Source organism: Streptococcus sp. 2021WUSS109 (genome assembly GCF_044427305.1).
GTDB classification, from domain to species: Bacteria; Bacillota; Bacilli; order Lactobacillales; family Streptococcaceae; genus Streptococcus; species Streptococcus suis.
This window is the reverse complement of sequence record NZ_JAOTGF010000010.1, coordinates 1-53,721: the sequence shown is the minus strand read 5'-3', so window position 1 is coordinate 53,721 and position 53,721 is coordinate 1. Positions and strand designations below refer to the sequence as shown.

75 protein-coding genes, 1 tRNA gene and 1 pseudogene (1 of these 77 only partly in view) are annotated in these 53,721 nt (G+C 41.8%); 9 read left to right on the top strand and 68 right to left on the bottom strand.

Annotation, left to right across the window (positions count from 1 at the left end):
• From ODU37_RS05485 to ODU37_RS05460, 6 genes and pseudogenes are all read right to left on the bottom strand, one after another.
• Positions 1-14 (bottom strand): annotated as a pseudogene (locus tag ODU37_RS05485) (flavodoxin family protein); its annotated part reaches 154 nt to the left of the window's first position; the annotation flags it as partial.
• Positions 15-93: 79 nt separating this feature from the next.
• Positions 94-1,284, bottom strand: coding sequence for a methionine adenosyltransferase (gene metK / locus ODU37_RS05480; protein WP_249562166.1), 1,191 nt, complete (start codon positions 1,282-1,284; stop codon positions 94-96).
• Between the two features lie 380 nt (positions 1,285-1,664).
• Positions 1,665-2,507, bottom strand: coding sequence for a carbon-nitrogen hydrolase family protein (locus ODU37_RS05475; RefSeq protein ID WP_105147798.1), 843 nt, complete (start codon positions 2,505-2,507; stop codon positions 1,665-1,667).
• A 149-nt stretch (positions 2,508-2,656) separates the two neighbouring features.
• Positions 2,657-3,124 (bottom strand): cytidine/deoxycytidylate deaminase family protein, encoded by a 468-nt coding sequence (locus tag ODU37_RS05470; protein WP_105147797.1) that lies wholly within the window; start codon positions 3,122-3,124, stop codon positions 2,657-2,659.
• Between the two features lie 18 nt (positions 3,125-3,142).
• A complete protein-coding gene (locus tag ODU37_RS05465; RefSeq protein WP_161941007.1) occupies positions 3,143-3,880 on the bottom strand; it encodes a hypothetical protein in 738 nt (245 codons plus the stop codon).
• Between the two features lies 1 nt (position 3,881).
• A complete protein-coding gene (locus ODU37_RS05460) occupies positions 3,882-4,916 on the bottom strand; it encodes a M42 family metallopeptidase (RefSeq protein WP_249562165.1) in 1,035 nt (344 codons plus the stop codon).
• Positions 4,917-4,980: 64 nt separating this feature from the next.
• Here ODU37_RS05460 and birA point away from each other — a divergent pair, with 64 nt between their 5' ends.
• A complete protein-coding gene (birA, locus tag ODU37_RS05455) occupies positions 4,981-5,937 on the top strand; it encodes a bifunctional biotin--[acetyl-CoA-carboxylase] ligase/biotin operon repressor BirA (RefSeq protein WP_249562164.1) in 957 nt (318 codons plus the stop codon).
• Here birA and ODU37_RS05450 read toward each other — a convergent pair.
• The 6 genes from ODU37_RS05450 to udk form a co-directional block, all read right to left on the bottom strand.
• A complete protein-coding gene (locus ODU37_RS05450; protein WP_002936839.1) occupies positions 5,903-6,091 on the bottom strand; it encodes a DUF3272 domain-containing protein in 189 nt (62 codons plus the stop codon). The two genes, birA and ODU37_RS05450, sit on opposite strands and share 35 nt — an antisense overlap.
• 194 nt (positions 6,092-6,285) lie before the next feature.
• Entirely contained in the window at positions 6,286-7,953 is a 1,668-nt protein-coding gene (gene dnaX, locus ODU37_RS05445; protein WP_053866772.1) for a DNA polymerase III subunit gamma/tau, read from the bottom strand.
• The gene (locus tag ODU37_RS05440; RefSeq protein WP_014638428.1) at positions 7,953-8,450 is read right to left on the bottom strand and encodes a GAF domain-containing protein; all 498 of its coding nucleotides are present in this window, start codon (positions 8,448-8,450) and stop codon (positions 7,953-7,955) included. Before ODU37_RS05440 ends, dnaX begins: the two co-directional genes overlap by 1 nt.
• A 64-nt stretch (positions 8,451-8,514) precedes the next feature.
• Complete coding sequence (locus tag ODU37_RS05435) at positions 8,515-8,784, bottom strand: DUF1294 domain-containing protein (RefSeq protein WP_002940218.1); 270 nt, start codon at positions 8,782-8,784, stop codon at positions 8,515-8,517.
• A gap of 87 nt (positions 8,785-8,871) precedes the next feature.
• Positions 8,872-9,411 carry a PadR family transcriptional regulator gene (locus tag ODU37_RS05430; protein ID WP_024400271.1) on the bottom strand — a complete coding sequence of 180 codons (540 nt, stop codon included), beginning with the start codon at positions 9,409-9,411 and terminating at the stop codon, positions 8,872-8,874.
• Between the two features lies 1 nt (position 9,412).
• Positions 9,413-10,042, bottom strand: a complete 630-nt coding sequence (udk, locus tag ODU37_RS05425; protein WP_002936217.1) for a uridine kinase — start codon at positions 10,040-10,042, stop codon at positions 9,413-9,415.
• A gap of 82 nt (positions 10,043-10,124) precedes the next feature.
• On the opposite strand from udk, the gene ODU37_RS05420 reads away from it, so the two are divergent.
• Together ODU37_RS05420 and ODU37_RS05415 are read left to right on the top strand one after the other, a co-directional pair.
• On the top strand, positions 10,125-11,111 hold the full coding sequence (locus ODU37_RS05420) for a Gfo/Idh/MocA family protein (protein ID WP_248030722.1): 987 nt from the start codon (positions 10,125-10,127) through the stop codon (positions 11,109-11,111).
• Entirely contained in the window at positions 11,101-12,183 is a 1,083-nt protein-coding gene (locus ODU37_RS05415) for a DEAD/DEAH box helicase (protein ID WP_029944355.1), read from the top strand. The genes ODU37_RS05420 and ODU37_RS05415 overlap by 11 nt, the downstream gene beginning before the upstream one ends.
• A 66-nt stretch (positions 12,184-12,249) precedes the next feature.
• On the opposite strand, the gene ODU37_RS05410 is transcribed toward ODU37_RS05415, so the two are convergent.
• From ODU37_RS05410 to ODU37_RS05400, 3 genes are all read right to left on the bottom strand, one after another.
• On the bottom strand, positions 12,250-13,647 hold the full coding sequence (locus ODU37_RS05410) for a polysaccharide deacetylase family protein (protein WP_248030723.1): 1,398 nt from the start codon (positions 13,645-13,647) through the stop codon (positions 12,250-12,252).
• Positions 13,648-13,938: 291 nt separating this feature from the next.
• On the bottom strand, positions 13,939-14,322 hold the full coding sequence (locus tag ODU37_RS05405) for a VOC family protein (protein WP_172013416.1): 384 nt from the start codon (positions 14,320-14,322) through the stop codon (positions 13,939-13,941).
• A gap of 105 nt (positions 14,323-14,427) precedes the next feature.
• Positions 14,428-15,120: a phosphoglycerate mutase gene (locus ODU37_RS05400; protein ID WP_002936226.1), complete on the bottom strand. Its 693-nt coding sequence runs from the start codon at positions 15,118-15,120 to the stop codon at positions 14,428-14,430.
• Between the two features lie 225 nt (positions 15,121-15,345).
• Here ODU37_RS05400 and ODU37_RS05395 point away from each other — a divergent pair, with 225 nt between their 5' ends.
• The 3 genes from ODU37_RS05395 (at position 15,346) to ODU37_RS05385 (ending at position 19,339) form a co-directional block, all read left to right on the top strand.
• Positions 15,346-16,530 carry an acetyl-CoA C-acetyltransferase gene (locus ODU37_RS05395; RefSeq protein ID WP_172013415.1) on the top strand — a complete coding sequence of 395 codons (1,185 nt, stop codon included), beginning with the start codon at positions 15,346-15,348 and terminating at the stop codon, positions 16,528-16,530.
• Between the two features lie 28 nt (positions 16,531-16,558).
• Complete coding sequence (locus ODU37_RS05390; RefSeq protein WP_203181334.1) at positions 16,559-17,713, top strand: hydroxymethylglutaryl-CoA synthase; 1,155 nt, start codon at positions 16,559-16,561, stop codon at positions 17,711-17,713.
• Positions 17,714-18,082: 369 nt separating this feature from the next.
• The gene (locus ODU37_RS05385; RefSeq protein ID WP_105201920.1) at positions 18,083-19,339 is read left to right on the top strand and encodes a hydroxymethylglutaryl-CoA reductase, degradative; all 1,257 of its coding nucleotides are present in this window, start codon (positions 18,083-18,085) and stop codon (positions 19,337-19,339) included.
• 24 nt (positions 19,340-19,363) lie between these two features.
• Here ODU37_RS05385 and ODU37_RS05380 read toward each other — a convergent pair whose 3' ends face one another.
• The 49 genes from ODU37_RS05380 to ODU37_RS05140 all read right to left on the bottom strand — a co-directional run bounded on the left by ODU37_RS05380 (position 19,364) and on the right by ODU37_RS05140 (position 50,949).
• Positions 19,364-19,831, bottom strand: coding sequence for a GNAT family N-acetyltransferase (locus ODU37_RS05380; RefSeq protein ID WP_044679166.1), 468 nt, complete (start codon positions 19,829-19,831; stop codon positions 19,364-19,366).
• Between the two features lie 941 nt (positions 19,832-20,772).
• The gene (locus tag ODU37_RS05375) at positions 20,773-21,510 is read right to left on the bottom strand and encodes a PlySs2 family phage lysin (RefSeq protein WP_238709331.1); all 738 of its coding nucleotides are present in this window, start codon (positions 21,508-21,510) and stop codon (positions 20,773-20,775) included.
• Between the two features lie 23 nt (positions 21,511-21,533).
• A complete protein-coding gene (locus ODU37_RS05370) occupies positions 21,534-21,818 on the bottom strand; it encodes a hypothetical protein (protein WP_238709328.1) in 285 nt (94 codons plus the stop codon).
• Between the two features lies 1 nt (position 21,819).
• Complete coding sequence (locus tag ODU37_RS05365) at positions 21,820-22,002, bottom strand: holin (protein ID WP_029997293.1); 183 nt, start codon at positions 22,000-22,002, stop codon at positions 21,820-21,822.
• A gap of 2 nt (positions 22,003-22,004) precedes the next feature.
• Complete coding sequence (locus ODU37_RS05360; RefSeq protein WP_238709326.1) at positions 22,005-22,304, bottom strand: hypothetical protein; 300 nt, start codon at positions 22,302-22,304, stop codon at positions 22,005-22,007.
• Positions 22,305-22,443: 139 nt separating this feature from the next.
• Positions 22,444-24,513 carry a hypothetical protein gene (locus ODU37_RS05355; RefSeq protein WP_238709324.1) on the bottom strand — a complete coding sequence of 690 codons (2,070 nt, stop codon included), beginning with the start codon at positions 24,511-24,513 and terminating at the stop codon, positions 22,444-22,446.
• Positions 24,503-25,993, bottom strand: coding sequence for a phage tail protein (locus ODU37_RS05350; protein ID WP_249562163.1), 1,491 nt, complete (start codon positions 25,991-25,993; stop codon positions 24,503-24,505). The genes ODU37_RS05355 and ODU37_RS05350 overlap by 11 nt, the downstream gene beginning before the upstream one ends.
• Positions 25,990-26,712: a hypothetical protein gene (locus ODU37_RS05345; RefSeq protein ID WP_238709320.1), complete on the bottom strand. Its 723-nt coding sequence runs from the start codon at positions 26,710-26,712 to the stop codon at positions 25,990-25,992. Before ODU37_RS05345 ends, ODU37_RS05350 begins: the two co-directional genes overlap by 4 nt.
• A complete protein-coding gene (locus ODU37_RS05340) occupies positions 26,700-30,428 on the bottom strand; it encodes a hypothetical protein (protein WP_398580435.1) in 3,729 nt (1,242 codons plus the stop codon). The genes ODU37_RS05345 and ODU37_RS05340 overlap by 13 nt, the downstream gene beginning before the upstream one ends.
• Positions 30,428-30,643 (bottom strand): hypothetical protein, encoded by a 216-nt coding sequence (locus ODU37_RS05335; protein ID WP_172025159.1) that lies wholly within the window; start codon positions 30,641-30,643, stop codon positions 30,428-30,430. The genes ODU37_RS05340 and ODU37_RS05335 overlap by 1 nt, the downstream gene beginning before the upstream one ends.
• Positions 30,644-30,750: 107 nt before the next feature.
• On the bottom strand, positions 30,751-31,212 hold the full coding sequence (locus ODU37_RS05330) for a tail assembly chaperone (RefSeq protein ID WP_238709318.1): 462 nt from the start codon (positions 31,210-31,212) through the stop codon (positions 30,751-30,753).
• Positions 31,213-31,261: 49 nt separating this feature from the next.
• Positions 31,262-31,807 carry a phage major tail protein, TP901-1 family gene (locus ODU37_RS05325; RefSeq protein WP_238709317.1) on the bottom strand — a complete coding sequence of 182 codons (546 nt, stop codon included), beginning with the start codon at positions 31,805-31,807 and terminating at the stop codon, positions 31,262-31,264.
• A 3-nt stretch (positions 31,808-31,810) separates the two neighbouring features.
• The gene (locus ODU37_RS05320; RefSeq protein ID WP_238709315.1) at positions 31,811-32,197 is read right to left on the bottom strand and encodes a hypothetical protein; all 387 of its coding nucleotides are present in this window, start codon (positions 32,195-32,197) and stop codon (positions 31,811-31,813) included.
• A complete protein-coding gene (locus ODU37_RS05315; protein WP_239016729.1) occupies positions 32,194-32,556 on the bottom strand; it encodes an HK97-gp10 family putative phage morphogenesis protein in 363 nt (120 codons plus the stop codon). Before ODU37_RS05315 ends, ODU37_RS05320 begins: the two co-directional genes overlap by 4 nt.
• The gene (locus ODU37_RS05310; protein WP_172025155.1) at positions 32,557-32,862 is read right to left on the bottom strand and encodes a hypothetical protein; all 306 of its coding nucleotides are present in this window, start codon (positions 32,860-32,862) and stop codon (positions 32,557-32,559) included.
• The gene (locus ODU37_RS05305) at positions 32,859-33,206 is read right to left on the bottom strand and encodes a phage head-tail connector protein (RefSeq protein WP_238709313.1); all 348 of its coding nucleotides are present in this window, start codon (positions 33,204-33,206) and stop codon (positions 32,859-32,861) included. Before ODU37_RS05305 ends, ODU37_RS05310 begins: the two co-directional genes overlap by 4 nt.
• Positions 33,207-33,208: 2 nt before the next feature.
• A complete protein-coding gene (locus ODU37_RS05300) occupies positions 33,209-33,511 on the bottom strand; it encodes a HeH/LEM domain-containing protein (protein WP_238709311.1) in 303 nt (100 codons plus the stop codon).
• Between the two features lie 17 nt (positions 33,512-33,528).
• Positions 33,529-34,422: a phage major capsid protein gene (locus ODU37_RS05295; RefSeq protein WP_105137062.1), complete on the bottom strand. Its 894-nt coding sequence runs from the start codon at positions 34,420-34,422 to the stop codon at positions 33,529-33,531.
• Between the two features lie 12 nt (positions 34,423-34,434).
• Positions 34,435-34,989: a DUF4355 domain-containing protein gene (locus ODU37_RS05290; protein WP_249562161.1), complete on the bottom strand. Its 555-nt coding sequence runs from the start codon at positions 34,987-34,989 to the stop codon at positions 34,435-34,437.
• A 169-nt stretch (positions 34,990-35,158) separates the two neighbouring features.
• Positions 35,159-35,407, bottom strand: coding sequence for a hypothetical protein (locus ODU37_RS05285; protein ID WP_398580434.1), 249 nt, complete (start codon positions 35,405-35,407; stop codon positions 35,159-35,161).
• Positions 35,408-35,463: 56 nt separating this feature from the next.
• On the bottom strand, positions 35,464-35,700 hold the full coding sequence (locus ODU37_RS05280; RefSeq protein WP_044767090.1) for a hypothetical protein: 237 nt from the start codon (positions 35,698-35,700) through the stop codon (positions 35,464-35,466).
• Positions 35,700-37,142, bottom strand: a complete 1,443-nt coding sequence (locus ODU37_RS05275; RefSeq protein ID WP_398580433.1) for a minor capsid protein — start codon at positions 37,140-37,142, stop codon at positions 35,700-35,702. Before ODU37_RS05275 ends, ODU37_RS05280 begins: the two co-directional genes overlap by 1 nt.
• Positions 37,117-38,595, bottom strand: a complete 1,479-nt coding sequence (locus tag ODU37_RS05270) for a phage portal protein (RefSeq protein ID WP_201342614.1) — start codon at positions 38,593-38,595, stop codon at positions 37,117-37,119. The genes ODU37_RS05275 and ODU37_RS05270 overlap by 26 nt, the downstream gene beginning before the upstream one ends.
• 3 nt (positions 38,596-38,598) lie before the next feature.
• Positions 38,599-39,897, bottom strand: a complete 1,299-nt coding sequence (locus ODU37_RS05265) for a PBSX family phage terminase large subunit (RefSeq protein WP_024415129.1) — start codon at positions 39,895-39,897, stop codon at positions 38,599-38,601.
• Positions 39,875-40,306: a terminase small subunit gene (locus ODU37_RS05260; protein ID WP_172057210.1), complete on the bottom strand. Its 432-nt coding sequence runs from the start codon at positions 40,304-40,306 to the stop codon at positions 39,875-39,877. The genes ODU37_RS05265 and ODU37_RS05260 overlap by 23 nt, the downstream gene beginning before the upstream one ends.
• A gap of 228 nt (positions 40,307-40,534) precedes the next feature.
• A tRNA-Ser gene (locus ODU37_RS05255) sits at positions 40,535-40,624 on the bottom strand.
• Between the two features lie 87 nt (positions 40,625-40,711).
• The gene (locus ODU37_RS05250) at positions 40,712-41,131 is read right to left on the bottom strand and encodes a DUF1492 domain-containing protein (RefSeq protein WP_172001391.1); all 420 of its coding nucleotides are present in this window, start codon (positions 41,129-41,131) and stop codon (positions 40,712-40,714) included.
• Between the two features lie 273 nt (positions 41,132-41,404).
• A complete protein-coding gene (locus tag ODU37_RS05245; RefSeq protein ID WP_171997420.1) occupies positions 41,405-41,581 on the bottom strand; it encodes a hypothetical protein in 177 nt (58 codons plus the stop codon).
• Positions 41,581-41,904 (bottom strand): YopX family protein, encoded by a 324-nt coding sequence (locus tag ODU37_RS05240; protein WP_201342615.1) that lies wholly within the window; start codon positions 41,902-41,904, stop codon positions 41,581-41,583. The genes ODU37_RS05245 and ODU37_RS05240 overlap by 1 nt, the downstream gene beginning before the upstream one ends.
• 25 nt (positions 41,905-41,929) lie before the next feature.
• A complete protein-coding gene (locus ODU37_RS05235) occupies positions 41,930-42,160 on the bottom strand; it encodes a hypothetical protein (protein ID WP_172001393.1) in 231 nt (76 codons plus the stop codon).
• Positions 42,157-42,447 (bottom strand): hypothetical protein, encoded by a 291-nt coding sequence (locus ODU37_RS05230; protein ID WP_074392184.1) that lies wholly within the window; start codon positions 42,445-42,447, stop codon positions 42,157-42,159. The genes ODU37_RS05235 and ODU37_RS05230 overlap by 4 nt, the downstream gene beginning before the upstream one ends.
• The gene (locus tag ODU37_RS05225) at positions 42,447-42,932 is read right to left on the bottom strand and encodes a DUF1642 domain-containing protein (protein ID WP_172001395.1); all 486 of its coding nucleotides are present in this window, start codon (positions 42,930-42,932) and stop codon (positions 42,447-42,449) included. The genes ODU37_RS05230 and ODU37_RS05225 overlap by 1 nt, the downstream gene beginning before the upstream one ends.
• A complete protein-coding gene (locus tag ODU37_RS05220) occupies positions 42,929-43,234 on the bottom strand; it encodes a DUF1372 family protein (protein ID WP_268933365.1) in 306 nt (101 codons plus the stop codon). Before ODU37_RS05220 ends, ODU37_RS05225 begins: the two co-directional genes overlap by 4 nt.
• A gap of 12 nt (positions 43,235-43,246) precedes the next feature.
• Positions 43,247-43,762: a hypothetical protein gene (locus tag ODU37_RS05215; RefSeq protein ID WP_249562158.1), complete on the bottom strand. Its 516-nt coding sequence runs from the start codon at positions 43,760-43,762 to the stop codon at positions 43,247-43,249.
• Entirely contained in the window at positions 43,759-44,091 is a 333-nt protein-coding gene (locus tag ODU37_RS05210; RefSeq protein WP_029943303.1) for a hypothetical protein, read from the bottom strand. The genes ODU37_RS05215 and ODU37_RS05210 overlap by 4 nt, the downstream gene beginning before the upstream one ends.
• A gap of 9 nt (positions 44,092-44,100) precedes the next feature.
• Complete coding sequence (locus ODU37_RS05205; RefSeq protein ID WP_249562157.1) at positions 44,101-44,907, bottom strand: phage antirepressor KilAC domain-containing protein; 807 nt, start codon at positions 44,905-44,907, stop codon at positions 44,101-44,103.
• Between the two features lies 1 nt (position 44,908).
• Entirely contained in the window at positions 44,909-45,148 is a 240-nt protein-coding gene (locus ODU37_RS05200; RefSeq protein ID WP_004195105.1) for a hypothetical protein, read from the bottom strand.
• Positions 45,149-45,270: 122 nt separating this feature from the next.
• The gene (locus ODU37_RS05195) at positions 45,271-45,447 is read right to left on the bottom strand and encodes a hypothetical protein (RefSeq protein ID WP_004195107.1); all 177 of its coding nucleotides are present in this window, start codon (positions 45,445-45,447) and stop codon (positions 45,271-45,273) included.
• Positions 45,448-45,814: 367 nt separating this feature from the next.
• Positions 45,815-46,009 (bottom strand): hypothetical protein, encoded by a 195-nt coding sequence (locus ODU37_RS05190; protein ID WP_249562156.1) that lies wholly within the window; start codon positions 46,007-46,009, stop codon positions 45,815-45,817.
• Positions 46,010-46,022: 13 nt separating this feature from the next.
• Positions 46,023-46,859, bottom strand: coding sequence for a PD-(D/E)XK nuclease-like domain-containing protein (locus tag ODU37_RS05185; protein WP_249562155.1), 837 nt, complete (start codon positions 46,857-46,859; stop codon positions 46,023-46,025).
• The gene (locus ODU37_RS05180) at positions 46,852-48,066 is read right to left on the bottom strand and encodes a DUF1351 domain-containing protein (protein ID WP_249562154.1); all 1,215 of its coding nucleotides are present in this window, start codon (positions 48,064-48,066) and stop codon (positions 46,852-46,854) included. The genes ODU37_RS05185 and ODU37_RS05180 overlap by 8 nt, the downstream gene beginning before the upstream one ends.
• A complete protein-coding gene (locus ODU37_RS05175) occupies positions 48,066-48,977 on the bottom strand; it encodes a recombinase RecT (RefSeq protein ID WP_249562153.1) in 912 nt (303 codons plus the stop codon). The genes ODU37_RS05180 and ODU37_RS05175 overlap by 1 nt, the downstream gene beginning before the upstream one ends.
• Positions 48,974-49,153 (bottom strand): hypothetical protein, encoded by a 180-nt coding sequence (locus ODU37_RS05170; RefSeq protein WP_249562152.1) that lies wholly within the window; start codon positions 49,151-49,153, stop codon positions 48,974-48,976. The genes ODU37_RS05175 and ODU37_RS05170 overlap by 4 nt, the downstream gene beginning before the upstream one ends.
• Positions 49,153-49,281 (bottom strand): hypothetical protein, encoded by a 129-nt coding sequence (locus tag ODU37_RS05165; protein ID WP_283770561.1) that lies wholly within the window; start codon positions 49,279-49,281, stop codon positions 49,153-49,155. The genes ODU37_RS05170 and ODU37_RS05165 overlap by 1 nt, the downstream gene beginning before the upstream one ends.
• 10 nt (positions 49,282-49,291) lie before the next feature.
• On the bottom strand, positions 49,292-49,435 hold the full coding sequence (locus ODU37_RS05160; protein ID WP_014636677.1) for a hypothetical protein: 144 nt from the start codon (positions 49,433-49,435) through the stop codon (positions 49,292-49,294).
• A 259-nt stretch (positions 49,436-49,694) separates the two neighbouring features.
• Positions 49,695-50,060, bottom strand: coding sequence for a transcriptional regulator (locus ODU37_RS05155; protein WP_249562151.1), 366 nt, complete (start codon positions 50,058-50,060; stop codon positions 49,695-49,697).
• Between the two features lie 170 nt (positions 50,061-50,230).
• Positions 50,231-50,431, bottom strand: coding sequence for a hypothetical protein (locus tag ODU37_RS05150; protein ID WP_249562150.1), 201 nt, complete (start codon positions 50,429-50,431; stop codon positions 50,231-50,233).
• Positions 50,412-50,660 carry a hypothetical protein gene (locus tag ODU37_RS05145; protein WP_249562149.1) on the bottom strand — a complete coding sequence of 83 codons (249 nt, stop codon included), beginning with the start codon at positions 50,658-50,660 and terminating at the stop codon, positions 50,412-50,414. The genes ODU37_RS05150 and ODU37_RS05145 overlap by 20 nt, the downstream gene beginning before the upstream one ends.
• 25 nt (positions 50,661-50,685) lie before the next feature.
• Complete coding sequence (locus ODU37_RS05140) at positions 50,686-50,949, bottom strand: hypothetical protein (RefSeq protein ID WP_105121728.1); 264 nt, start codon at positions 50,947-50,949, stop codon at positions 50,686-50,688.
• A 115-nt stretch (positions 50,950-51,064) separates the two neighbouring features.
• Here ODU37_RS05140 and ODU37_RS05135 point away from each other — a divergent pair, with 115 nt between their 5' ends.
• The gene (locus ODU37_RS05135; protein ID WP_029172966.1) at positions 51,065-51,274 is read left to right on the top strand and encodes a hypothetical protein; all 210 of its coding nucleotides are present in this window, start codon (positions 51,065-51,067) and stop codon (positions 51,272-51,274) included.
• 93 nt (positions 51,275-51,367) lie between these two features.
• Here ODU37_RS05135 and ODU37_RS05130 read toward each other — a convergent pair whose 3' ends face one another.
• Genes ODU37_RS05130 through ODU37_RS05120 form a run of 3 tightly spaced genes read right to left on the bottom strand, consistent with a single transcriptional unit; the run spans position 51,368 to position 52,067 of the window.
• Complete coding sequence (locus tag ODU37_RS05130; protein ID WP_201342629.1) at positions 51,368-51,589, bottom strand: antitoxin; 222 nt, start codon at positions 51,587-51,589, stop codon at positions 51,368-51,370.
• A 52-nt stretch (positions 51,590-51,641) separates the two neighbouring features.
• On the bottom strand, positions 51,642-51,869 hold the full coding sequence (locus ODU37_RS05125) for a hypothetical protein (protein ID WP_024414969.1): 228 nt from the start codon (positions 51,867-51,869) through the stop codon (positions 51,642-51,644).
• A gap of 6 nt (positions 51,870-51,875) precedes the next feature.
• Entirely contained in the window at positions 51,876-52,067 is a 192-nt protein-coding gene (locus ODU37_RS05120) for a helix-turn-helix transcriptional regulator (RefSeq protein ID WP_024390858.1), read from the bottom strand.
• A gap of 143 nt (positions 52,068-52,210) precedes the next feature.
• Between ODU37_RS05120 and ODU37_RS05115 the strand changes: the two genes are divergently transcribed.
• Complete coding sequence (locus ODU37_RS05115; protein ID WP_172070841.1) at positions 52,211-52,525, top strand: hypothetical protein; 315 nt, start codon at positions 52,211-52,213, stop codon at positions 52,523-52,525.
• Here the strand turns inward: ODU37_RS05115 and ODU37_RS05110 are convergent.
• Positions 52,506-52,652 carry a hypothetical protein gene (locus tag ODU37_RS05110; RefSeq protein ID WP_249562148.1) on the bottom strand — a complete coding sequence of 49 codons (147 nt, stop codon included), beginning with the start codon at positions 52,650-52,652 and terminating at the stop codon, positions 52,506-52,508. The genes ODU37_RS05115 and ODU37_RS05110 overlap by 20 nt on opposite strands.
• Positions 52,653-52,817: 165 nt before the next feature.
• Here ODU37_RS05110 and ODU37_RS05105 point away from each other — a divergent pair, with 165 nt between their 5' ends.
• Complete coding sequence (locus ODU37_RS05105; RefSeq protein WP_249562147.1) at positions 52,818-53,579, top strand: XRE family transcriptional regulator; 762 nt, start codon at positions 52,818-52,820, stop codon at positions 53,577-53,579.
• Positions 53,580-53,721 lie beyond the last annotated feature (142 nt).

Genomic DNA, 53,721 nt, shown 5'->3' with positions numbered 1-53,721 from the left:
ATCGCTTGATCAATGTGTAAAGCTTTCTTTTCTAGGATGTGCAAAGACAATTAACGCTTTCATAAACTTCTCACTAAATGGACAACTATTTCATTACAAAACCGCAGTTTTCAAGGCTTCCACCTTGTCCAATTTCTCCCATGGGAGATCAATATCGGTACGTCCCATGTGTCCATAGGCTGCAGTTTGCTTGTAAATCGGACGTTTGAGGTCCAACATTTGAATAATACCAGCTGGACGTAAGTCAAAAATTTGACGAACTGCTGCTTCTAGTTTGCTTTCCGCTACTGTGCTCGTACCAAAGGTATCGATGCGAACTGAAACTGGGTGAGCAACACCGATAGCGTAAGCCAATTGAACTTCCGCCTTTTTAGCCAAACCAGCTGCGACGATATTTTTTGCGATGTAGCGTGCCGCATAAGATGCAGAACGGTCCACTTTGGTCGCATCCTTACCAGAGAAGGCACCGCCACCATGACGCGAATAACCACCATAGGTATCAACGATAATCTTACGGCCTGTCAAACCAGAGTCCCCTTGAGGTCCGCCAATGACAAAGCGACCAGTTGGGTTGATAAAGTAGTTGGTTTGGTCATCCAGATAATGAGCTGGAATGATTTCCTTGATCACACGTTCAATGACATCCTGACGAATTTGCTCCTGGCTAACTTCTGGATCATGCTGGGTCGAAATAACGACTGTATCCACACGAACAGGTTGATTGTCTTCATCGTATTCAACTGCTACCTGTGACTTAGCATCTGGACGGAGATAAGCAATTTCACCAGATTTTCTCAACTCGGCCAAACGACGCACCAATTTGTGACTAAGTGAAATTGGCAACGGCATAAGTTCAGGCGTTTCATCTACTGCAAAACCAAACATGAGCCCCTGGTCACCTGCACCAATCAAATCCAATGGATCTTGACTAGCATCTTGACGAGTTTCCAAAGCTTCATTGACGCCTTGGGCAATATCTGGCGATTGCTCTACAAGTGACGGATGAACCCCAACCGACTCAGCTGAAAAACCATACTCACCTTTTGTATAGCCAATCTCCGCAATCGTATCACGTACCACACGGTTAATATCCACATAGGCAGTGGTTGAAATCTCTCCAAAGACATGAACACTACCTGTATAAACAGCCGTCTCTGCCGCTACGTGCGCATCTGGATCCTCTGCTAAAATAGCATCCAAAATGGCATCTGAAATCTGGTCTGCAATCTTATCCGGATGACCCTCCGAAACAGATTCAGACGTAAACAACTTACGTTCTGACATAAAAATGTCCCCCTTAAAATAGAATATATGCTAGAAACCTAGCGGGTTACTAAGGTTACAAAGAACTAGTCTCCGACTAGTTCTTTGCGAAAGACACCTGTCTTGAACAAAGGAAAATTTCCAGATACTCAACGAGAAAGCAATAACTTCCAAGTATGTCTGCAAAAGTTAACTAGTCTGATAACTACCTTTTCGGGACTTAATAACATAACCATTATAACATGATTTGAGGCTTTTCGTCTTGTAAATCATACGCTTTTACTAAAAAACAGCAGAAAATAATCTGCTGTTTCAATGATAAGAGTAAATAAACTCGTACTGTTTGTGCTTACTTTTATTTCATTGTCTTACCGGTAAAAATTAGGATTTGTAGGAGACAACTATTCTTGCCCACCTCTTATAAATGGTTCTGAAACTGTAGTGTCCAATAATTCTTTATATGCGACTACCTTTCTGAATGTATTCCCCATCATTTCACTACTTCTATATTCTCTTATGGCATCCATATTAAAATCTGCATAATACAATCCTTCTGTCACATCATCTGCTAACATAATTGTATTATCCAGACAAATTCCGTTCTTGTCCCAGCAAATAGGACTGTATGCACAAGAACAACCTGCGTTTTCCCCATTAGCATTTGCCATAGCTATTCCAACCATATTCTCATACGCTCGAGTGGATAAGGCTTGAATACGTGGCCTCATCGAACCACAATCATTTGGTACAAGAATAATTTCTGCACCCTTTAACATCAGCATTCTTGCACTCTCAGGATATTCCCTATCATAGCAAATCATTATACCGATTTTTATGCCATCAACATCACAAACTTTAAATTCAGTTCCTGCCTCAACATCTTTTTCATCAGCAAAATCACAAGTATGTACCTTTGAAGATTTCATCAATATTTCGCCGGACCTATTGATGACAAAAGCTGTATTTTGAGGTTGTCTTTTTCCTTTTGTAAATGATGTTAGTACAACACCTATATCGTACTCTTTTGCAACTTCGCATATTTTCATAATCACTTCGTCATCGCAGGATATACTTTTTTCATACGTCATCGGAAGTTCATAACCTGTTACAAAACATTCTGGAAGTAGCAAAATATCTGCTCCATTTTTTGCTGCTTCCTTCATAGAGCAGATTATAGTATCAATATTTCTTTTGATATTTGAAATTTCTGCACGAGCCTGTAAAATCGCTACTTTAAAAATCATATTTCTCTCTAAAATTCCTAGCTTATGAAGTATCCCTAATGAAAATCAGAGCAAAGAAGCGTCCCTACGACTGATTTTTAAATCTGTTTCTCTTGCTCTAGCGTCAGTTGTTTGTTATCCACCAGCGCCTCCTGAAATGTCTATCGCTTCTAAATAAATTCCGCTTCTGCGATAGCCTGTTTAACCACCTCTAGCGGCAAATGAACCAACTCACAGCCCTTTTCTTTATACAAGTACTGAGCATAGTCATCCATGCGGTATTCATTGATATAGACAACCCGCTTACAACCAACCTGTAACAATTGCTTGGAGCAGTTGAGACATGGAAAATGAGTCACATAGGCAGTAAAACCTTTTGGAATTCCCCGCTCCGCTCCTTGTAAAATAGCGTTGACTTCTGCATGAATGGTCCGTACACAATGACCATCTACTACGAGACATTCTTGGTCCAGACAGTGCTCCGTTCCAGATACCGAACCATTGTAGCCTGTTGCAATCACTTTGTTGTCTTTGACTAAGACCGCACCTACTTTCGCTCGTTTACAAGTTGCCCGATTGGCAATCAAAAGCGCCTGAGCCGCAAAATACTCATCCCAAGCTAAACGATTTGTTGACATGATTTCTCCTTTCTCCACTCAATCCACCATCCCATAAATCTCTGCCAAGTCCTGGGCTGTGACAATACCAACAAGATCCTCTGGTGAATGAAGCTTCCCGCTCGCCTGACGACTGACTAGGACGGTTGTGCGCTTACGCCCCTCAAAATAATTAATTACCTGATAAAGATGGGCTGTTATTGGCAGAACAATTACCTGAATACTATCTTCCTCACAAGCTAGTACGTCTTCAAGACTAGCCTCCACCAATTTTTCACGTATAGAGCCCGTTTCCTTGCTTGCCTTGGCCAACCAATTTGTCAATCCCTTGTCAGAAACCAGGCCTTGATAAACCTTGTCAGAAAAAATAGGAAACTTAGAAAAATGCTCTTGCTCCACAATTTCTAAAGCCTTTATCAATTTGTCCTTGGCTTCAAAAATAACCGGCTTAATTTTCTGGGTCTTTTGCAAATAGTCAGCAATGGTAACCGGTTCTTGGTACTGGGCTATCACTTTTTCCAAAACAGTAATCAATTCCTGCGAAGGTTGGGCTACTTCCTTCAAACCTGTTCGTTTCTCATGAACCATGAGATTACGCAACTGACGAGCCACATAGAGTTTATCCCAGTTCGCCTCAACGGGATTATGTCGCGTCAATTCCTTTGCCTTGGTCAACATAGAGCCTACATCTGCATATTCCCCATCCGCAACACCGCACACCCTACGCAAGACCTTATCCAAGTCATTGAATAACTCTAAAAAACGGGTTTCATTCATCTTAATCTACCATTGCTGATTTCAAATAGGCATCTACCATCCGCTCAGTCGCAACTACAGAATCCAAATGGGTCCGTTCATAGGAATGGCTAGACTCAATGCCAGCACCAAGCAGTGCATGCTTGACATCTGCACCTGCTCGCATAGCTGCCGAAGCATCGGAACCATAGTAAAGATAAATATCCAACTTGTAAGGAATTCCATCTCTTTCAGCCAAGGCTACCAAGTACTGACGAAGTTCATAATGGTAGGGACCTGAGCCGTCCTTGACACAGATAGAAACTGTATATTCGTCAGTTTGCTGGTCATCTCCCATTGCCCCCATATCGACTGCCAAATATTCAACCACCTGAGCAGGAATGCTGGAGTTGGCACCGTAGCCAATCTCTTCATTGTTTGAAAAATAGAAATGTGTCGTATAAGGCAAGGTCGCTCCCGCTTCCTTATAGACCTTCAATAGATGAAGCAAGATAGCTGCGGATACCTTATCATCCAAGTGACGACTCTTGATAAAGCCAGTTTCTGTCACGACGGTACGAGGATCAAAGGAGATAAAATCTCCGACTTCAATACCCAAGGCCCGCGTCTCGTCCGCATTGGTCACTTTTTCGTCCAAACGAATTTCCATATTGGTCTGATTGCGCTCAGCGGTACTGGCATCCCGATAGACATGGACAGAGGTCTGGTGCATGAGAATGGTACCTGTGAAAGTCTTGCCATTTTTAGCGCAATGAATCAAACAATTTTCTCCCTCAATAGAAGGGTATCCAAATCCTCCTACCAAATCCATTTTGAGTCGACCATCCGGTTTCACTGCACGCACCATGGCACCCAGTGTGTCAAGATGGGCAGTCAACATGCGGTGTTCCTGGTCATTTTCCCCCGGAACTGTCACCAAAATACCACCTTTAGCAGTCTTGATTGCCTCATAGCCGAAGCTTTCCACTTCTGCCTTGATGTAGTTCATAATGTCCGTCGTAAAGCCTGTTGGCGACGGTGTATTGGTCAGTTTAACGATGTAATCAAGTGTCTTCATGAAAACCTCCTTATTTTAAACTATTATATCATGTTTTAGGACATTTTTTTGCTATAATGAAGACATGAAAACCTACCAGAAGATTTATTTACTGTTAAAAGAAAAAGACGACTACATCAGCGGAGAAGACTTGGCCCAGGAATTGGGCATTTCACGGACATCCATTTGGAAGGCCATTCGCCAGTTAGAAACGCATGGTTTAACTATTGAGGCTGCCCGTAATCGTGGCTACAGATTAGCCGAAGGCGATTTACTCCTACCCGAATTAATCTCTCAAGAGCTTCAACTACCTGTCCATCTGAATATGGATAGCGACTCCACCCAGCTAGATGCCAAACAAGGTATTGAATCCGGTCATACTAGTCCTGCCCTATATCTAGCTCCCTATCAGAATAAAGCCAAGGGGCGATTTGGGAGACCTTTTTATGCATCCAAGTCAGGTGGCATTTATATGTCGCTTCGTCTCTCTCCCAATGTTCCATTTCTAGAATTTAAGCCCTACACCATTTTAGCTGCAGCTGCTGTTGTGAAGGCCATTCAATCTCTTTGCGACTTGGACGTCCAAATCAAGTGGGTCAATGACATCTATCTCGGACACAAAAAGGTCGCTGGTATCCTCACTGAGGCGATCTCTTCCATGGAAAACCAACGGGTAACCGATGTCATTATCGGTGTCGGCATCAATGTCCGCATAGACGATTTCCCTAAGGAATTACAACAATCTGCAGGAAATCTTTTCGAGGAACAACCACCATTTACCCGCAATCAACTCATTACTGCCATCTGGAAAGCCTTCTTAGAAACCGATGAGAAGGAACTAATTGCCCTTTACAAAGAAAAATCACTTGTCGTTGGCCAACAAGTGAGCTTTGTAGAAAATCAAGTTGAATTTAAGGGTACTGCCATCGCTGTTACTGATACAGGAAACCTGGTTATCCAGTTAGATAACGGCAAAGCAAAAATTATCTCCAGTGGAGAAATCAGCCTTACTTCTTGGTCTGCTTCTCCACCAAACGAATAAATTTAGTCACCTTGTAAGCAAAATGAAGATTCCGATAGGCGATAAAGGCGTAGATACCTGCAATCAAGAAATCTCCTGTCAAAATCGATGCATTCATAAAATAAACAGCTAAAATAGTTGTAATGGCTAAAAAAAGAAATTGTGGAAGTTTCATAAAATAGATTATACCAAAAATTCAGTCAACTGGCTGAATTTTTATATGCTTTCTTGATAGGTTTCGATTCTTTTCTAAACAAGAAAACACCAATCTAATTGGTGCTTTCTTAAGGAGATATGAAAAATATTTAGGATTAAATATAGTATAAAATATCTATCAAAACTATTCATCAGTCTTAGGACTGATATTTTCTAATCATTTCTAATCTCAACTGCATCTGCGAGAAAGCCAAATTCTTCTGGGACTGGACTGGCTTCTTTTTCGATTTCCTGTGTCTTTTGCCCTTTTGCTTTCGCCGAAAATTCAGCACGAATACTTACCCAATCTTCCTGAGCAATAGCTAAAATCTGTGGAGAAAAACCTGCGGCCTTGCTGAGAATATTTCCAAACATGGTATTGAGATTGTCACGCTTCATAGTCTGTTCAGCATTAAGCGGAGAATCAAAGGCTAGAATCGCATGATTTTCATTGGCAGCAACTGGTTGAGAACCAACCAACAAGGCTCGATCTGCTCCTGACAGACTCTCAATAATTTCTCCCCAAGCATTCTGCAAGCGAGTCAAATTTTCACGCGCCAAGGTTGGATTTTCCATAGCTTCCTGCAAAATTGCATGAACCTTGCTGGTATCCAATCGGTACTTCTTCGGAGCCTGTGGCTTGCGTGAAACTGGCTTAACAGTACTTGGTTGACTAGATAATTGACCTAGTTGTTTCTGTAAATCCGCAACTTGTTGTTGCAGACTGGCTAGTTGACCCAGTAAATCAGCTGGCAGCTCTGCCATGGCCCCCGAAGGAGAACTATCTTCAGCCAAACGAATGGTCATCATTTCAGCGTAAATCTTGGGTTGAGGACTGGACTTGATATCCGCCAAACCCCTGGTCACCATCTCTATCATGGTAAAAATCCGTGCCTGCTCAAGAGCTAGATTTTCTGAAAAACCTGTTGTTAAATGCGTATCCTCACCACCCGTCTGCACGATAAGGACATCTCTCAAATAGTGCAAAAGATCTGTCGCAAAACGGCTCATACTCTTTCCTTGGTCAAACAAGGTTTGTAGATGCTGGAGAGCTGTGACACTATCCCCTTGACGCAGACTTGCCACATAGTCATCCAAGGCACGCAAGCTGATAGAACCCGTAATTTCCTCAGCAATTTCTAAGGTCACTTGCTGGTCCTGACTAAGGCTGAGAGCCTGATCCAAAATAGATAGGGCATCCCGCATCCCCCCTTCTGCCCGACGCGCAATGATCGTCAGAGCCTGCTCGTCAAAGATTAGCCCTTCCTTGGTCAAAATTGCAGCCAAGTGCTCCTGAATGTCCGTCACCTTGATGGACTTAAATTCAAATCGTTGCACCCTTGACAGAATGGTAGCAGGAATCTTGTGCAATTCCGTCGTTGCTAGAATAAAGACCACATTTTCAGTCGGTTCTTCCAAGGTCTTCAAGAGGGCGTTGAAGGCACCAGTAGACAGCATGTGGACCTCGTCGATGATATAGACCTTATAGGTCGCAAGACTAGGTGCATAGGTCGATTTGTCCCGAATATCACGGATTTCATCCACACCATTGTTGGAAGCCGCATCAATCTCAATGACATCTTCCAGGCTACCTTCCGTAATAGCCTGACAGATATAACAATCGTTACAAGGCTCGCCTCCAACCTGATTGGGACAGTTCATGGCCTTGGCGAAAATCTTGGCAGCCGAGGTCTTACCCGTTCCACGAGGCCCAGAAAAAAGATAGGCATGGCTGATTTTCCCCTGTTCAATGGCCTGTTTGAGCGTGGTCGCAACCACCTCCTGCCCCACCATCTCCCCAAAGGTCTGGCTTCGGTACTTCCTATATAAAGCTTGGTACATTAGCGTTTTTCTCCAAACATAGCAAAATTCCAGTCCGTCTTCTCAACCAAGAGAGCAACGAACTTTTCTAGATAGTCTTGGTCAATCGTATCATAATCAGCTACCAATCTCGAATCCAAGTCCAAAACGCCCAGCAACTGGTCGTTTTTCACCATTGGCACAACAATTTCTGATAGGGCTGTCGCATCGCAGGAAATATAGTTATCATGTAGACGAACATCGTCTACGAGAATAGTCTGGCGCTTAGCTGCAGCCTCACCGCAGACACCCTTTCCAAGTGCAATATGAACACAGGAAACACCACCCTGAAAAGGCCCCAAAATCAATTCACTACCATCATACAAGTAAAAACCTGTAAAGACAGAGTTTGGTAGAGCTTGATTGAGCAAAGCAGAAGCATTTGATAGATTGGCTAAAGCATTGGTTTCACCATCAAGAAGAGCTTCCAATTGAGCCAATAATAGTTGATAATTTGAAATTTTTTCTTGTTTTGTCATAGGAACATTATAGCATAGTTAAGCCGACTTTTATAGTCCGAGCGATAAAGAAAAAGGCTTGCGCCTATTTCCACATCCAGTACATAATCACTGCATCAATCAATACCCCTATAGCCCAGGCTAGTTGAAAATACTTTTTCTGTGTCTTATGCCGAAAATGGGTTCCACCTGCCCAGGCACCCAGCCCGCCACCAAAATAGGACATGAGTAATAAGGTCTTTTCTGAAATCCGATAGGCGTTCTTTCTTGCCTTTCCTTTATCCATACCATAGGTAATGAAGACAACTAAATTCCAAACTACTAGCGCCATACTAACCATCTGTTTGATTGACATACATTCCTCCAATTAAGTCACATTTCTTCTTACTCTAACATAATCCAAAACAGGACACAAGGAAAAACGATTCGGAAATCCGAATCGTTACATTTCTGCCAGTGTATCCTCTAACCATTTGAGCTGGGCACGGTTGCGTTCAATAGCCCGTGTCAAAATCAAATAGTGTCCATAATTGTCTTGGATACTTTCCTTGGTTGAGAACAGCTCAACTTTACGGCTGTCTAGGTGTTTTAAGTGCTTGGTGACTAGTTCAATTTGACTCTGCAACAAACCAGGAATCCGTGGGTCATCCTTTTCACGGATAAAAAACATCTTGATTGAAAACAAGTCTTTTTGCTGAGGCGTTTCTTCATTTGGAATGGATAGCCATTCGTCTAAAATCTGACGACCAGTAGCCGTCATCGCATACTGCTTTTCCTTTTCATTTCCAGGTACTGCATGACAAGTAATCAATTCTTCCTTGGTCATACGCTTTAATTCTGGATAGACTTGGCTATGGGCAACCTGCCAAAATTCGCCTAAATCACGTTGAACATAGTCGGTAATCTGTTTGCCAGTTACCATCTGACCGCTAGCACCCATAATCCCTAATATGATATGAGGTAATATTCTTTGCTTGGGCATCTTAACCACGCTCTCTTAATATACTCTCCACCTTGGTGTTAATCAAGTCGATGGCTACAACGTTGCTGACGCCTTCAGGAATGACGATATCTGCATAGCGCTTGGTTGGCTCGATAAACTGGTGATACATTGGTTTCACCACCGAGGTGTACTGCTCAATGATACTATCTAAGCTACGGCCACGCTCTTCCATGTCTCTCTTAATGCGGCGAATGATACGAATATCGTCATCAGTATCGACGAATATCTTAATATCCATTAAATCCCGCAACCGTTTGTCTTCCAATACTAAAATACCTTCCACAATAAATACATCTTGTGGTTCCTGACGATAGGTCTTCTCTGAACGTGTGTGCTGAGTGTAATCATAAATCGGAATATCCACTGAACGTCCTGCTAATAGCTCACTGATATGATAAATCATCAAATCCGTATCAAAAGCCAGTGGATGGTCATAATTGGTTAGTATCCGTTCTTCAAAGGTCAGGTGGGACTGATTCTTATAATAAGAATCGTGTTCAATCATAGATATACGAGCATTTGGGAAATTATCCAGAATGGCACGTGACACACTTGTCTTGCCACCCCCAGATCCGCCGGTTACGCCAATAATAATGGGTTTCTGAGTCATCATCATCTCCTTCTATTTTCAATACTATTTTACCATGAAACATGGTATAATGAAAAGGATAACACAAAAGAAATGAGAATTTATGCTTAATTTTGGTATTGTTGGTACCTCAGACATCTCTCATCGTTTTATAGAGGCGGCCCATTTAAGTGGACATTATCAGCTACAGGCTGTTTTCTCCCGTAAACTAGAAACTGCTGCTGCCTTTTCAGAGCAGTATGAAGGAGTCGATTTATACACAGAATGGGTAAAATTTCTTTCTGCTCCCATTGATGTTGTCTATATTGCCAGTCCAAATGCCCTGCACTTTGAACAGGCAAAAGCTGTTCTAGCTGCTGGTAAACATGCTATTGTTGAGAAACCCATGGTTTCTACACCTCAGGAATTAGAACAATTGCGTCGCGTTGCCCAAGAAAATAATGTTTTCCTCTTTGAGGCTGCTCGAAACTATCACGAACAAGCTCAAGGCATTATCCGTGAATTTTTGACGGATAAAACGATTTTAGGTGGTTCATTTGGGTATGCCAAATATTCTTCTAAGATGCCTGAATTGTTAGCTGGGCAAATGCCAAATATCTTTTCAACTGATTTTTCCGGTGGTGCTCTCATGGATTTAGGTGTCTATACGCTCTACGCCGCTATCGGCATTTTGGGAACTCCCAGAACGGCCCGCTATGTAGCACAACAGCTACCTTCTAGTATTGACTTAAATGGTTCGGGACAACTCATTTATGACAACTATATCGTCCACATTCAAGCAGGAAAAAATATTACGAGCAATCTAGCGAGCGAAATCTATACAAATGATGGAACACTAACACTCAACGCATGCCAGTATATCAGCTCTGCTATTTTCACAAAACATGACGGAGAGCAAATTGTTTTACCAATCCAAGCGGCCCAGCATCCTATGCTCGAAGAAACGCTAGAAATTGCACAGGCAATCAAGCAACAAAACCGCAAGCTTGTGGAACAGTGGTTGGCTGTGGCAGAAAGCGTCCATCAAACACTTTACACCATGCGTCAAGACGCAGGAATAATCTTTAAGGCGGATAACAATGAAATCTAAATTTCCCTCCAGCTGGACGGACCAGCTCACCCTACTTGGCTTTGAGGACTTTACTCCTATCCAAGTCCAGGCCTTTGAGCCTATTGCAAACGGCAAGTCCCTTCTAGCTATCAGCCCAACAGGCACAGGAAAAACCCTTGCCTACCTCTGGCCTAGCTTATTAGCCCTAACTCCTAAAAAAGCCCAACAATTGCTCATCCTCGCACCAAATACAGAGTTGGCTGGTCAAATATTTGATGTTTGTAAGACTTGGTCGGAAACAATTGGGTTGACTGCCCAACTATTCTTGTCTGGTTCCAGTCAAAAACGCCAGATTGAGCGACTAAAAAAAGGACCAGAAATCCTGATTGGAACACCTGGTCGTATTTTCGAGTTGATTAAATTGAAAAAAATCAAGATGATGAATATCAACACCATCGTCCTAGATGAGTTTGATCAGCTATTCTCCGATTCTCAATATCAGTTTGTTGAAAAGATTATCAACTATGTACCTCGTGACCACCAGTTGATCTACATGAGTGCAACAGCTAAATTTGACCGTCAAAAAATTGCTGAGGACATTGAAAGCATTGATTTATCTGAGCAGAAATTGGATAATATCCAGCATTGCTATATGATGATAGATAAGCGTGAACGTTTGGAAACTCTACGTAAGTTTGCCAATATCCCTGATTTTCGTGCTCTAGCTTTCTTCAACAGCCTATCAGACCTTGGTGCAAGCGAAGATAAACTACTCTATAATGGTGTGAATGCAGTTTCATTGGCTTCTGATGTCAACGTAAAATTCCGTAAGGTCATCATCGAACGTTTCAAAAATCACGAACTCAATCTTCTACTTGCTACCGATATGGTCGCACGTGGTATTGATATTGATAACTTAGAATGTGTCCTCAACTTTGAAGTTCCTTTTGACCAAGAAGCCTACACTCATCGTTCTGGACGTACTGGACGCATGGGCAAGGAAGGTCTTGTCATCACTCTAGTATCTAGTCCTAGCGAACTAAAACAATTGAAAAAGTATGCCTCCGTCCAAGAAGTCATTCTCAAGAATCAAGAGCTCTACAAAATATAATGAACAATATACAAAAGGCTTAGAATCATGTTAGTAGAAACACTGGTTCTAAGCCTTTTATCATTCTTACTGGGCTGGACCAGACAATTCTTGTGAATAATAGATTAATTGAGGATTGAGAGGACTGGCGAGTAAGTCTGTTACAGTAACCATATTGTAGCCCTCACCTGTTAAATATTGCAATACAGACTCGAGGCTATCAACTGTTGACTGATGAATATCATGCATTAGGATAATACTTCCTGGACAAGTCTGTTCTTTTATTTCTTTCAAAATGGCTTGGGGATTGCGACTCTTCCAATCTTTAGAATCGACCGACCAATAAATCGATGGAAGTCCTATCTGATTGACAACAGCCTGGTTAACCGAACCATAAGGAGGGCGAACCATTGTTGGTACAATACCTGTAGCTTCAGTAATAGCTGCCTGTGTATCTTGAATTTCTCTCTGTACTTGCTCCCCAGAAATAGTGACTAGATTGGGATGATTCCACGTATGGTTGGCGATGACGTGCCCTTCTGCTACCATTCTACGGAGAATAGCTTCATTTCCAGCTACAGCCTTACCAACAACAAAGAAAGTTGCTTTGGCATTATATTTTTTCAGTAAATCTAAAACTACCGGTGTTGTGTTCGGATTTGGTCCATCATCAAAGGTTAGAGCTACCTGTCTCAAATGTTTCTTATCCACAACTTGTGCAGCCATATACTCATCATAGCCAACCTTATCAGCATCTACTAGGTAATCACTCTTCACTACTGGGTACAAATCTGAAATTGGTAGAACCAACTGGTTGATGCCGTAACCATCTGGTAATTGTAAGGTTAATTGGCTATCTCCATAACTAAAGGAAATAGCATTTAAGTCTAGCGTTTCAAACTTTTTGACAATCGCTTCTACATCAATCTTTTCCATTCCTTGAGCAAGTAAGGCTTCTCTTAGATGATCAACAATAATACTTGCTGCAGAGGATAAATTAGGTAATAAATCTTCTAGGGTAAACAATTCATTGTCCTGCGTCAACAACACACGCTCAGACGGGAGTTTATCCTGCTTTTTAATTTGCAAGTTGTCTACTTTATAATGCTCCGCTTGAATTTCACGAGCTGTTACATTTTTAAAATTAGTTTTTCCCTCTATTGACGAAACAAAGACCAATTTTTGAATTTTTCCTGCTGGTTTTTTATGACCAAAGCGTCTTTGAACATAAGAAATCATTCGACTTTCTACAGGTCCTAAGACTTGACCTGCATCATCTGTAGGTAAGGCAGCCACAACATGGGTCGTATCAATATTTCCCTCTTGAATTTTGCCCTTGCCTTTAGCGAGGATGGTTTGTTGTTTTTCCTCGATAAACTGACTAACTTGTCTTTCTTGAAGTCCTGCAAATAACCATAAAGCCAAACTTACCATCATGCCGAGCAAGGCGATGTTGATTCCCAACCAAAAACTAACTTTTTTCATCTCCAACCTCCCATTCCAAACATATATAAACTATGCTAAATCATTTAAAGGCTCTTGTCAAGACTGTTCTATAAAAACTCATAAAAAGATTAGGTAATACTCTTCGACAATCAAAATTATCCGTTGTCAACTTGCCTTGATGAACTCCAGTTCTATCTTCGACTTCGTTTCCTAGGCTACTTTTGATTTTCATTGAGTATAAATAATTGATTTGCTTCCTAATTCCCTCCCTTCTGCCATTTTCTGATTTTTTTTGAAAAGAAAAAGACTGCCTAGGCAATCTTTTCTAAATTAATCTGCACGAATGACTTCCACACGGTAGCCATCTGGATCTGTCACAAAATAATAACGACCTAGACTTCCTGGCAAGCCCTTGATGTCTGTCGTTGGATAGCCCAGCTCCTTATGTTTAGCATTATCACCTTCTAAATCATCTGAAGAAAGAGCTAGATGCGAGAAGCCATCCCCTACAATATAGGGACCATGATCATAATTGTAGGTCAATTCAATCTCAAAGTCATCCCCTTCAAGCGCTAAGTAAACCAAGGTAAACTTGTGCTCCGGATAGTCCTTGCGACGGGTTTCCTTAAATCCAAATGCTTCTTCATAAAATTTTTGAGATACTTCTAAGTTCTCAACACGCAAACATGCATGTAGCATTTTTTTACTTGCCATAATAAATTCCTCCTACCATTTAATACCACCAGTATACCATACTCTCTATGAAAAATCCGATATTCAAAACTAAAAAAGCCTGAGCGAACTCAGGCCTTAAATGAATTATGCTTCCAAGTAGTACTCTTTCACAATGTTCAAGTTTTCATCCAATTCGAATACAAGTGGTGGGAAGTTTGGAATTTCCACATCCATGATTTCGTCATCAGACAATTGTTTGATGTGTTTTACAAGGGCACGGATTGAGTTACCATGTGCACCTACGAATACATTTTTACCATCTTTCAATGCTGGAGCAATTTTATCTTCCCAGAATGGAAGGGCACGCTCAAGCGTTACTTTCAAGTTTTCTGCATCTGGAATAACTGAATCATCAAGGTGTGCATAGCGACGGTCAGTGTGTGCTGAATGCTCATGATCTTTAGCCATTTCTGGTGGCAAAGTATCATAAGAACGACGCCAGATGTGAACTTGCTCATCACCAAATTCAGCAGCTGCTTCAGCTTTGTTCAAGCCAGTCAAACCACCGTAGTGACGTTCGTTCAAACGCCATGATTTTTCAACTGGTACCCACAATTGATCTGCAGCTTCAAGAGCCAAGTTTGTAGTCTTGATAGCACGTTTCAATACAGATGTGAAAGCAAGGTCAAATTCGATACCTGCTTCTTTGATCAATTTACCTGCATCGATTGCTTGTTGTGTACCTTTTTCAGACAAATCAACATCAGCCCAACCAGTGAAAAGGTTAGCTTTGTTCCATTCAGACTCACCATGGCGAGCAAAAACCAATTTTACCATTTATGGATTCTCCTTTAAATTTTGAGGTTCCCCTCTTATACTTCTCTATTTTACACGAAAAGGTAAAAAAATGCCAGCCTTTCCACAATCTGTGTACGCTTTCATTACTCTTTCATGTAAATTCAGTCTCTAGACCTATCTTTCTTCTTAGAAAAAATACAAAATAATGGTATAATAGTAAGGCTGAACACGACAGTTCAAAACGATACCACTATAGGAGTTATCATGAAAAAAGTAGCTATCGTGTCTGCCTATCGTTCTGCCATCGGCAGTTTCGGAGGTAGTCTGAAAGATATTGAAATCGCTGATTTAGGGGCGCAAGTCCTCGAAACAGCCTTAGCTAGTAAAAACATCCCTGCAGACAGCGTTGATGAAGTTATCTTCGGAAATGTTCTTTCAGCAGGACAAGGACAAAATATTGCACGTCAAATTGCTATTCGTGCAGGCATTCCTCAGACAGCCTCTGCCTATGCAGTCAATAAAGTCTGTGGTTCCGGTCTCAAATCAGTCCTCCTGGCTGCCCAGTCAATCATGCTAGGTGACAATGATGTAGTTGTGGCTGGGGGCATTGAAATCATGAGCCAGGCACCCTATCTATCCAAAACTAGCCGTTTTGGTAGTAAATTTGGTCATATTAGTCTGGAAGATTCCATGTTAACAGATGGTTTGACAGATGCCTTCAACGACTATCACATGGGCATTACTGCAGAAAATGTTGCTGAACGCTATCATGTCAGTCGCGCAGAGCAAGATGCTTTTACATACAGTAGCCAAGAGAAGGCTGCAAAAGCTATCGCTGAAGGGCGTTTCACTGAAGAAATTGTTCCAATTAGACTGAACAATCGAAAAGGTGAAATACTTTTTGACACTGATGAGTATCCCCGTCTGACACCTATTGAAAAACTGGCAACACTCCGTCCAGCTTTCAAAAAAGATGGATCCGTCACCGCAGCCAATGCTTCTGGCATCAACGACGGCTGTGCTGTCTTGGTACTCATGTCTGATGAAAAAGCCAGTGAGCTAAATATCCAGCCACTCGCCTATATTGAGGCCTATGCAACAAGCGGTTTAGATCCTGCCTATATGGGGTTAGGTCCTATAACAGCTAGTCAAAAAGCCCTTGAAAAAATCGACAAATCCGTCAAAGATATTGATTTATTTGAACTCAACGAAGCTTTCGCAGCCCAATCAATTCCAGTTGTCAAACAACTCGGCATTAATCCTGCAAAAGTCAATGTCAATGGTGGTGCTATCGCCCTTGGGCATCCAATCGGAGCTAGTGGTAGTCGAATCCTAGTCACTCTGATTCACGAATTAATCAAGCAAGAAAAAGAGCTTGGTCTTTGCTCACTTTGTATCGGAGGCGGTCAAGGTATCTCCCTAATCGTTTCCAATGCGCAAACAAGTTAACCTATCATTTGTACACAAAGGATATATTATGAACATCGGTATTGATAAAATCGGATTTGCGGCGCCCGATTATGTTTTAGATTTGGCTGATTTAGCCCAAGCCCGCAATGTGGACCCAAATAAATTTAAGATTGGTCTTCTTCAGTCTGAAATGGCTGTAGCTCCTATCACTCAAGATATTATCAGTCTTGGGGCAAAGGCTGCCGAAGCCATTCTGACAGAAGAAGATAAACACACCATTGACATGGTTATTGTCGGCACAGAATCTAGCGTAGATCAAAGTAAGGCTGCTGCCGTCACCATTCATGGATTACTCGGTATTCAGCCCTTCGCTCGCTCCATCGAGATGAAGGAGGCCTGTTACGGTGCAACGGCTGGACTAAGTCTTGCCAAAAGCCATATCGCTCAATTCCCAGAATCAAAAGTCCTAGTCATTGCTAGTGATATTGCAAAGTATGGAGTCGCTTCTGGCGGTGAACCTACTCAAGGTGCTGGTGCAGTTGCCATGTTGGTAACCGCAAACCCACGAATTTTGGTCCTCAACAATGATAATGTCTGCCAGACACGTGACATCTACGACTTCTGGCGTCCTAACTACGACAAATATCCACGTGTTGATGGTAAATTTTCAACTGAACAGTACACCGATTGCTTGACGACAACTTTCGGCTACTATCAACAAAAAACAGGCAAAACCCTCAACGATTTTGCTGCCATGTGCTTACACATTCCTTTCTCCAAACAAGGTCTTAAAGGATTGCAGGCTATCACTCAGGACGAAGAAACATTGGAACGTTTGACAGAGCGTTTCCAAGAAGCAATCGTCTATAATAAGGTTGTCGGCAACATCTACACTGGCTCTATCTTCCTCTCCCTCCTTTCCCTTTTGGAAAATAGCAGAGCTTTAGAGACAGGGGATCAAATCCTCTTTTATAGCTATGGTAGCGGCGCTGTCTGTGAAATTTTCAGCGGTCAACTCGTTGAAGGTTATCGCGACCACTTACAAGAAAATCGTTTAGAACAACTCAATCAGCGTACAAAACTCAGCGTTAAGGAATACGAACAAGTCTTCTTTGAAGAAATTACCCTTGATGAAACTGGTTCATCGCTTGACCTACCAGAAGACCAAACTCCCTTTGCCCTTATCAAAGTGGAAAACCACAAACGTATCTATCGTAAATAAACATTTTACCTATCATTCATTATTCCAATGAATGATAGGCTGATCGAATTTCCAGCACACTTTTCACAGTTAGCGTCAACATCTCAGCGCAGTGGTTGATTGGCAGATTTATTCGTGTTATTACACTCTAAATCTGACCATTTCGACTGTTGCGAACATTGTTCGCTCTATTTCCAACTTCCAACTGTCTCCCAGACAGTTGGAACTATGCGGGGGCGGGATTAAAATAGTCCAGTGGACTATTTTAGCCCGAGCCTATTGTTTGGAAGCGAGGAAAACTCTTTTCTATCAGTCAAGTTCTTTCCCGCTCCCCAAAACGGCGCCCTTTGGCTCTCACCAAAGGGCGCTTTCTTGTAGAAAGAGGAACCTATGTCAACTTTTTCCGGATTTTATAAAAAATCACGCCAAGAGCGCATTGATATTCTCCGTCAGAATCGTTCCCTATCCGAAGATAGCTTAGACGTTCTATACAAAGACAAAAACCTGCCAGAAGCAATTGCGGGAAAGATGGCAGAAAATCATCTAGGAACGTTTTCCTTACCTTTTTCTGTACTTCCAGAACTTCTAGTGGATGGACAAACTTATTCTGTACCGATGGTTACTGAAGAACCTTCTGTGGTTGCAGCTGCGTCTTCCGGAGCCAAAATCATCGCTAAATCTGGCGGTTTTACAACGACTATTCACAACCGTATCATGATTGGACAAGTTGCTCTCTACGATATTTCGGACCATAGCAGAGCGACACAGGCGATTCTTGACCAGAAGGAGAGTATTTTAGAAACTGCCAATCAAGCACACCCTTCTATTGTTAAACGAGGGGGCGGTGCAAGAGAATTGACTGTTGAGAGTAAGGATGAGTTTTTGATTGTCTATCTTCAAGTTGATGTACAAGAAGCCATGGGAGCCAATATCCTCAATAACATGTTAGAAGCGATTAAGGATGATTTAGAAGAGCTCAGCAAGGGACAGGCTTTGATGGGAATCCTCTCCAACTATGCAACGGAGTCACTGGTCACCGCCCAATGCCGTATTGCTATCTCTAGTCTGGCTACCAGCTCTGCCATTGCTCAAGAAACTGCTCAAAAAATAGCCCTGGCAGGCAAACTGGCACAAGTGGACCCTTATCGTGCTGCGACACATAACAAAGGGATTTTTAATGGTATAGATGCTGTCGTTATCGCTACAGGAAATGACTGGCGGGCAGTCGAAGCCGGGGCCCATGCTTATGCCAGCCGTGATGGGCAATACAAGGGGCTTTCTACTTGGTCCATTGATGGCGAGCACTTGGTCGGCTCCATCACCCTACCTCTTCCGATTGCCTCCGTCGGTGGCTCTATCGGGCTCAATCCAAAGGTAGCCGTCGCTTTTGACCTTCTCCAACAACCAAAGGCACGCCAATTAGCTTCTATCATCGCTTCTGTCGGTCTCTGTCAGAACTTTGCTGCCCTGCGTGCTCTTGTTACTTCAGGGATTCAGGCTGGTCATATGAAGCTCCAGGCAAAATCCTTAGCGCTACTTGCTGGTGCCGAGGAGCATGAAGTAGACCAACTAGCCCAACTCCTGCGGAAAGAAAAGCACAGCAACCTAGAAACTGCTCAAAAACTTTTGGAAAAAATGAGAGATTAAAAAAAGAGGGACCTCCCTCTTTTTTTAATCAATTATTTTCTCCATACGAACCACTTGTGGTTTCATACCTAAGCGCTCATAGAATCGAACAGCTCCTGTATTATCTGCCCAAACATTCAAGGTAAGGTTGTGGCAACCATGCTCCTTAGCGTAAGAAAGAGCAAATTCATACAGTCGCTCACCAATTTTTTGACCACGGACAGAGCTGGCTACACACAAATCATCAATAAATAAGGTCTTGATTGTTTCTAAAACATCACCGCTTGTAGTCCTAAACTCACAAAATAGATGCCCTACAACTTGACCTTTCACTTCATAAACAAATACTGGCTTATCTGGATTTTCCAAAAGTGCTACTAATTCAGCCTCAGAAAATTTTTGACCTGCACTTTTAAAAATATCTGGTCGTGCCTGGTAATGCACCTGTAAAATATCTTGAAGCAATTCATTTAAAACTGGAATATCAGATTGTCTAGCTTTACGGATTGTCATAAAAAATCTTCCCTTTTTTATTTTTTCTATTATAACACATGTTTATTTTTTAACAAAATAGGTCTACAGACCGATGAAGAATCTGAAAATTCGAGTATACTATAGGTGTATCCTAAAATTTTTCATAAATCTCCTAAAAAATCAGCTGGCCAAGGCTGGTTTTTTTGTTGTCTTAAAACGAGAATGTGTACTGTAGAAAACTACTAATACTCTTCGAAAATCAAAATTATCCGTTGTCAAGAGCCTTGATGAGTGAAAAGCTCCAGTGGAGGTTTTCAGCCTGTTACCTTGAAATAAGATAGTAACAGAGTTCTATCTTCGGCTTCGTTTTCTAGGCTACTTTTGATTTTCATTGAGTATAAAGCTTCTCCCTCTTTGACGCAAAATGCTTTTGCTTCATTTCCAACCTCCCAGAGTCACTTCCCTGACTCTGGGAGCCCCAAAACACAGAAAAAAGCCTACTGCACAACGTAGAAACGTTGATACAATAGGCTTTTTCACGTTAAATTATTTAACCGCGTCTTTTTAATAGATGATAATTTCATAAGTATTATATAGCAGAAAACACTGTTTCAATAGTGTTTATAAGTAGTAAAAATGAACTTTTTCAACTGGTTAGCATTGGTAAGTTTTAAGTTTATGCCCCAATTTTGCCCCAACAAGAAATTCTGAATCTTTTGGGGCATGCCTACTTTACAACGATGCTTCTTACTAGCATTGTACCACTTTCATTTCTCGAAAGCTACCATATTAACGGGGCTAGTCTAAATCACCTATTTTGTCATTTTTTCCATTTTGTCAAAATAGAAATCAATTCCAGCAACCATTATTGACAAAATGGCGAGTTTGAACGAATAAACTACTGTGTTTTACTGTATCTTTAGCTAACTTGAGATTATCTCGAGCACGAAAAAAAGCCCAGCAAACGCTGGGCTGAAAATCTATTTAAAAGTACCCCAAGCGGGACCAAAGCGCTTGCCATCTTTGCTAGCTCCCGTGGCCACATAATTGCGGATGCCTGATCGTCCAATATAGGACACCCAGACATAGCCGTTGGCGTCAATTATAACCGTATCGTAGTCAAATGACTGCCCTTTGGTGTAGGTCGCCACAATCTGTCCACCTGTGTTTGGAGCTCTGCGGACGTTAATGGCATCAACCGTCACGGTCATGGTACCTGTCTCACGATAGGAACGTGAGCCTGCTAAGTTCGGTGCTGACTGCGTGACAGTGCCTGGAGGTGTGATATAGTGCACGACCTGCTGACGATAGCTGGCAGCAGTGTAGTAGTTGCGGGTAGGGTACCGCTTGCCATACATATTTTGCTCAAGAATTGTAAGCTGGTCGCCATTGACCGACTCTACAATAACGACGTGGCCATATGGATTAGTCGCTGTCGCCCCTAGTGTCACAATCTGACCGGTCTTAAATGCCCCCGATGTGGACACAGCCCAGCCATTAGCTTGCCAGTTATAGGATGAACCGATGTTTTTAGCTGAGATAGTATCCCCGATAGCCCCGCTGACCCAACCAACACCCGCGCCCAATCCCACTGTTGCATCTGGGCTAATCATACGCTCATACCAACTGGCTAGAGCGTAGCATTCGCCGTTACCTACCGACACACCGGACCCGACTTGCGCCCGGACATTGTTTAATGCTTCATTTACTGTTGTCATGTTATTGTCTCCATTCTAAAAAGTCATAATTTGCAAGTAATTTCTATATGTCTAACCAATGTCAAGAAATCAGCAAACTGCTTATTATCTAAATTACGAGTATAATTCTGGAAATTCTCGACCTCCGCTTTTTTCTCTAACCTTTTCTTAAGAAACGAGAGCCAGTACAGATCATCTTCTGAGAAATGAATCTGACTACCATCTTTCGATGACTGACGATATTTTTCCAAAATCTGCACATACTTCTTTCCGTCGGTAAAGTTACCAAGATATTCAATTAAGTCATTCGTGGTTCTGTCTGCATCCATACTATTCCTCCTTCAAATCCGCAAGGTTCATTAGTATACAGGTTACCCCGGCAAGGACAACGGTAGATGCAACAACTGTCCAATTCACTTCCGTCAATAGGGCAGTTGACCCAATGACCCCAAGCGCTGCCTGCGACATCGTTTTAATGACTTTAATACCTAATTTTCTAAACCATTTTTTCATGTCTATTCTCCTTTTTCAATTTTTTCGATGCGGTCACTCATCAGAGATACCTCACCTTTAAGACCACCGATTTCACGAGCCATAGCGCCCATTTCTGCGGTAGTTTTTTCAAGATGATTCATCAAGCGGTCCTCCCGCTTATTGCTCTCCTCTTTGGCCTGCTCATGAAAATCCATGAGCTTAGTTTCTCGCTTGTCTGATGTCTTAATCAGATAACGGATGACAAAGCCGAATAATAAAATAAACAAAATAGCCCAAGCAACTTGGCTCTGGGCAATTCGTTCTGCGTGTTCAATTGGCAAATGCTAGACCTCCTTTGTAAATTCAGCCACAAGCTCCTCGCCGTCAACCATAAGAGCGATTAGCTCGCGTAAAAAATCAAACATCCCATGTGGATGTGGTTGGATAGTTAATGAAATCATTTGTACTCCTTTAATTCTATTAAAATATTTTTATTTGGTTATATCCTAAACAGATACCTACAGCCTCGCCGGCTCCTATCATCAAGAAACTATCCTGCCCAACAACAACATTGTCTCCGAAATTTGCCTGGGATAGGTTTAGATCCTCTTTTTCCAGATATCCTTTAAACTTTACATCGCCATGCGATTGAGCAGAGATATCATTGAGAGCAATGCCTGCAAATAAAGCCTTATTATCCGTCGGCAACATCTTTCGAACATGCTTTTTATCTTTATCAAAACAAACAGCTTGCCCTTTCAAAATATTTTCGAGAGCAACAACATTATGACATTCATCTTTGAAAACAGGAATATACCGTTCGCCATCCAGTTGAACCTCAACCGCTAAATCATTGTTATAACCGCTAATTTCAAACTCAGCCTTTGAATCTTGTCTCCTAATCGTATCAGTACCAATATAAAAATATTTTATTGTACCGTTTGCGCGACAGCCCTTGAAAACAATTTTGTCTTTATTGCCACTGCCCATGGATGCAATACCGATCGAATTATGAAATTCAGGATTGTCGTAAGCATCCAAAATAAATTCACAATTATCGTGTTCGATGTAGGCTGGTTTTTCGTAATGCTCATTGTTATGCGTTCCCCAAGCATTGACCGTACCAATAAAGACGCAGTCTTTATACTTGACGACATCACCGCTATTTACCCCTGAACCATAAGCATTCTCGCTAGCCCAAACATCCCCTGCTGGTAAATTGTTGTTTTTGCGATAATCTCTAACAGCTTGATTTCCATAATGAATAAACTTACAATTCTTAACATTTCTGATTTTGTCAGTACCACCACCATCATCATGCACGGGATAGCGCATATTACGGCAAGTGATTGTGAGATTTTCGAGATCATTATTATAAATAAGGTTGATAGTACTTGCTGGTGTTATTTCGACATCCGTTGCAGTTTGCGGAAGTTCACCTTTCAAGATAACTTTGTCTCTATCAGTCCCTATAAGATTTACAAAATCTTTTGGTGTCCAGTTAATTTCGGTGTATTCACCTGGATGGATAATGATGTTATAACGCTTGTTATATGATGCGTCAGTTATGCTATCGTTAGCTAATTTAGGACTAACAAAGTCCCCTGAACCATCTTTTTTGACAATGATTTCTGTGTACGAAATCAAACCTTTCGTTCCCGCCAAGTCCGAAAGTTCTGAACTTTTTAGTTCAAATATTTGAGTATACGGTTCGTATTCAGTTGCGACGGAGCCTTTTTCGATTTGAGCGATTCCAAGTTTTGTGTTTTGGCAGCTAACACGCACATAAAAAGCAGTTTGCGGTGTCGGTGTCAGGTTCCAACCAGCAATATTTGGGGTCCCTTGAATAAAGGTTTTGTCTTTGTCGTAAAAAGCACCGGTTCCAAGATTTGTATATTGATAAATTTGATTTGATTCAACTTCAATAAACTCACTGACACTATTTCCTGCTGCGGATAACAAATTTCCTGTTGATGGGTCAACGTAGTAACCGTCCGTCACTGAAAATTTGTTAAATTTGTTTTTTCCAGGCGTTCCATAGGCATATGAATTTTTGAGCATACGGTCAGTGATTTCACCGTCTTTGATAACTGTAGCTTGATAAGCTCCACCACTGACCCAGGCCGAGCCGTTGTAATAATTCCAATGTCCGTTGTCGGTTGTTAAGTAGATATTTGTATCCCCATCCGGCTTTGATTGTTGCAACTCACTTAAACTCCCAAATGTACCTTTGGGAGCGCCGTTTGTGATACTTTGTATTCGCTCAGTAATATCTTCAAAACGATTACCTAACGTTTCAAAACTACCTCTCGCCTTAGCGACTTCCATATTGGCATCGCCCTTTTTAGACCATTCTAGCCAAGTCCGCTCGAATAGCTGAGCGATGATTTCACGAACATCTGACCCCTTTCCTTTGGTACGGATCCAGTCTGTCAGGTCTGAAATTTGATGTAGGACATTAGGGTCAACATCTTCAAAGTCAGTATAAAATTTGCCACGGTTGCTTGCTTCATCCGCCTGTTTCGCCAAGCTCTTAAAATCATATGCCATCCGCATTTCCTCCTTGTGTTTCTTTTAATTTTTCGATAGCTGCTTGAGTTTCAGCAATCTTGTTGTCAAAACTTTGCTTCTTACCTTCAGCAACTTGTTTTTGAATGTTTAGGTTAGCAATCAAGCTAGCATCTTTCTCAGGGTCCAGTTGTGCAAGCTGTTCTGTCAAGACTTGGATTTCTTGAGTAAAACTATCAGAATTGACTTGATACTGAGATAATTCAGTCTGCAAAAGTGACATCTGATTATTGTAATTAGCTTGAGTTTCCAACTTTGCATTTACTGCTTGTTGATCAGCTATTACTTTTTCCATTGACTTCCTTGCCTCCTGTTGTTGCAATTGAAATTTTGATAAGGTCATGCTGTCAGCCCCTACCGTTAAATCAACTGATTCGGGTTGGGTGACATCAATGACTTTTTTGATAATCTGTAACCGTTCGATTCCAGATAGCGGAGCATTATCAATTGGATGTGTGTTACCTACTTTAAATTTATCAAAGGTTGGGTCAATTAAGTAGAGCTCCACCACTGACACAGACCAAGCGGATATAGCAATCTTTTGATTGGCCATGTATTGCTTGCCACGTTCCAACAAAATTCCAGCATCTTTAATCTCTGTCCAATCCATAGGCCGTTGAATAATACCAAACTGTCGGACCAATTCACCATCTTCTACATAACCTTTCCCACCGTTAACTTCATTGATAGTGACACGTTCACGGACAACATATTGGCCTGTTTCTTCATCTTGAGTATCTTTATCCAGGTCAGCACCTAAAGGCACTAAGCGAGTGATAAGGTTGCTCAAATCAAGCTCCCTGCGTGCTGTTTCAATGTTGGTACCTAGTTGGATAGGACTAGTCATATCTTGACCAACATCGCTTAGATAGTCCAGGTACATACCATCATCTTCCAAGCGTAATTGGATATAGCCACCCATTCGACCAACAAGATAGGTTTTGATGGTTTCAAAAGTAGTGTCGTAACCAATATAGCGATAGGGCACGTCGGATTGATTCGGGACCGTCACACGGCCAATTTTGAATTGTTTGTGTGGTTCTACTTGTCCATTGTGGACATCGATAATCCGTCTCAAATAGTCCTCGACACCGTTATTAGGAACACGTTGGAAAGTTTGGGTAGAATCCTGAAGATAGCCCAGTACCGATTCACAAACAAAGGTCTTTGCAAATAAACCTGTTGAATCCATGCCTGCATCTGGTTTTAGGACACGGCCATAAAATTCAACTTCTTTGTCGTATTTATTGATAATTTTAACCAAACCTGTGATAGGCTCAATCTGGTTATAAAGCGGATGGTCATACATGAGTTCAAATTCAAAGGTACCAATATCAGCCAAGGACTGTTCCAAACGACCAGCCGATACTTTGTCACCGTCTAACTGAGTTTCATGAAGCAAAGTGCCTACTTTGTCCGCATGGTTTTTGTAGTAGATAATCCGATAACCAAGTTCAATCATCCCATAACCTCTTTCTGATAATGAAATTGAATCGTCCCAGTTCCTTCAACATGGACATCATTGACACCAGGACGTAGGGACAAGTAATAGTCTTGTTTACTACCTGCTTCAAAAATGATTGGCTCTTCATCGTTAACCTTCACTGAAAATCGACTATCTACAGTAATTTTAGGTTTAACAGCCACTGAACCAGCGTTGAAAAGTGGAAAATCCAAAGAGCCATTCACAATGTACTTGGTGTAATTAGCGACATCATCATCAAAACCAAAAACATCCCAAAGATCATCAAAATAATTCGTGTGACTTATCATGTACGGGTAACAATCGAATACAATTGTCACTGTAAGCTGATTGAACTGCTCACCGTTCTCTACTTCAACGGATTTGCACTTACCAAGCCAATAATAATTGGCATCATGCGTGTCATAGAGTTTGTTTCGTGGATGTACCATAAGCTTCTGCTTGATGTTTCGTTCTACAATCTTACGTTGACTATATGGTGTGTTAAACAACATGAAAACATACTCAATTTCACGATTTTCAAAGACCCGTGACCCCAATAAAGCAGAAAAATCAAGAACCCCCTGCTTAAATGGGAGGTTCTTGAGAATTTCTTTTTCATCTGGAGTTGGGGCATTGCGTTCCATCAAATATAACTTTTCATTCTTGGAGTTAAACCCCATGAATTGAATGTATTCATTGATTTCTAAGTTGCCCATGAAGTTCTACTCCTTAATTGTGTATTTTGACCGAGGTTGCGGTCAACTTTTCGACTGATAACTTTGCCATCCAGATATGTGTTTCCACTTCTGCGGACTTCGTCAATCAGTTCATCAAACTTCTTGATCAAGCGTTGCTGACTGGCCACATTGTCAATGCTGTGCTGGACACTTTGAGGATTATGTGACACAGTGACACTGTTCATCAAGTTAGCTGCCATGTTTGGCAAATCAAATGAACCATCAAGCCCGGTCTGTACCAATTCTGACAATTGACCAGCCATACTTGATACATTGCTTTTGACTTCCTGCCAGCCTGAGCTGATACCACGGTTCAGACCGTACATGATGGCCAGACCATTATCAACCAAGAGACGTTTATCATAAGAAACCGGCCCCTTGTGGTCCTTAATCCATTGAGCCATACTTGATACGCTAGCTGTGATTTGTGCCCATCCTGCATCAATCCCTGACTTCAAACCAGCCATCAGAGCCGTACCGTTAGAGTACAGGTTGACACCAGAACCGACATTTCTCAAAGAGCTGTTCATATTATTAACGGTATTTTGAGTTGATGACACCATCTGTTGCCCGGCTGATTGCCATGCTGAAACCATTTGGCTACCACCATTGCGTACTGCGGACACAATAGCCGTCATTCCATTCAAAACTGCTGATTTCATCTGATTCATAGTGGATTGGGTAATGGTCACCATTTGGGTCCCTGCGGATCTGATTGCAGTTGTCATCTGGTTCCCACCGTTTCGAACTGCTGAAGCACTTGCGGTCATGCCATTTAGTACAACCGATTTCACTTGTGACATCGATGCCTGCATTGCTGTAGTCATTTGAATGCCCGCTGCGCGGACTGCTGTTGTCATCTGTACTCCTGCATTGGAGATTGCCGCTGTTGCACCAGCCATTGAAGACATGATACCAGCTCCTAGCGCCGTTACCTGACCCAGTGCCTGACTAGACGCTGAGCCTAGCCGTTGCATAGCATTTCCTGCTGCATTGGCTTGACCGTTAAAGGTTGCAAGTCCTGCACTTGCCATTGTTGAAGCAGGTCCAATGGTCATGAGCATGGAAGCAAATTGAGTAATAGTTGCACCAATTGCCATCAAACTCATTACAGAGGATTGGGCACTGGTTGCAAAGGCCATCATAGCAGTGCCAGCCATAGTCATCATAGCTGGCAGAGTTCCAAGACTAGCTGATAAGGTTGTAAGGGCAGTTGGTAACATTTGAATAGCTACACTGGCCATCTGGGCTGATGTTGCCATCATTTGCAAGCCTGTTCCTGCCGCTTGAAGTCCTGGACCAGCAGAGCCTATTCCAGAGGCTACAATAGCAGTCAAGCCAACTGCTACTGCTGCAAGTGAAGCACCCATATCAATGATATTTAGACTTGTTACTTTACTGATACCACTAGCCAAACGTTGGAACCCAGTTCCTGCATTTAAGGCAGCATTACCGATTGAGTCAAAGACTCCAGCTACTGAGTCTAAAATCCCTGATACCGCTGAACCAAATGACTCAATAATCCCTTGGGCACCACTAAACACCGTTTCAAGTGTACCGTTGAATGTTTCCAATGCTCCTGAAAGACTATCAATGATTGGTGGAATAACTGACGCTAAGTCGGTAAAAGCATTGATTATATTTGGTAGTTGAGAAACTACCGCCGTCACCATTTGGGTTATAGATGGAATAAATGGAGCCAATGCCTGCACAATTTGGACAATCGCACTTGATACAATTGCAGCAAGTTGGTTAAAAGCGCTCATAATAGCTGGCAATATCGGAGTGACCGCCTGAACAATTTGCACTGCTGCTTGAGAAATTACCGTAACAACTTGAACAAAAGTAGAGCTAATAATAGCAATAATCGGTGTAAGTGCCGTAAGAATTTGGGCAACGCCTCCTGTAATTGCCGAAACAATTCCTGTAATTGCCGAAACAATTCCTGCAATTGCCCCACCAACTGCGGTTGCCACCATTGAAAATGCCGTACCAAATGCCACAACTAACGGTGAGAGCATCGACAATGCGGAAGCTATTGTTGTCATAACTGGAGCTAGAGAAACTAAGGCAGCAACAAAGGCTTGAAGTGTTCCTCCTACCAATTGAACAAAAATATCAGCTAAACCTTTCAAGAATGGAAGAACCATTCCTTGAACAGCACTTAATGCCACTAATGCAGCAGTCACTGCTGCAAGGCCCATTGCAAACGAAGCAACTCCAACTGGATTGAGCATGGAAATAGCTCTGGCTATTCCTTGGAATACAGTTGAAATAGCTGACCCAATCCCCTTGAAGATTGAAGCAATGCCCTTTCCTAGTCCGGTAAAGGCATTTTTTACTGCGGCTCCTGCTGATTTTGCCATTTTAGACAGACCAGAGAATGGATTTGGTATTTTCGGAGCTGTCGGTTTGAATTTGCTAAAAGGATTTGGAATCTTAACGTCTTTAAGTTTTTTTAGTGCCACGATTGTAAGTCCAATAGCGCCAATAAGCGGGGTAAATGCTCCAATATTCAACTTACTTAATGCTTGCTTGATGAAATCAAGCGCTGGCTGTACTTTCGTTTTTAATTCGTTAAATTTAGCAACTACGGCATTGATAGCGCTATTTACAATGTTGCGGAATGTTTCAGAATGCTTATAGGCATAAACCAGACCTGCAACTAGGGCGGTGATTGCTACAATAGCAAGACCCCATGGGTTAGAGAGGACGGCGCTTATTCCTTGGAAGGTAGCTTTTAGCGTGCCAATACCCTTCATAATTCCGGACAAGGCTAGTAAGACAGGTCCAGCACCGACGGCAATCAAGGTCACCCATTTCTGCCATGGTGCAAGCGGTAGATTGTCCCAGATAGTCTTGACCACATTGCCAACATTTTTAGCAAAGTTCTGAACCGTTGTCTTGAGGTTCGTCATCAACTGGGCAACATCTGCTTCAGGATCACCAAGACCTGCCACAAAGTTCTGGAACGCGCCTTTCATAGCATCCAAGGAACCAGCAACGGTCTTTTCTGACTCTTTGAGGAAGTTCCCGTCATATTGCTTGGTGCGGTCCATGAACATCTGCATGGCAAGTTCTGCTTTTTCGGCATTGCTTGCCGTTTCCCACTTGAAGTTGAGACCTTTTTCAAGGGCATAGGCTTCAAGGGTTGTCGCATTCATGGCAACACCAAGGTTATCCATCATTGTGAAGTTGCCTTTGGCTGCGCCTGCTACGGATTCCATAGCCATGTTCATGTCAACACCCATGACGGATGCCACGTCTGCTGCACGTTTCATGGCTTTCGAAGTCATATCAAGGGCTTTTTGTTGCTCCACTCCTGAACCTTGAAACAGCGAACCCATCTTGTTAGCCGTAGCCATGTAATCCGATGCAGAAAGACCCATAGTCTGGTAAGCGCTCTTGGCATCATTTTGAACACTCTTGGCAAACTGACCGAAGACGGCTTCAGTACCGCCCAAGTTCTGCTCAAGACTAGCATAGCCTTTTACAACCGCCCCAATACCCGCAAGAGCTGGAGCAGTTAAACCGGCTGAAAGTGCCATTCCTGCTTTCTGGAATCCATTTGCGACATTCTCAAAGGTTCGGTTTGATTTACTTTGGAAACTCTCGAAAACAGATTGAGCTTCCTTGATTCCGCCTGTAAAATTTGAAACATTGGCCTTCAAGACCGCTGTTACATCAAACGCCATTAACTAGCCCCTCCTTTCTCTAGGTATTCGTTCATCAATCGGTTTAATTCTGCCATTCGGTCAAGCTTGCGTCTTCGTTCCGTTGGTTGGAAGAGATTCTGGATTTCCGTGTCATAGTCAAAGAAATCATTAAAGTCTTCATAAGCAGAACGAATGTTCTTTCCACTGCCTTTGGTAGCTTTAGCAGCTTGACTATACCAGGCATTCTTGGCCATCAAATGCAGCTGATCTACTGTCTTGATTTCAAATGCCTTTTGATATGCCCAAAACTGTTCGATGGTTGTGTTGTAGGCCTGCTGATATGTCAGTCCTGCTCTGGCAATCAGAATTGAGATACAGTCTGCGTAGGTGTAATGGTATCTGTTGTCTGTGTTGCTTGAACCGGTGCTTGTTCCACTACTGTCATCTGTGGTTGTGCTGGTGCTTGAACTTGTGGAGCCTGGTCTCCTTGAACCTTCATAGCGAATGCCAGGATTGGTGATTTTTTTACTTCTTCTAAAACGCTTGTGAAGACTTGTTCGATGCGACCTTCAACAATCAGCTGTGTCAAATAAGCTTCCAATTCTTCGTTGCTAGGCTTTTGAGGTGCCTCAGCAGTTGCAGCTTTAATCAAATCATAGAATGCCAATGGATCACCAAGGAACTGACCAACATTGAAAAGAGCCATTGCACCATACCCAGTCTTCATGCCTTCAAATTCTGCAGGCTTACGCTTGTTCATTTCAGCAAGAAAGCCTAAACCAAATTTAAGTTCATAGTTTTTTCCGTTAATTGTTAAAATCATGTTTTTACTCCTTAATAAAAAAGGGGCGGATGTACCGCCCGTTTCGAAATTAGACTGATGTAACCTTAGCCAAGGTTTGGTAAGCATATTGAGCCGCTTTGACTGCTGCTTCTTGTTTTTCAGTCAAGGTGTCTTTGTTGTCAAAAAGGCCCTTACCGTCGATAGCAAGTGAATAGCTCAACTCAACTTTGCCATCTGCTGGAGAAGTCAATTCAAAGCTGGTGAATGTTCCACGGAAGTAATCTACCAAGTATTCTGTTTTCTGAGTTTCCTCATTCTTCTTACCTGAATTGATATCTACGTTCCAAACTTCAACAGTTTCACCATCCAAAAACCATTGACGCATTTGTTTCCACATTTCAATTGTTTCTGGATCTGTATCACGGTAAGCAAGGGCTGAAAAATCAAGTGTGTTCTCACCGTCTGCAATACTGTTCACGATACCATCAACAGTAGTCTGTGAGTCAGTTTCTTTTTCCATGCTGAGAGTCATTTCAGTCATAAAGCGGATGCGGTCAGCATCTACTTTTGCACTTTCCTTCAGCAAACGAAAAAAGGAAAGAAAATCTTTCCCGTTAATTACTTCAATAGGCATATTTTAGTTTCCTTTCTGGTTGTAAGAAAATGAGATATCTAACACCCGGTGAATGAGGGGTTGGACATCTGTGTTGTCTGGTGCATCTTGCTGATTACAAGATACAAAGTTAATTGCGTAGTCATAAGCTCCACGAGAGCCTCTCAGAGCGTTTAAGAGCACGCTGGTCAAATTATCCAGCTCTACTCTTTGCGTTCGTGTAGCGTAAATGTGGACTGTCTGAGTGGCATTGCCGAATAGGTCAAAGTTTGTTTCATCGGTGTTGGAACTTTCACCAACATAGATGAACGGGTACTGGGTCCCGGCATCTGGCAGATAGTCAAATGTTCTGTCCGTCACTTTCAGACCTTCCGTGAATACATGCCGAAAAATAGCGTGGTTTGGGGTCATTCTTTAAAAGCTCCTTTCATAACATCTGTCATATCTTTTCTAAATTCAGGTTCAATTTCTCGAAGAGCTGGTCTAATGTGAGGAGTGCCTTCTTGAAACCTAGTGCCGTACTCTTGATAACCTTCATAAGCCGATTCTCCTTTGACACGACCTTCCAAATCGCTTGGATATGAACTTTTGATGTGATCTTTCAAAAACTCTGTGTCTTTTGGGGCTAATTCTTGCGCTCTTGTTTTTAATTTTTCGGTCTTGTTTCTGACCACACGACTAGATTGTTCACGAACCTTTGACCCAGCTCCCTTGATTACCATGGCTAGCTGTTCTACACCCTGCCAATCAATCTTCATTCCTCCTGCCATCTAACCACCTACTTTCTTGAGCCTAATAGCTCCCTTGATAGGTGCATCAATAGCGTCCAATGGTTCGTACCTACTGCCGTCATAGATAGCATATTGGAATGGTTCTTGCTCTTGCTGGAACCGGCAAATCATAATCTTTTCAGACCGACTGCCATATTCTTCAAAGACCTTTGCTTGTGAAATGAAATTGACCAAACAAGGTACAAGAGTTTCTGTTCCAGGTGTTTCGTCATAACTATCCGTTGCTGGATTGTATTTTGGTACAGATCCACCACGAAAAAGAGCAATGCGGTGAGGTGTCTTCATAGGAACATCACCTTGCCCTTCTGTCGTTGGGAACCGTCCAAACCAAAATCCTTATTCAAAATAGCCATGTAAGGCTTGAAGAGATTGTCCCACTCCTGATAGGTGACCGAATAGCCGTCAACCGTTTCAGATGTGACCCCTTCAGAACCTTTGCGACCGTATAGCTTATAGACCACATTCTCAATCATGAAGTGATATTTGCTGTCAACTATTGAAGATGATGTTAGTAGCTTGAAATAACCCTCTGCATCTTCAATTAAATCTTCAAGTAGTTCATCTTCAGCTGTGTCATCGGCTGGAATACCCAACCGACGTTTGATTTTTGCAAGTTGGGCGCTATCCATGACTAAGCTCCTTTCAAGAGTTCTAATAGCTCCGCTTTTTTAGCACGGGAGCTGTACTTGATACCAAGATCATCAAGAGCAGCCTTGATTTCATCAACAGTCGGATCATCAACGGCAGGCTTTTCCTCTTCCTTAGCTGGCAGAGATGGCTCATCATCAATTTTGACAATATGCCCTTTCTCTACCAATTCATCAAGTCGTTCCTGAGAAACAACAAATCCTGGACGAGGATAAACTGCACCACCGTAATAATATTGGTCACTATCTAAAGAATCAAGAATAGCATGAGTAGTTTTATATCCCATGTGTTGTCCTTTCTAGTTTAAACACGTTCAGCGGGTGTCAATTTAGCAAAGGCATCAGCTTTGGTGATCATCACAGCGACATCCATTGTGGCACGGATAGCAATCATTTCTTGTTCGAAGAGATTGATTGGAGTGCCATCTGCATTAGTGATAGTTGAGATTTGACCTTCTTCTGAAATCTTGTAAGTGATGTTGTATGGCACGCCGTAGATCAGATTGTCAAAGTCACCAGCGAGTAGATCGCCTTTTTCAAAACGTGCAGATTTAAGATCTACAGTAGTGATACCATCAATGGTATTTGCAGCCTTGTCATAGATAGACACCTTATTGCCGTCACGAGCTTCACGGAGTGCGGAACGGTTTTGAATTTTAGACACAAAAGCATTCGGCTCAACATCTGCATCATAGAGAGCATCTTGCAACTTCAAGATGTTGTCGTAATTGATAGGACCGCCAATAACTTTATTTGCATCTTTAGCAGCCTTAGCAACTGAGTTCGCAAAAGGTGTATCATGACCAAGTAGACCAGCTTCATCAATTTTCTTGTAAAATGCTTCAACGATTTGAGGTTTCATGTCTTCGAAGAATTTCTTCCAAGTGTAGTTGAGAGCTTCACGGGATGTTACCAAGATGATACCGAGTTTGTGAGCTTTCAAAGTCACTGGCACTACTTCCGGTTTGTCAGTCTTGATTTTCTCGGTTTCATTTACCCAGTAAGCTGAAATGCCGTCTGTTTGAACGTAGACAGTTTTTTCTTGCTCACCTTCCATTTCTTGATACTGACCAAGCTGCATGACAAGAGAGTTTTGAGCAACTTCTTTCATGATGATGTCTGTAAATTCTTTGTGCAGTGTCCCGTCTTTCTTCTGTGATACGAGGACGTTTTCTGGATTAAAAGTTTGTACTGTCATTTATTGACTCCTTTATTTGATAATGCGAGAGCCTCGGAAAATGTCGCCACGGCTCTTAGTAGTTGATTCCCCACCGAAGCTAGACGACATCTTCGGCGGTTCGGATTGCGTGTACTCAGCTTTAATCTCGCTGATAATACTTTCAAAGTCTGAGATAGCCTGCAAGGTATCATCTGCCGTATCTTTGACCACAAACGATAGCACCTTGTCATTAACTGGCAGTTTGCGACTGGATAGAGACTTGATGGCTTCATCCGTCAGCTCACGTTTGACCTTATCCTTTTTGAGTTGGTCAATTTCATCAAGCATCTTCTGCTTTTCAGCTTCAGCTTCTTTCTGACGGTAGGCTTCAAGCTCCTTGCCTGTCAACTCAGACTCAGCCTTGTACTTTTCAAGGGCTTGTGCAATAGCTTCTTGTGTCGCCTGTGCATGCTTTTCTTCAGCCTGCTTCAAACGACGTTGCATTTCAGCAAGTGATACCATTTTTTCAGGTTCTTGTGGATTGCTAGCTTGTCCGTTTTGACCTTGTTCAGGCTCAACTGCTGGATTATTTTTTTCATCTGCCATGTTCTGGCTCCTTTCTTACGCTTTTAACGTGGCAACCTCCCACTATCTCATGCAAGGATTAACGTCACTAGCACGGTTTGGACAAAATAAAAACCGTATGGGATTCCATACGGTTAAGTTATTCAATTAGTTGCAGTCTTTCCTGCTGTCAAGATGAGTGACCACCTCCTCACCATTTCCAGAACGGTTTCTTAAGCTGTTTGACTTCACGTTCTAATGTTTCAATCCGTTTTTCGTACTCTTCAAACTTACGATTGATGGTCTGAATATTTGCGGAATCAATAACTCTCAGATTTTCCAAACGATTCTCCAAGCTATCCAATCGAGCAACATGTCTATTCAATCTAAACATAAGCCATTCCATACAATCCCATAATTCTTTGAATGGTTTGTATTTCTTTTTAATACGCTTTTTCATGGCGACCTCCTTTCTATTTTCTACAACAAAAAGCACCCTCGCGAGTGCTTCGTCTTTTAATACCAGGCTAAAATTTTTGAATCAACCAAGGTGCCTGCTTTAAGTAAGCGTAGCACCTCTGCCCGAGCCTTATTGGCATAATAAGGCACACCAAGTTCCTTGTCTCGATTAGCCTGGACAGCAATCACAACCTCATCACCCTTAATTTCAATCATGCCAACATCATCAGTATTCTCTGGATGATAAAAGTAACCTTGACTGCCAGAGTTTTTGATTTTTTCCAGTTTAATCATTACAAATCACCTCGCTCTATCTGCCACTTAATCAGCTCACTCAAGTAGTCATACTTTTTCTGCGTGATTTTATGAGCAGTATCATAATTCATCCCCTCTGCCATAAGTTTGCTCTCCATCAGCTCGTGATGAAGGAGGGTAATATCGTGTTTTTGAATACCCTTGCCACTAAAAAGCCTGTCCCAAGATTGAGCCATGTCATAATCAGGGTCAAAACGCTTGGAACCACCTTCTAGTTCGTAATAGTTTTCAAAAACATGGTCATAAATAGCTTGCACATCTCGCTCAGCAAAACCTGTATGCTTTGCAATACGAGCCACTTCACGAACTGTACTACGATTTCGAACCGACTCATAGTATAGTTCGGCATGTTTTTTCCGATGAATTTCATCAGGGTCATTCTTGGCGTTCCAAGCTCCGTAGATTGCTCCACTATTCTTCATACCTTGATTATACGCTTTTTCTTTATCCTTTTCAAGTGTATTACTGTTCCAAGTTTCATACTCATCAATATTATTTGACCCATCTTTTTTCTCCATCAAAATTAGACCGTATGCGCTGCATTTACAACAGGGATGCATGGGGTACATGTTGACCCCTTTTTCCAACTTATCAATCGGAACTGCCACTTTATCCAAAGGACCGCACAAATCACACGCACCAGGCTCTGCTACGAAGATCATGTGAGTAAATCCGTTGTCTTTGAGCATGCTGTACTGCGTATCAGCGTTTATCCGTGCAATCTCAGTCTTCAACAAGCGTTTAGCGTTCTGTTCACTGGTACCGTATTTCTTGGCCAGGCGTTTCATTTCTTGCTTATAGCCCATCATATCCGTAAAGACACGGTTAAGCGAGCCAAAAACATCCCTTTGAAGCGTCGCACGAAGACCTAGACCACTCCACACTCTAGCAGAAAATTTCTGCCCGTAGAAATCAGCGTCTAAAATCGCCTGCATGCGTTTTTTTGCCCCGCTAGATGAAATACCCAAAATGCCAGCTTGACGCTTGTATTCGTTCAGATATTCATCTGTCCGTGCCTTATCAAAGACCTCATTAACCTCAGCAGTCAAATTTTGAATTTCAAGTGCTAGTTCAGCCTTCAACAACTCCAGTCTGCTGACTTTCATCTTGAGATTATAGACTTTGAGCCATTCATTTGTTGCATGACTAAAATCTTTCTCCTTGACGGCCTTGGCAGCCTTGGTATTGAACTTGGTCACATCCATTTCAGAAACACGCTTCATAGCTTCCTGTTTGGTAAGACCTTCTTTACTAGCATATCGCAAGTAAAAGCCGTCAATTTCCCTTTGCATGCGGTCAAAAGACTCTTGATAGATTTGAGCCAGCACCCTATCGCGGTCCAGGTCACGCTTCATCAGCTCAGCTTGGGCTTTTCGCTCCGCATTATACCGCTGATTACTTGTTATCCGCTTGTCCGACATCTGCATCACCTACAATCTGACCAATTTCAAGGTCACTAGACCCACCTTGCTTCAAAATTCGGCTGTGTTCAGTCTTGTAGTCAGTAAAACTAGCATTTTCCATGAGCGTTTCCTGGGAAATCTCACCGCCTGCCTCGATGTAAGCCTTAATTTCTGTCCAGACATCTTGTGGAATGTTGGGGTGGAAAGTAAAAGTAAGCTTATTCGCTTCTATCACTGGACCATTGATTGCTTTGTGGATATTGCTGATAAGCTCGTACCTACGACGCAAAGCCTTAGTAAAGTAGGTTTCCTTGTCTTTTCGTACCTGTTCCAAACCAATCATCTTGTAAAGCAAAGCAATGCCAGATGATGTTGAGTTGAAACGGTCATCATCAAGGTTTGGAATACGGCTAAAACGGTGAATATCATTTGCCAGGCGGTTTTTATAAGCCTCTGTGCCGTCAACGTCATATTGCTTATAAATGTAACTAGCGTCCGCTGTGGTTTGCTGACCAGTGGCACTGATCCCTGTTTTCAAAAAGAGCATGTTCGCATCTTTCATCTTAGCAGCATCTTCTGGAGATAGCTTGATTCCGTCCAAGTCACCCTTGACTAGCAACATAGCATCGTTCAAGTCGCTCATGTAATTAGCTGTGTCGGACTGTCCAGCGTCATAAGCATCAATCAGAGATATCTCACTCTCATAGTCGCCCATACGGAAACGGTTGTTCCACCACTCGACTACTGGCACATCGTTGTAGCTGTGCTTTTTGACATCATCCACTACCAACCGGACTGAATTGTTCGAATACGGCTTGTAGGTAATAACCTGGTCTTTCGTATAGACCGTCATGTTAACCTTATCCGCATAGATTGGCAAATGCACTGCTGCAATGATGTTTTGTTCGACTGTCAAATCACGAATAACAAACATTTCAAGCGGACTGATTAAGACCACACGGTCGACCTTGTCCTTATCTCTGAAGTGATATTCATAAGCACGGCCATAGACTGAAGCGTCAAAAGCAAGGTCACTGTTCAAAGCGTTGATGTCATTCTGCCACTCAATGTCTTTGATTGTTGATAATTGATCAGCAGAACCGCCCTCCATCACACCGATGCTTACAGGATTTCCAATGACGTAACTTGTCGCAAAGCTGGAGATATAGCCACCCCATTTGTGCCGGACTCGGTAGTCTGCCTTTTCATCATCCAGACGTCGATGTCCGGAAAGGATGCTGAAATTATCCCCTTGAGCATACGAGGCAAGAATTGCCAAGCGTTGTTTCTGACTACCAAAAAAGGCTGCCAGCATATCCCGGAAAGCCTTTCTGCCCTTGTCAGTATTCAACAAATCACCTACACTACTGTACCTGAATTGCTCGTTAGCCAAATCTGAAAAAACCAAGCTGTCGTTCCTAATCTTCGTCACGGAATCAATGCCGTGTTCAAATTCATTTACCTTGTCCACTCCTTACCTCCTGAACAGTTTATTGATTTTCTTAATAGTTTTGTCAACATTTAGTTTTGAAGTCTGAATGTGATACCGTTCCAACGCATAGCGTATCGCATCAATGATGTGGTTATTGCTATCAATCGGTTCATTCAACCACTTGCCATCTTTGTCCTGTTTGTAGATGTAGGTGTCAAACTCTTCAATTGTTTTCACACAAGACGGATGAATGTAGATTTTAAATTGCTTCATGAAATCTATTCCAGCGTTTATCGAGCCTTTGCCCTTGATAGATGGCACAAGCCGTCTGATACCCTTTGCTTGCAACTCTGCAATCAACCGTTGCTCAGCACTATCACCTGTAATCACAGCGTTCTGCATATCAGCATCTACAATCATCTTGAAGATGTCATCCGTTGTCATGGCATGTTCATAGTGTTCAGCATAGATCCATAGCTCTCTATTATCCAAATCAACTGCTAACCGCGGAAATGTCGTCGGGTCATGGGTGAAACCAAAGTCAAGGCCAGCAGTTGTCTCGCCTATTCGCTTAATCGTGCTGACTATATCAAAGTCTTTGACTTCGTAATTCTCGAACACAAGCCCTTCAGCAACACCCCAGTCGCCGTTAGCAACAACAGCGGCACGCCTTGGATTTGTTCGCCACAAATCCTCGTAGCGGTCTATATCCTGTTGGTCCAGCCATTCATTTACACGATATGTTGTCGTGTCTGCAAAGACATCCTTCTTCCTGGTATCTTCGTCAAAAAAAGCAGATTTCAGCCAATGCCTTTCAGACCACGGGTTGAAAGTGACTGTAATCTGCTTGAAAAAGTCTGGTACATCGATTGAGCCACGAATAGACTCGACCAGCGTTTCAAATTTATCCTGATTTTCGACTTGATAGGCTTCTTCCAGCCAAAGCCACGATAGCAAGCCTGTGTCAACGGTAATCGACGTAATCTTCAACGGGTCATCAAGACCTCTAAACAGTATTTTTTGACCTGTCGCCTTAACCGTAATCTCTGGTAGGCTCTCGTTAAACTTAAGCAAGTGTGATACTTTCAATCTGTTCGCTGCCCACTTTAAGTCTGTGTAGGTTGATTGCTTATTAGTGTTTGAAAATCTACGGACAACCAAAAGATTAGCCCAATTATGTTTCAAGATTGCGACAATGTAGTATAGAGCAGTCGTTTTTGATTTCTTGCTACCCCGACCACCTTTGACAACTCGGTAGAAGTTCTTAGACCGCCAGAATTGACCATAGCCCTTGCCAACTATATCTGGCAGATTGACCTTAATCTGGGATGTCTGATTCATTCGCAAACACCACCGTTCCGCTTACTTCTGCCTCAACTTTGTCTGTCCAAAGCCTATGCCGTTTCCCTAAAAGCTCAGCAGCCTTGATTCTGTCCTTAGCTCCAACATCGATATCTATAACCTGCTGACCTAACTCGCCGATGCTACACAAGGTCTGTTCCTGAGTTTGACCTCGCATGACTGATGTGAGGTACTCAAGCACTTCCTGTTGATTAGCCACCTTTTCGGATTTCAGCTCCTCCAGCCGTTCGTCAATATAGGATTTGATTGTAGTATTTTGTAGTAATTTACTGGCATTGGTATTCGCATACTTGCTACTATACCCAGCCTTTATCGCTGCTTCCGTCGCATTTCCACAGATGATATACTCATCTGCAAAACGTTGTTGTTTAAGCGTTAATTTGCTCAATTTTCTACCACCTTTCTGCAAATTAAAAACCCACACTTCATTGTGTGGGAAAAATATAGGAGAAAGACCCCTAGCGGAATCAAACCACCCAGCTTATAACTTACCTAGGATATAAGTAGCTGTGCAATCATGCAGGGCCTAGTCGCATCCGCAACCATTTCAAAGTTAATGAGTGATCTATGAATTCTCGTCCAACGACTTACCCCGTTCTGGGACACAAACACTCAAAGGAGAGTGTGGGATTCGAACCCACGGACCGCACGTAGGCGGCCGCCCGTCTAGCAAACGGGCGCATTCGACCAACTCTGCCAACTCTCCATAATAGGGAAGGCTCACTGCCTTACCCCTTAATTCTTGATACTACCATTCTAACAGATTTCAAAAATCATGCTCGTCCAACTATTCTCAATTATTCTCACATAACATCATATCTAGTTCAAAAATTGCAGATTTTCTTAAACGGTAGTATGTCTGCGGACTAATACCGTCTAAAGCATCGCAAATATCAATGATATGCTTCTTACTGATATACGTCATCCGTAGAACCGTTCTGTGTTTTGGGTCTTTCAGCTTGTTAATCAATCTACCTAATTCAAGTTTCCTGTTAATAACCTCATTGGTATCTTGTTCAATAGCTTCTTTCATGATTACAAGCTGGGAATAGACATCATCAACTCTCCTAGCTTGCCCACCCTGAACCTTATCAGTCTTCCATTTTGGACTTGAGAGCAAACCCGCCTCAAGCTCATTGATTTCATCTATCCGGCTTTGAATATCTAAATCTAGGTTTTGTAACTCATCAAGTAACTCTTTAGCCTTGTTCACTCTCTGTCTCCTTTGTGGTATAATATTGATAGCGAAACCGTAGTCAGGGCAGAGAGTGCCTTGGCTTTTTTTATTCGTCCCCCACCCGTACCACAATAGGGAGTTGGACTATGATACCATTTGCAATTGCTTTCTATTTAATTTATTTGTGGCTGACCGTACTGCCATTGGCCCAATAATGTGACTTTAACTACAAAGGAGTCCTCCTTTTTTTATTTATTTTTGGCAGAATGACCAACCGACCTGCAACAGTCGGATGGCCTAGAATTACCTCTAACAACCTCCTGAGCACCCAGAATTGATAAAGTCTTTAAAAGCCTCGAGTTCTTCAACAACATCATCCAGTACTTTTCTCTCCTGTCTGATGTCTTTCTCCGAAGCACCGTCTCGCCGGATATAATGTTCCAAAGCGTGCTTCATGATATGCAATCTCACATATTCACTTGCCATTATTTCTCCTCCACCAATTTCGGATTTTCATAGATGTTGCCGATAACTTCGACAATTATGTCCGGTTCGTCCATTGCAAATCCTAGCAATTCTTTGTTTGATTTTAAATACCAAGCGCAATCCTTTGGACTCCAGATAATAGCGTCTGTCCAGGGAGAATCATCGTCAGTATAGTTTACACGAATAACATCCCCCTCGAAAATCTCCTTGCCATTCTTATCAAATAGACCAGTGGATTGCATCGGGTCGCTGTATAGGCTATCATCTGCATCTAGCCCTGCAAATAATTCTGCTAACTCTCTATAGTCTCTAGCAACTATCATCTCTTGTGTTTCATAACAATAAATTCTACATTTCGGTATCATTTTCTGTCTCCACATCAAACTTTATCTCACTAAGCGCAGTATGGCCTAGCCTGCCGTTAATTTTGACTGCAGCAACTGGTCTTGCATATGGTCGTTCAAACAAATCTGTGCCTGCGTCTTGAAAAACACCCAAAAATTCAGCTTGTTTCCATTCTTTGTTAATTCTTACCTTACAAGGCTCAGAATGGTAGCCTACAGTAATTTTTCCTCTCATGATTCTATCTCCTGCAGAAAATTCTTTAATTTTTTAAAGTTAACAATAGCCACTTCTTCAACTCTACATTTCCCAATATCGAAATTCGGGTCATCTTTTCCAAATTCTCTTCGAATCGCTTCTTCAGCTTCTGACGGTAAATAGAATACGCTGGCGCCATTTCTCAAAGCGAATACGTTACCGTTTTGGGAAACGACTCTATAACCAATGTCATACGGTCTGATGTTAGTCGGTACTTTCAACCTCTTCGAATCATCTTTTAATGTCTGTTCTAGTGTTTTGACCATCACTCCACCTCCACAACCTTCACACCACTGCAATTAAACACCCAACCAAAGCCAGCTTGCTCAATATCAAACTTAGTATGGTAACGTGAGTCACCACTAGTGGAGTTGTTAATGTCCTCATCAAAGTACCAATCATTATCCGAATGGTGTAGCATATTCATTCCATCAGTAATACTCGGTACCTCCACCGTATACAACCGCTCCTTCTCGACCTGGTAACCGAACAGCCAGGCACGGGTAAAAATATCTTCGTTCTTAATAATCCACTCTGATTCTTTATTTTGGGCATTATCCATTGCAATAAATAATGACATGCCTTCTGCTTTTGCGTATCGGATATAGCTATCAATAAATGCAGGCACCTCAACCTTCTGCGGTTGGTCTATTTGTGAGATAATTTTAGCAACTCCTGCTTTTATTTCTTTAAAAGTTTTATCCCGAAATGACATTGCTTCTATTCTTTTAATCGCTTCCTGCTTATTCATTGTTTCTGTCCTTTCAAATACTCAGGGATTGGGTCACCAACTTTGATAGCCTCGTACTGTTCCTTTGTAACTAAAAACTTGCCGTAGGCATGGGCAGTGACTGTGTAGCGTCCCTCTATGATTTCCTTGTCTGTAATTTTCCCGAACATCTCAACTCCAGCATTATCAACTTGATAAACAATCACTGGTTGCTGTTCGTTTTTAGCGGCTTGATACCCTACTTGATAAATCATGTAGATAAATCCTAAAGCAGCAAACAGCACTACAATCATACTTGCTGTGAATTTTACGGTTTCTTTCACTCGACTTCCTCCTTACCTTACAGCGTGCTTTTCTAGTTGGTCGTTTTTGGTTCCTGCGTCAACAAAGTACGAGCCAATCAAAATAGCATCTGCTTCATCATCTTTCACTGCCTTTTTGAAATTTTCGGCCACTTTTGCCACTGATTGGACCTTCATTGATTTCTTGCTGCGATCCTTATAGCTAAACTTCCAATGTTTTCGCCATGTCGATACATTGACAAAAACTACCTGGTCCGCAATCAATCTCCCTAGAATGAGACCGGTCACGATACCGATGCTCATCATAGATTGTTGGTTTGGTCCCATGACATTGTTTTTTTCGACAATGATTGTCTCAAATGGGCAGTCGAATTTTTGTAAAGCCCGCGACTGGATGGCTCGTAACTCGCTGGCCATATAGCGACCACGTTCAAAGTATGATTTGCTTTTGTGCTTCAAGACACCGCTCCGGACAAGGTCTGAGCCACGGAAAATGGCCCAACCTGTCCCAGCAGTTGAAATATCTAGTGACAATGTTAGATTGCTCAACTCAATTCACCTCTCAATCCGCAGAGATCAAAAAGATTTCGCTTGTTCGCTTCAATGTATTCGAAGAAGATTTGTAATTCCGCAAGTCTTCGTTTTTCTTTCTTGACGCCCAGGCTACTGTGATACTCGATTTCTTCGATTGGTTTTGCCTTGATGTCAAGCCAGTAAAGTGGTTCAAAGACATCTCCGTTCTCATCCAGAGACGGCTCTGCATCCTGGTTTCTGAAAATCATTTTGATATCGTAATCGATCAAGTTTTCGATTTTGATTTCCTTTTTTTCAATCTCAATGACGATTGATGTTTTTGGTACGTTAATTTTTGTAATCATGTGTTCTCCTTATGCAACCTCATCTTGTTCAATCAATGGCAAGATGTCGTTATTTTTTAGTAACTCATACAAGAACAAACGACCTTTTTGTGTCCAAGTTGTCGTCATATTGGCTCTAGCTTGACCGTTCTTGTCCAGATAATCAAATGTCGTGCTATCGGTATATCCTTTGCCCATATACTTTTTGTACAAAATCCATTGTCCGTTGACCTTATGCTGAACACCCAGCTCGTGCAAGAGTTTATTGAACCGATTAGCACTCATGCCATAGTCAGCAGCAATCTGTGTCACACGAACCGCTCCCTTGCTCTCGATGATCACATCCAGGTAGCGAGCTTGCTTACGAGCTTCAAGCAGTTCCACCTCTAGAACCTCATTCTTCTCAACTAGATTTGAATTCTGCAATTCTAATTGTTTCACTTGGTTAGCAATTCCTTGCAAGAACTCACCAAGAGCATTTGGGTTAGACATAATCTCAACAGCTTTTTGATTAGTGACATACGCCCCATTTTTACGAATACTTGGCAAGACTTCTGATGTGACCCAATCAGCGAATTTTTCAGCCTCTGGTTTGCGAGATTGGAAAACCAACTTGTAGAAATTGCTTTCGTTGATAAAGTTGGCTTGTTGAATACCTCCAGCTGTAAGGGTGTCACTAGTAGTTACACCCTTTGGATTGAGTCGTTCGAGCGTTTTCCGTGGGTTGCTCAATTCTAAAATTTTACAACAGTCATTTAGGTTAAAATAAACCTCTCCCTTGATGTCCGCTGTACGCACTTCTCCAAACTGTTCATTCTTAAAAATTTGCAATTCCATATTAGTTCTCCTCTTCTTCTACAAAATAATCTAAAACAAATTCAATTAACTCATTAGCAAATGTATGTAATAAGCAAGCGTGAGCCTCGAAGAATACATTTGCTTTCTTTTCATCAAAATCACGATTGATAACAATCGAGATGAGATTATCCCACTGCATAAGTTCTGCCGACTTCTCACTTTCACGAAAAGCAAGGTGGATGTGGTTGATAATCTCTTCTAATTCTTTATTTTTAGCCATAATAAAAACACTCCTTTTGTGCATCTTGAAAAGAAGTGTCTTGCATGATATAATATTTCATGCAGAAACACTTTCTGTGGCGATAGTGTACGACCCAAAGTTTGGCGATGGCGGGTTGTACGCTATTTTTTTATACTCTTATAGACTTTTTCAAGCCCTAACATTAAAATATCCGTCTTAGTTTTTCCAGTGACTTTTGAACAATACTCAAGCATTGTTAATTCATCATCAGTCATTCGAATTCGGGTATTGTGATGTCTAGGATTTTCGCTTTTAGGTCTTCCTAGCTTTGCTACCATGCTTCACCTCTCTTTCTTGGTAACACAACAATTATAATATTGTGTTACCGTAAAGTCAAGTGTTTTTATTAAATTTTCAAAGAACATTTTTACTACGGCTATTTAAACTGCTATACACCAAGCTTTTTAGCTAGGTCTTTAATATCTGATTTTTGGGTCATTTTCTCCCATTTCTCAATTGTTGACATGATATTCACCTCCAAAATCCAGCGACTACCATTGTGTGAGTTTGGCTAAATACGGGCAGTCGCTATCGTCCAACTGTCAACTGATTGCTTCCAATTGACACGCTTTCTAGTTCGCTTTTATCGTGGTTCCCAGCACGTTATCTGTGTTCCTAGGTACAAAAGATTGTCATTTCAGTTTCTTACTGTTTTTCTACTTTGGTTACATCTACAAAAGTAATATTTTGAGGGACAATCATTATTGTTCTATTACTTTCTACGATTGCCAATGGTACATTGTTATCCAAACTGTATCTGATTTTGTTTTCTTCCGCCTTGTCTTTGCTGGTGTAGTCAAGTGATGAGCCATCATTAAATCTAACCTTTACTTTGAACATTTTTTCTCCTCGATCAAAATATCCCAGCAATCAAATCATCTAAATTGATGACACGGTCCAGGGTTCGCTTACTGCGGCAGTAGTCACAATTTCCGCAACCTTTCGGCTTGATTTCGCCTGCAATAATACCTGCAACACGCTCGATGTTATTTTCAAAGAATTGCAGACCTTCATCCAAACGATACTGCGAAAGAGTGATAACGGCTTTGTCAGGCACGTCTTCCTTGCTGACTGCGACAACGAACGGGACGAAATTCGGATAGCCCATTTGTCGTAGTAATTCCTGGTACAGCCCCAGCTGTACATCGTAGCGAAAACCCAAAATGTTAGCACCAGCCCCAGGGATTTTCTTTCGTTCCACGTCAGACCATTCAAGACCTCGAATAGTCTTCATAGTTTTCAGATCCACAAAATAGCCTTCAGTCAAGTTGATGCTATCCACCTTGCCCTTGACCATGATACCGAAGATTTCACCTTCCAAAATCATCTCCTTGCGGACATCATCACCTGGAGCACCATGGTAAAGTCCTAAGAATTTCTCATCGTCTTTCAGAGCATCAATCATGTTCTGAGCGACCTGAAACTCTTTCTTCAGCTCGCCTTTAGTCGCACCACGACTGGAAATCATCCGAGATTTGTTGGCGTCAACAAATTTGGCGTGAGCCTCTTCGCTCTCAAAATAACTATGCACATAGTTACCGACAAGTAAAGCTGTATCATCTCGCTTGTCTGTCCACTCCTTGTCGTCAATAGCTTTGGCTTTCGCTTCACAGTCCATATAAGCCTTAAAGCGAGAATTAGATAGCCATTGACGGTCTTGGTAGTAATTTTCTTCAGTCAGATTAGCCATTGATTTTCACCCATTCTCCTAATTTCTCAACAACAATTCCATGTTGTTCATATAGACCGCCTTTACCACCAAATAATTTAGCAGTCTCTCCATCTGGGAAAGTAATTCTGAAATCGCCTTTCCATTTGACCACCTTCTTATTCAACTCTATTTTGTCCTCTGACGCCTTTTTCTGTTCAGAGATATATTTACCCTCTGACACTTTTTCTCGTTGAATTTCGTCAGAATTTGGGCGATTTTGAGCATTTCCGCAAACAGCTCCATGTTGAGCCAGAAATTCCTGTTCCATTCGGTCCTGTTCTTCTTGCCATTTCCTTGCATCATTGACAAGTTCCTCATGGACAGCGAGTGCAGATACCCCTGATTCGAGCATGTCGGCATATTTCTTCGGATTCAGACCTTTACTTTCTGCGATAGCAGTCATTTCTTCAATCCGTTTGGCCAGTTGTTGCTTGCGTCTAACTTCTTCACGGGTCTTATCTGCCAAGGCTTTATCATCAGCAATTGCCTGCAAGATGTCAGCCAAGCTTGCTCCTTGTTCAAAATTACGTACGTAAGGGGCTGGACCAAAGTCTGCTTTGGCAGCTGCTTCAGTAATTTTGATTAGTGCTGACTCATATTCTTCCTTCTTGGCCACTTCTTCCTCTACCAAGCTGGCAACCATATTGACTGTGGCTTTATTAGGACGAACATTGTCAGCCATAAAGCACGTCTTCTTAGAAAACTCATCAAAATACTTGCTGAACAAACGGATGTCAATGTCTTTTCCTGTGTTTGTAATAGCTTTCCGGAATAGTTCCTCAATGGTTTTGGCGCGTTTAAGTCGTTCCTGCTCTTCAAACGCCTTCACACCTTCGTCAATCGACTTGCCTATTTTGACAATAGGTTCCAACAAGCCGTCCACCCAAGCCTTGACTTCGTCGATGGGCTTGTTGTAATCTGCCAATTTCTCCTTAACGGCTGACTTGACCTTCTTCTGCAGTTTGTTTAACTCAGCCCGGACCTTGGCATCGTCTTCAAACGTTTCTGCTGTGACGGTGTAGTTCTTGTATTTTTCAACGTATCCAGTAAGTGCCTGCTCCAACAAATCCTTGCCCACGATAGTGATCTGGGCTGGTGTGAATTCGAAGTCAAAATCTAATACTGTCGCAGTCGGAACTGGTGCCATACTTTCCAGATTGTCAAATAGAGATAGTTCTTCAGACATTAGAACGGTTCCTCCTCATCTAAGATTTCGCCCGTTTCGGCATCAATGAGCTGCTCGGTTGTTTCCATTTTGGAAATATCCACTCCTGCTTCTTCAACAGTTTCCGCTTCGGAAATAGTTGCATCTTCTGCAGGTTCTTCAGCGACAGCCTTTCCGGTCATCTTGTCCAGGATATCCTGCCCGGCTGATTGAACTGGCTCAGCTTCCTTGATTTGACGATTGTTATCAAATTCATTTTCAGTTGTCCGATTAACAGCTTCAATCAAGATGTCGCTATCGTCTGATGTGTTGAAGAATTGCTTGGCTGCACGATTGATAACGGTACGCTTGGCCATTTCTTGAGGAAAGGCATTTTGGACAGATTTATTTTTCGACTGTTGCCAGCTGCGATCAATCTCTTTCTTGGTCATGACTGTCAAAATTCGCTCACCGTCCACTTTTTCAATGATGCAGTAAGCACCGATAATTGCGTTATCTTGGTTGGTCCAATCTGTCTCGTGGCTTTCGAGAACCTTGCGCCCATTGTCATTTCGAATTTTAAGCACATCCCCTTCAAAGACCACCTCTGCCCAAATATCTTTCACGTTGGACAGTTGTTTGACAACCTTCATAGTTCCAAAGTAGGACCGTGTCATTTTCAATGTATTCCCGTATGGGATGAAGTAGCACTGGGTCTTTGCTGGGCTTAGCCCTTGAACAACCATATCAAGCAAGGCATTGGCAATACTTTCTTTCGAACACTTTTCAAGCAAGTTCCCGCTTGGGCTGTTGGTCATAGCAAAGAATGCTGACTTCAAAGCATTTGCCGGTGCGTAGTTTGGTGCTACTACCAAGCCTTCGTTCTGCATCTGCGACACTTTCGCATTCACGGCATCTGTAATATCTTTTTGAATAACTGCAAGATTACTCATTTATTTCTCCTTTTCGTCTGTTTCAAATTCCATTTCTCACGCTTTAAGCGTCTGTTTTCTCGTTTCAGGGCAAGTATCAATTCCTGTTGCTCATTGATAATCTCGCCCAGCTCTCGGCCTAGGTGGAAATAGTCACACCTCAGCCGTCGGATTGTATCTAGTAATTCCTCTGTCATTATGCATCCCCTACATAAATCCATTGACCGCAACGAAACACCCATTCATCAGGATCATGTACCTGTCTTGGTTCCTCAGGTTGTAGATAGTCACGGTCATAGTCAAACCATGGGTAAGTACCTTCCATGCCGTACCTCCTACGCCACATACTTTCTACCTAGCTCTCTGACAAGGCGGATGTATCCTGCCTTATCAGCTAGACCTGTATCCAATAACTTTTCCTTCTCTCCTGCCGTAGCACGTTGCCAGACAAGATTTTCACGTAGTTCAAATCTTTTCATAGTTTTCCCTCCTGTGGATAACTTCTGTAAATCCCTATATATATTATTTATATATAACGATTAGTTTGTTTTTAAGTTAGTTAGAGGCTTTAGCCTCTTATTGTTTATTAGTGGGCGATAGCCCCTAGATTATTATTAAGTTAGTCTTTATTGTTATTTAGTTATTATTAGTGTCGGGTTTTTCAACTTTTGAAAAATACAACTTTGTAAAATTCAACTTTTGAAAAATACAACTTTGTAAAATCCGTAAGTTGTAAACTCACTCTGATGATTCACTTGTGGATAACTCATCGTCGACCTTTTCTTTCCAATATTCCCAATAGCTATCTGTGATAGGGATGTCGGAGACTAATGGGTAGTTCTGAATCCCTTTTCCTCTACCTAAACTTTTTCTGTAGATGCGTATGTATCCAGCATCCTTTAATTCTTCAAAAGCATTCCTATGGGATTCCCGGCCATTCTTTGAGCGTTTGGAAAGTTGTTCTATATAAGGTCTCCAGGTATCTTTATTCGACATCAGTACAAATAATAACCCTTTGGCTTGTAAACTAAGCTCGCTATTTTGAGCAGAATGATTATTCAACTGCGTATAGTTTTTATGGATATTCCTGACAAGGTGTTGCATAAGCCATAACCATTCCTCCTAAACTCCAACAATCGCAAGCTGAAGCGTGTTATCAATCGCTGTCGTGTTCGTCATATTCCAAAATCCTTTCTACATCTTTCAAATGCTCAATGTCTCCTGTACGAAAGAAACGGTCATATGATTGAGCTATCAATTCAAGTCTTACTATGTCATTCATTTTTATCGCCAATCCCGCGTCTCAATCGTGCAACTTCGTCCCTTAACCGTTGATTTTCGATACGGTATTCGTTCCGTTGTTCAGCGATGTCACGGACCATATCATGCAGTAGTTGGTTTTCCTGCGCTAGAGTGTAGAGCGGACGTGGAATAGCAGGTTCTTGTTTTAAAAATTTAGCCAACCATTCTTGCATATCGTTCCCCTTCTTTATCCACTTGCTGACGCTCGGTGTTAAGTACACGTTGCTTTAAGCACTCATCACGGTACGCCATTCCGTGCCGAAAATGATTGATTCGCTCCGTTTCGCGTATCAAAGCCAGTTCGCGCTTTCTGCGTTCCACTTCCGTCTTATGTTGCTCTATCACTGCACCAACCAATATTGGCACTGCGAAAATCCCTAATGTAAATATTGCTTCTGTCATAATTCTATTCCTTGTCCAGAGGATTTTAATCTTGGTTTCTAATCCAGCGATTCACTGCTGGCAGTGACCACTTGCAAGCAGGTAATTCACGAGGGAAATCTGGCAAATGGCGGTACTGGTTGTCGAATGTTGTCGGCGAAACATTGAGCTTTGCTGACAGCTCCTCTCGCCCAATCAGGCGAGATTCGTACTGTTCAATGTACATATTGACCAGTAGGTCAATCGCTTTGGTAACTTGTTCCTTAATCCAATCGGACAAGTCACTCATCATAAGTTCTATCTTGCCCATTTTAGGCCTCCTATGTTATAATTTATGTAGATATTTTGGTAAGCTCCTGACTTCGTCAAGGGCTTTTTTCGTCTCCTCCCTGTGATATAATAAACACGGAAAGGAGGTGAATCACATGGAACCTAACTACTTCCATGTTCGATTCAAGCAAAGCGACAATGTGTCCTACTCAACACCGTCTGCTGAAGGTAGAGAAATCATCTCTATCAAAGGTGCTGAAGTGACAAAAATGCTCTTTGCTGACGGCAATGAATTATTGAGTGTTATTCACGACGGATTCGTCGATGTCTACGCAACGTTCCCAATCGTTCTTAAACATCAATAATTCTCCATCTCTATACCAACAATCGCCCTCTACTGCGTTTGTTGGTTTTTCGTTTCCATGAAAAATTTGATTCGGTCTCATGTTTTCTCCTTTCTAGTCCTCAAGAACTAGACGCTTAGTCTTGATGATGACTTCTTCAATACGAGCACGCTTCAAGCCTTCACTGATAAAATAATCAATAATAGCACTACGGCTCATTCCTGTACCAAGCGACAAGCTGTCAACCTCGTCGTAGTTCTCACGACTAATGACCACTGTGGGACGGTTATTTCCTTTCTGCCCTGTACTTGGGCGACCGTATCTTTGTTTTGACATGTTAGCCCCTTTCTAGTTTGGTTGGTTTTATCTCGATTTGAGATATTTTGCTTTAAAAAAATAATTCAGCTTCTGAAATGCCAAATTTTTTTGAGATAATAGCCATCTCATAATCTTTGAATGGTTGTAATCCATCTTCTTTCTCAGAGTACCCTTTACGGTTTTTCAAACCAATCAAATCCGCCATATACATCTCTGTGTATTCACGTTTCAAACGTTCTTCACGAAGCCGTTTCTTTGGCTCCAAAAATTGTTCACGTAGTCTCTGTTTTTTTGTCAATACCCCTCACCCCTTTCTAAATTCATCTAGGCTGACATCCAAAGCGTCAGCGATTTTAACAACATCCTCAAACTTCAAGGATTTCTTTCTACCCATTTTTAGATCAATTAGGCTATTTTTATTGATGCCTGCAAGCGTAGCAAGCTTATTTTTAGTCATACTTTTTTCTTTTAGCAGTTTTTCAATTTTTTCCCACATAATGTCCTCGCAATACTATATCTAGTATCAAAAAAGTTATCCACAACCATATATTGATTTTTCAGTAACCTTTTGGTATAATCATTACATGAATAACCCAACATCTTTTATTCATGAAATTTTGATAGAAAGGAGAAAATTCTATGTCATCAACTTTTAAGCTAAAAGGCCTTGATAAGTTTCAAAGAGACCTTAAGAGAAAAGCGAAATCTGTTTCTGGCAATTACAGCTTTGACGAACTGTTCCCAGATTCTTACATTCGGTCAATCAGTCGTTTTTCTTCGTTATCCGAAATGTTTGAAAACAATCCTGAAAAGATTACTGATGCTGAAAGTTTCAAGCAAGCAAATCAAGAAATTCTTGATCAGTTCATTTCAGAAGAAACAAAATTTTCAAACTGGCAAGAAATGTTAAACGATGCTGGAGCTAAACTCATCGCTAAGAAGATGAAGCTTTAATATCCAATTCTATTGTATCAAGTCGTTGAACGGCAGCTCGCAGTTCTTCGGCTTTTTTTACAACTTCGTCTATAGTAGAATTTATTTTATCAATATTTTCTACTTCAATTTTAATTGTCCCTTTCACATTCCTCCCCTCCTTTCTTCCTGTTTTGATTCGGTCATTTCCCTGACCTTGATTAGATTATATCTCAATTTGAGATATTTGTCAACAACTTTTTATCTCTTTTTGAGATTTTTTGTTTACTTTTTTATATCTTCGTTATATAATGAAGAAAAAGGAGGATGTTATATGAAAAATATTCTCGGTAATGCAATTAAAGATTTGCGGAAAAGCAAAAAGTTAACGCAAAAACAATTATCCGAATTAACAGGTTATAAACAGAATACAATTTCTAATCACGAAAATGGAAATAGGCAGTTGGATGAAAACGATATTCGTGTATATGCCAAAGCGTTAGATGTATCGCCTCAAACATTATTTGACAAAACAAATCCACGACCATCCACTTCCATCCCTCTTCCCAACTTCGACCCACGACAAGCTATTCTCATGTCTAACTATTCCAAACTCAACGACACACGTAAGAATAAGCTTCTAGCAACCTCTGAGACGCTTCTAGCCGAAGAGCAAGGGAAAATCATTGACATATCAGAAAAACGTGCAGAATACGACGCTAGAAAGCGTATCAGCCTACCCGTACCAGGCAAGGTGTCCGCAGGGACAGGCTACTGGCAAGAAGATGACTACGACACCATGGTGGACTTCTACGCAGACGACATTCCGGACGAAAGCAAGTACGACACCGTCGCAGTCGTCGTTGGCCACTCCATGGAACCCAAAATCAAAAACGGCGACTTCCTCTTTATCAAACTCAAGGACCAGGTAGATCTAAACAAAATCGGAATTTTCCAAGTTGACGGCGAAAACTACGTCAAGAAACTAAAAAGCGACTGTTTAGAATCGCTCAATAAAGACTATGACAACATCCCAATCACAGCAGACACCGATTTCCGCACCATCGGCGAAGTGGTGGATATTTATAGAAATTGATATCAAATGGAGGAAATATGGAGCAAGATGAATATCTAAATTCTAGACTTGATAATCAAATTTCATGGTACGATAAGAAAAGCCAACACCATCAAAAATGGTATAAATGTTTGAAGTATATCGAACTTTTTCTCGGGTTTAT

Excerpts from the sequence above, each read along its gene's own strand:
- metK (WP_249562166.1), bottom strand. The coding sequence starts at position 1,284 with ATGTCAGAACGTAAGTTGTTTACGTCTGAATCTGTTTCGGAGGGTCAT.
- ODU37_RS05475 (WP_105147798.1), bottom strand. The coding sequence starts at position 2,507 with ATGATTTTTAAAGTAGCGATTTTACAGGCTCGTGCAGAAATTTCAAAT.
- ODU37_RS05470 (WP_105147797.1), bottom strand. The coding sequence starts at position 3,124 with ATGTCAACAAATCGTTTAGCTTGGGATGAGTATTTTGCGGCTCAGGCG.
- ODU37_RS05465 (WP_161941007.1), bottom strand. The coding sequence starts at position 3,880 with ATGAATGAAACCCGTTTTTTAGAGTTATTCAATGACTTGGATAAGGTC.
- ODU37_RS05460 (WP_249562165.1), bottom strand. The coding sequence starts at position 4,916 with ATGAAGACACTTGATTACATCGTTAAACTGACCAATACACCGTCGCCA.
- birA (WP_249562164.1), top strand. The coding sequence starts at position 4,981 with ATGAAAACCTACCAGAAGATTTATTTACTGTTAAAAGAAAAAGACGAC.
- ODU37_RS05450 (WP_002936839.1), bottom strand. The coding sequence starts at position 6,091 with ATGAAACTTCCACAATTTCTTTTTTTAGCCATTACAACTATTTTAGCT.
- dnaX (WP_053866772.1), bottom strand. The coding sequence starts at position 7,953 with ATGTACCAAGCTTTATATAGGAAGTACCGAAGCCAGACCTTTGGGGAG.
- ODU37_RS05440 (WP_014638428.1), bottom strand. The coding sequence starts at position 8,450 with ATGACAAAACAAGAAAAAATTTCAAATTATCAACTATTATTGGCTCAA.
- ODU37_RS05435 (WP_002940218.1), bottom strand. The coding sequence starts at position 8,784 with ATGTCAATCAAACAGATGGTTAGTATGGCGCTAGTAGTTTGGAATTTA.
- ODU37_RS05430 (WP_024400271.1), bottom strand. The coding sequence starts at position 9,411 with ATGCCCAAGCAAAGAATATTACCTCATATCATATTAGGGATTATGGGT.
- udk (WP_002936217.1), bottom strand. The coding sequence starts at position 10,042 with ATGACTCAGAAACCCATTATTATTGGCGTAACCGGCGGATCTGGGGGT.
- ODU37_RS05420 (WP_248030722.1), top strand. The coding sequence starts at position 10,125 with ATGCTTAATTTTGGTATTGTTGGTACCTCAGACATCTCTCATCGTTTT.
- ODU37_RS05415 (WP_029944355.1), top strand. The coding sequence starts at position 11,101 with ATGAAATCTAAATTTCCCTCCAGCTGGACGGACCAGCTCACCCTACTT.
- ODU37_RS05410 (WP_248030723.1), bottom strand. The coding sequence starts at position 13,647 with ATGAAAAAAGTTAGTTTTTGGTTGGGAATCAACATCGCCTTGCTCGGC.
- ODU37_RS05405 (WP_172013416.1), bottom strand. The coding sequence starts at position 14,322 with ATGGCAAGTAAAAAAATGCTACATGCATGTTTGCGTGTTGAGAACTTA.
- ODU37_RS05400 (WP_002936226.1), bottom strand. The coding sequence starts at position 15,120 with ATGGTAAAATTGGTTTTTGCTCGCCATGGTGAGTCTGAATGGAACAAA.
- ODU37_RS05395 (WP_172013415.1), top strand. The coding sequence starts at position 15,346 with ATGAAAAAAGTAGCTATCGTGTCTGCCTATCGTTCTGCCATCGGCAGT.
- ODU37_RS05390 (WP_203181334.1), top strand. The coding sequence starts at position 16,559 with ATGAACATCGGTATTGATAAAATCGGATTTGCGGCGCCCGATTATGTT.
- ODU37_RS05385 (WP_105201920.1), top strand. The coding sequence starts at position 18,083 with ATGTCAACTTTTTCCGGATTTTATAAAAAATCACGCCAAGAGCGCATT.
- ODU37_RS05380 (WP_044679166.1), bottom strand. The coding sequence starts at position 19,831 with ATGACAATCCGTAAAGCTAGACAATCTGATATTCCAGTTTTAAATGAA.
- ODU37_RS05375 (WP_238709331.1), bottom strand. The coding sequence starts at position 21,510 with ATGACAACAGTAAATGAAGCATTAAACAATGTCCGGGCGCAAGTCGGG.
- ODU37_RS05370 (WP_238709328.1), bottom strand. The coding sequence starts at position 21,818 with ATGGATGCAGACAGAACCACGAATGACTTAATTGAATATCTTGGTAAC.
- ODU37_RS05365 (WP_029997293.1), bottom strand. The coding sequence starts at position 22,002 with ATGAAAAAATGGTTTAGAAAATTAGGTATTAAAGTCATTAAAACGATG.
- ODU37_RS05355 (WP_238709324.1), bottom strand. The coding sequence starts at position 24,513 with ATGGCATATGATTTTAAGAGCTTGGCGAAACAGGCGGATGAAGCAAGC.
- ODU37_RS05350 (WP_249562163.1), bottom strand. The coding sequence starts at position 25,993 with ATGATTGAACTTGGTTATCGGATTATCTACTACAAAAACCATGCGGAC.
- ODU37_RS05345 (WP_238709320.1), bottom strand. The coding sequence starts at position 26,712 with ATGGGCAACTTAGAAATCAATGAATACATTCAATTCATGGGGTTTAAC.
- ODU37_RS05340 (WP_398580435.1), bottom strand. The coding sequence starts at position 30,428 with ATGGCGTTTGATGTAACAGCGGTCTTGAAGGCCAATGTTTCAAATTTT.
- ODU37_RS05335 (WP_172025159.1), bottom strand. The coding sequence starts at position 30,643 with ATGGCCAAGAATGCCTGGTATAGTCAAGCTGCTAAAGCTACCAAAGGC.
- ODU37_RS05330 (WP_238709318.1), bottom strand. The coding sequence starts at position 31,212 with ATGATTTTAACAATTAACGGAAAAAACTATGAACTTAAATTTGGTTTA.
- ODU37_RS05325 (WP_238709317.1), bottom strand. The coding sequence starts at position 31,807 with ATGCCTATTGAAGTAATTAACGGGAAAGATTTTCTTTCCTTTTTTCGT.
- ODU37_RS05320 (WP_238709315.1), bottom strand. The coding sequence starts at position 32,197 with ATGACCCCAAACCACGCTATTTTTCGGCATGTATTCACGGAAGGTCTG.
- ODU37_RS05315 (WP_239016729.1), bottom strand. The coding sequence starts at position 32,556 with ATGGCAGGAGGAATGAAGATTGATTGGCAGGGTGTAGAACAGCTAGCC.
- ODU37_RS05310 (WP_172025155.1), bottom strand. The coding sequence starts at position 32,862 with ATGAAGACACCTCACCGCATTGCTCTTTTTCGTGGTGGATCTGTACCA.
- ODU37_RS05305 (WP_238709313.1), bottom strand. The coding sequence starts at position 33,206 with ATGGATAGCGCCCAACTTGCAAAAATCAAACGTCGGTTGGGTATTCCA.
- ODU37_RS05300 (WP_238709311.1), bottom strand. The coding sequence starts at position 33,511 with ATGGGATATAAAACTACTCATGCTATTCTTGATTCTTTAGATAGTGAC.
- ODU37_RS05295 (WP_105137062.1), bottom strand. The coding sequence starts at position 34,422 with ATGACAGTACAAACTTTTAATCCAGAAAACGTCCTCGTATCACAGAAG.
- ODU37_RS05290 (WP_249562161.1), bottom strand. The coding sequence starts at position 34,989 with ATGGCAGATGAAAAAAATAATCCAGCAGTTGAGCCTGAACAAGGTCAA.
- ODU37_RS05285 (WP_398580434.1), bottom strand. The coding sequence starts at position 35,407 with ATGAAAAAGCGTATTAAAAAGAAATACAAACCATTCAAAGAATTATGG.
- ODU37_RS05280 (WP_044767090.1), bottom strand. The coding sequence starts at position 35,700 with ATGATTAAACTGGAAAAAATCAAAAACTCTGGCAGTCAAGGTTACTTT.
- ODU37_RS05275 (WP_398580433.1), bottom strand. The coding sequence starts at position 37,142 with ATGTCGGACAAGCGGATAACAAGTAATCAGCGGTATAATGCGGAGCGA.
- ODU37_RS05265 (WP_024415129.1), bottom strand. The coding sequence starts at position 39,897 with ATGAATCAGACATCCCAGATTAAGGTCAATCTGCCAGATATAGTTGGC.
- ODU37_RS05245 (WP_171997420.1), bottom strand. The coding sequence starts at position 41,581 with ATGGCAAGTGAATATGTGAGATTGCATATCATGAAGCACGCTTTGGAA.
- ODU37_RS05240 (WP_201342615.1), bottom strand. The coding sequence starts at position 41,904 with ATGATAGTTGCTAGAGACTATAGAGAGTTAGCAGAATTATTTGCAGGG.
- ODU37_RS05235 (WP_172001393.1), bottom strand. The coding sequence starts at position 42,160 with ATGAGAGGAAAAATTACTGTAGGCTACCATTCTGAGCCTTGTAAGGTA.
- ODU37_RS05230 (WP_074392184.1), bottom strand. The coding sequence starts at position 42,447 with ATGGTCAAAACACTAGAACAGACATTAAAAGATGATTCGAAGAGGTTG.
- ODU37_RS05225 (WP_172001395.1), bottom strand. The coding sequence starts at position 42,932 with ATGAATAAGCAGGAAGCGATTAAAAGAATAGAAGCAATGTCATTTCGG.
- ODU37_RS05210 (WP_029943303.1), bottom strand. The coding sequence starts at position 44,091 with ATGATTACAAAAATTAACGTACCAAAAACATCAATCGTCATTGAGATT.
- ODU37_RS05205 (WP_249562157.1), bottom strand. The coding sequence starts at position 44,907 with ATGGAATTGCAAATTTTTAAGAATGAACAGTTTGGAGAAGTGCGTACA.
- ODU37_RS05200 (WP_004195105.1), bottom strand. The coding sequence starts at position 45,148 with ATGGCTAAAAATAAAGAATTAGAAGAGATTATCAACCACATCCACCTT.
- ODU37_RS05195 (WP_004195107.1), bottom strand. The coding sequence starts at position 45,447 with ATGGTAGCAAAGCTAGGAAGACCTAAAAGCGAAAATCCTAGACATCAC.
- ODU37_RS05190 (WP_249562156.1), bottom strand. The coding sequence starts at position 46,009 with ATGTTCAAAGTAAAGGTTAGATTTAATGATGGCTCATCACTTGACTAC.
- ODU37_RS05185 (WP_249562155.1), bottom strand. The coding sequence starts at position 46,859 with ATGGCTAATCTGACTGAAGAAAATTACTACCAAGACCGTCAATGGCTA.
- ODU37_RS05180 (WP_249562154.1), bottom strand. The coding sequence starts at position 48,066 with ATGTCTGAAGAACTATCTCTATTTGACAATCTGGAAAGTATGGCACCA.
- ODU37_RS05175 (WP_249562153.1), bottom strand. The coding sequence starts at position 48,977 with ATGAGTAATCTTGCAGTTATTCAAAAAGATATTACAGATGCCGTGAAT.
- ODU37_RS05170 (WP_249562152.1), bottom strand. The coding sequence starts at position 49,153 with ATGACAGAGGAATTACTAGATACAATCCGACGGCTGAGGTGTGACTAT.
- ODU37_RS05165 (WP_283770561.1), bottom strand. The coding sequence starts at position 49,281 with ATGGAAGGTACTTACCCATGGTTTGACTATGACCGTGACTATCTACAA.
- ODU37_RS05160 (WP_014636677.1), bottom strand. The coding sequence starts at position 49,435 with ATGAAAAGATTTGAACTACGTGAAAATCTTGTCTGGCAACGTGCTACG.
- ODU37_RS05155 (WP_249562151.1), bottom strand. The coding sequence starts at position 50,060 with ATGCAACACCTTGTCAGGAATATCCATAAAAACTATACGCAGTTGAAT.
- ODU37_RS05150 (WP_249562150.1), bottom strand. The coding sequence starts at position 50,431 with ATGCAAGAATGGTTGGCTAAATTTTTAAAACAAGAACCTGCTATTCCA.
- ODU37_RS05145 (WP_249562149.1), bottom strand. The coding sequence starts at position 50,660 with ATGACAGAAGCAATATTTACATTAGGGATTTTCGCAGTGCCAATATTG.
- ODU37_RS05140 (WP_105121728.1), bottom strand. The coding sequence starts at position 50,949 with ATGGGCAAGATAGAACTTATGATGAGTGACTTGTCCGATTGGATTAAG.
- ODU37_RS05135 (WP_029172966.1), top strand. The coding sequence starts at position 51,065 with ATGGAACCTAACTACTTCCATGTTCGATTCAAGCAAAGCGACAATGTG.
- ODU37_RS05130 (WP_201342629.1), bottom strand. The coding sequence starts at position 51,589 with ATGTCAAAACAAAGATACGGTCGCCCAAGTACAGGGCAGAAAGGAAAT.
- ODU37_RS05120 (WP_024390858.1), bottom strand. The coding sequence starts at position 52,067 with ATGTGGGAAAAAATTGAAAAACTGCTAAAAGAAAAAAGTATGACTAAA.
- ODU37_RS05115 (WP_172070841.1), top strand. The coding sequence starts at position 52,211 with ATGTCATCAACTTTTAAGCTAAAAGGCCTTGATAAGTTTCAAAGAGAC.
- ODU37_RS05105 (WP_249562147.1), top strand. The coding sequence starts at position 52,818 with ATGAAAAATATTCTCGGTAATGCAATTAAAGATTTGCGGAAAAGCAAA.